Here is a 57671-nt window from a genome sequence, read left to right as displayed (position 1 = left end):
CTCGCCTTGCCATTGAAAAAGCAAACCTACTTCCAAGTGAAATTGATATTATAATCGTTGTAACTAGCTCAGGATTTGTTACTCCCACTCTTGATGCAAGACTCATCGACTTACTTGGATTATCCACTGATGTGAAACGAATACCGATTATTGGATTAGGCTGTGCGGGTGGAGCAAATAGCATTGCACGTGCAGGTGAACTTTCTACATTATACCCGGACAAAAACATTTTAGTTATTACAGTTGAAACCTGCACACTTACATTTCGCCCTGCTGATAAAAGAAAATCTAATCTTATCGCATTATCTCTATTCTCCGATGGCTCTAGCTCTATGATTGTCTCTGGAAAAGAAAAAAAGAAATCTATTCAAATCAAAACAAATGCTTCTAGAAAGTGGAGAGATTCTTTAGATGTAATGGGATGGGAAATTGAAATGGACGGCTTACAAGTAGTATTCGACAAATCCATTCCGGGACTCATAGCAAAAAACTTTCGTGAGTTCTATATGAAATTTATCAATCAAAACAAAATCAATAAGGAAGATATTAAACATCATCTATTCCATCCCGGCGGAGCTAAAGTGATTGAAGCATTCTCCAAAGCTTTAGAAATAGGAGAAGATAATTTTTATTACTCATTGAAAGTCTTACAAGAGTATGGAAATATTTCTTCTCCTACAATATTCTTTGTAATAGAAGAATTCTTAAAAGAACAGAATTTTAGCAGCGGAGAACATGGATTATTCTCTGCGATGGGTCCTGGCTTTTCGTCTGATATTATTTTATTTACTACAACCTGATACCTATGATACTTCATTTAAACAATTCTAGAACTTGGCGTGGCGGAGAGCAGCAATTATACTATCTCATTAATGGACTTGCCGAGAAAAATATTCCTCAAATTCTAATCGGTCAACCCGGCTCAGAATTAGAGTCACGCATTGGTAATAAAATTCCATTTTTTCCCATACGTATGCTTGGAGAATATGATCTCTTAGCCGCACGGAAAATTGTGAAGATAGTCAAGGAAAATAACGTAAAACTGATTCATACACACACAGGCGCCGCTCACGGTCTAGGTCTTATGACAAAAGTGTTTTTACCACAATTAAAACTTGTAGTCTCTAGAAGAGTAGATTTTCATATCAATAAAAATCCTTTGAGTAAACAAAAATACCATTCGCAAAAGATTGATTACTTTCTCACAGTATCAAATCGAATCAAAGAAGTATTGATTGAAGACGGAGTAGATCCAGAAAAGGTAGTCACAGTTTATAGTGGAATTGACTTAACTAAATTTGCGGAACCAGGGGATAAGAAGAAGTTGCTGCAAGAATTTCAACTTTCTAAAGATACTGTAATCATTGGCAATGTTGCAGCACTAGTAGATCACAAAGATCATGAGACTTTACTGCGAGCCGTTCCTCGAATTCAAACAGAAAAGAATTATATTTTCTTTATCGTCGGTGCCGGCGAGTTAGAATCAAAGCTAAAGACTCTGACGAAAGAATTAGGGATTGAAGACAAAGTAATTTTTACTGGATTCAGAAATGATATAAAAGATTTCTACGCTCTGTTTGATATTTTTACCCTCACATCTAAAGAAGAAGGACTTGGAACCTCTGTATTAGATGCAATGGCAAATAAACTTCCTATTGTAGCGACTAACGGTGGAGGAATTGGAGAAATGCTCCAGGATGGAAAAGGCTCTTTACTAGCATCCGTCGGAGATTACACCAAATTAGCCGAACACTACACTCGACTTATAGACAATCCAACACTTAGAACCGAATACGGTAAAAAAAATAAAGAAAGCGTCAAAGCATTCTCAATTGAAAATACAATTCAAAAAACAATCTTAGTATACAATTCTCTTCTATAAGGCAGTTAAAAAATGAAACTAATTATTATCGATGGACATGCTTTTGTATTCAGAGCCTATTTTGCATTTCAAACGGCTAATTTGACTAATTCGATAACAGGTAAGCCGAGTGGTGCAGTATTTGGTTTCTTTAAAATGTTGTTTAAGATTATAAATGATTTCAAACCTACTCATATTGCCATGCCATTCGATCCGGGAACTCCATTGGAAAGATCGCAAGTCTTTGAAGCTTACAAAGCTCAAAGAAAGCCGATGCCCGAAGATCTAAAACCGCAAATCAGTGAGGTAATAGACATTACCCGCGAACTTGGTTTCCCTGTAATGCAAATGAAAGGACACGAAGCAGACGATATCATTGGCACTCTCTGTAAGAAATTCGGAAATAAGAAAAATGAAATTCTAATTTTCTCAGGCGATAAAGATTTATACCAAACTCTAAATCCAAATGTTAGAATGTATCGTGGAACAAAAGGTGCAACTGAGTTTACCGAGATAGATGAAAAATGGGTTATGGAGAATATAGGCATTACCCCCGAACAAGTCGTTGACTATATGGGAATCGTAGGCGATAGCTCAGATAATATTCCAGGTGTAAGTGGAATCGGAGAGAAAGGTGCTGCAAAACTAATCGCAGAATACAAAAACTTAGAAGGCATTTACAAGAATTTAGAAAATATAAAAAACCCTTCCTTAAAAGAAAAATTAATTAAGAATAAGGAAAATGCATTTCTATCCAAAAACCTTGCTACTCTCAGGTGTGATTTAGAAGTAGATTTTAAACCAGACGATTTGATTTTACCAAAGTATTTAGATGCAGATAAGATTATGCATTTTAAGACGAGAGGTTACAACCGATTATACTCAGACCTTGCTAAACAAGCAGGAATTAAACTAACTGCTACAATAAAAACAGAAGATGCATCTTCCACAAAAGAGGAACCAGTAGCGGATACTACAAATAATGCGAAGGGAAAGTATACAAGAATTCAAACTGAGGCTGAGTTAATCAAGCTAGTAAAGGATTTTCAAAAATCAAAATTATTCTGCGTAGACACAGAAACAACATCAGTAGATCCAATGCTCGCCGAGCTTTTAGGAATTGCTCTTAGCCGAGAAGAAGGAACAGGTTTCTATATTCCGATTGCCTACAGCCAATCCCTGTTTGCAGGTAATTGCCTTCCACTCGATACTGTGGTTACTCATATTAAGCCGCTACTTGAGAATGCAAAGATTGAAAAAGTGGGTCAGAACATTAAGTATGATATGATTGTTTTGCGCAATCATGGAATTGAGGTGGAAAATGTAACCTTCGATACAATGCTTGCGAGTTATTGTATTCAGCCCGGCTCAAGAAGACATGGAATGGATGATCTAGCAGAAGACTACTTGGAATATAAAACAATTACTTATGAAGAATTAGTTGGAACAGGAAAGAAAAAACAAGAACTCTTCAATGTTGATCCAGATAGAGTAACAGAATACGCAGCAGAAGATGCTGATATAACGCTAAGACTTTATAATACTCTAAAAAAAGAATTAAAGACGAGTGGAGCAGAAGACACATTCTATAAAATGGAAATGCCTCTTATGCCTGTGCTTATGGAAATGGAAATGAAAGGGATTGCGATTGACGCTCCTTATTTCAAAACTCTATCTACTAAGTTTCAAAAAGAAATAGAGAAACTAGAAAAGAGAATTCATATTCATGCAGATAAAACTTTCAACATTGCATCCACAAAAGAACTACAAAAGGTTTTGTTCGAAGACTTAAAATTGCCCGCTGAAAAGAAAACACAAACTGGTTATTCGACAGACCACAGTGTATTAGAAAGTTTACTCGGAATGCATCCAATCATTGATGATTTGCTTGAGCATAGAAAGTATAGCAAATTAAAATCTACTTATATTGACACACTCCCTGCTTTGATTCATCCAAAGACAAAGAGAATTCACACTAGTTATAATCAAACGATAGCCGCTACAGGTAGACTTTCCTCTACAGATCCGAACCTACAAAATATTCCAATCAAAGACGAAGAAGGGAAATTGATTAGAAAAGGATTTATACCGGAAAATAAAGATTATCTCCTACTTAGCCTTGACTACTCTCAAATTGAATTAAGAATCATGGCGCATTTTGCTGACGATAAGAATATGATAGCTGCTTACAAAAAAAATGCAGACATTCACAATGAAACAGCACAAGCCTTATTCGGAGTATCTGCAAAAGAAGTAACTCCCGAAATGAGAAACAAAGCAAAGATTGTAAATTTCTCTGTCATATACGGAGTAACCGCTTACGGTCTTAGTCAAAATCTAAAAGTATCCAGACAAGAAGCAGGAATGTTTATCGACAAATACTTTTATCAATTCCCCGGCGTTAAGAAATACATGGAAGATATTTGCGCAAGCTGCGAAGAGAAAGGTTATGTAGAAACGATTACAGGTCGCAGACGTTATATTCCAGAAATAAAATCATCCCGCAGACAAGAGCAAGAAGGGGGAAAGCGGATAGCAATCAATAGCCCCATTCAGGGAACGAGCGCTGATATGATTAAGATTGCAATGCTTTCTATTCATGATAAACTCGAAAAGAAAAAACTAAAATCAAAACTTATCATGCAAGTCCATGATGAATTAGTGTTTGAAGTTCTTAAAAAAGAAAAAGATCAGGTTTATGAATTAGCAAAAAAAGAAATGGAATCAGCCCTTAAACTAAAAGTCCCAATTATCGCCCAGGGTAATTTCGGCGAAAACTGGGATGAGGCTCATTGATATTAGCCTAATATCCCTTTCACTGTAACGGCGTCTAACGAAAGTTGGCGCTTTAACTCTTCGATTCCACTAAACTTTTTTTCTTCGCGGATACGGTCGATAAACCAACAATCAATTGTTTTGCCATAGATATCCGAGTTGAAATCAAAGATATGAGCCTCTATGCTTTGTTCTTGATTTCCAAAGGTAGGATTTTTTCCTATATTCAACATCGCCTTGTGCTGCTTGCCGTCTAATACGATGTAAACCGCATAAACTCCTTCGGGTGGAATTTGACTTTCTCCGGATAATTGGATATTAGCCGTCGGAAAACCTATTTGTCTTCCACGCTTAAATCCTTCGACGACTTTACCTCGAATGATGACAGGCCTAGTTAAAAGTTCTCGTGCTTTGGCAACTTCTCCATTTTGAATGCAGGCTCTGATCTTAGAGCTAGAGACTGGCTCTTCTTTAGAATAGACCTGATCTATTTTCTCTACACTAAAATCAAATTCTTCCGCATGAGATTGCAAGAATACAAAGTCCCCTTGTCTACCTTTTCCAAAAAAATGATTGAACCCAATGATGATATGATGCGGCTTCAACTTATCGACTAAAATGTTCTTTGTGAATTCATAGGCGTGCATTGTAGAAAATTCGTGAGTGAATGGAATCGTAAGAAGCATATCAACGGAAAATGTTTCGATGATTTCTTTTTTAATATCTTCACTATAAACAGGTCTTAGAGTTTTATTTTTTCCGAGCACAATGGCTGGATTCGGATAATAGGTCACGAGTATGGACGGAAGATTTTTTTCTTTCGATACTTCTTTCACTCTCTTAATAAGAGACAAATGACCGAGATGAATTCCATCAAAATTCCCAAGGGTAATGACTGAGCCTCGATTTACTTCGTCACCAATTTCTTCTATGCTATTTAAAACTTTCAAACTAATCCTTCATGTTATTCATAAACAATCTCTTTAGGACTTGACTTGGAATGCAATAATAATTAGTTTAGATGCTAATTAAAAATTTGTCATGGTGGGGATTTGACGGGCTAGTAAAATTTTGTTCTAGTAAGCTTGTTGAACTATCAGGATGACAGGAAAGCCATTCTATGAATTTCAAATTCTTTTTTATCTTACTATTTTTCGTTGTAGCTACGTTGACAGCAGAAGAAACTGCTCCATTTAAAAAGTCTATCAATTTCAATCATCAAAACGAAAAAGGGGAAAAGTTAAACCCCGAAGATTTCGCAGGATACGACGAACTGAGACGTTGGGCAAATTTCCAATCCATGAGTTTAAGAATGGATTCTAATAAGTATGGACTCAAAGATGGAATTTGCAGAATGATTCCTTCTAAGGGAATTTCTTTCTACCTCAGTTTTGACACAACCGTAAAAAAAACAATCTACCTCTATCTCGATCTCACTACCTACGAAGCTTTGAATAACCAAACGTATCCCGCAAGATCTTTATCTGTTTTAATCAACGGTCGCACAAAAGCAAAAGTATTGTTTGATCGCAAAAATCCAGAAACAAATCCTTATAGGATTGCAATCGATCCAGTTGAATGTCCTACGGGGAGAATAGACATTACCCTCATTCCAGATTCTTCAGCTAACGGAAGATTCTGGGGAATATGGGATGCATTCTACTCTTACGTAAAGGAATAATCATGAACCAAACTTGTTACCTATGCTCTAGTAAAGAAAATAAACCCGTATTCAATGAAAACGGGATACTCATCGTTAAGTGCAAATCCTGTGGACATGTTTTTTCTACCTACGAGCAAGAAGAACACTATGATGGATATTGGGGTGAGGGTAATGAGGAGTATGACCTTGATTGGTGGGATCACGCACACCGTAGTATTTATTCTGAGTTTATTGCAAGCTTCATGCAAAAAGATTCGGGAACCATTTTAGATGTAGGCTGTGGCTTAGGCTTTTTCGTAAAAATGCTCCAAGAAAAAAAACCAGGCTGGACTTCGATTGGTTTTGAAATGTCTCTACCTGCTGTAAAATTTGCAAAAGAGAAAAATGGGCTAACCACCGTATACCCCGGAATGGTTCAATCCAGCGGAATAGGAGTTGGCTCTGTAGATATTATCACTCTCTGGGATGTAATTGAGCATATACCAAAGCCGCAACCACTTATGGAATATTTATTTTCTCTCTTAAAGCCGGGCGGAATCTTATTCTTGCAAACTCCAAATGTTCCAATCCAATTGATTAAAGCAAATCTAAAACTCGCTCTAAAAGGAATGAAACCCGGCGTGCATTACCTCGAAGCCAAAGATCATATCAATGACTACTCACGAGAAACTCTTTCGATGTTAGGTGCCCAGACTGGATTTGCGTCTACTGAGTATTATGTGCTAACACCAATACTTTCTTTCGCTGGAAGCAAAAGCAGTTTCGGTAAAATAGGAAAAATGCTTTTTTATTATATAACTAAATTTATTTGGTTTGCTAGTTTTAAATCTATCATGATGAATAATACATTATTTGCTGTCATGAAAAAATAAATTTATTAAGGATTATCCAATGAAAAGAATATTTACATTGCTTATGTCTGCTCTAATCGGATGCAGTTCAAGTGGATACTACAAAACATACCCGAAAATGGAATTAGAAAAATTCATGGGAAAATGGTATGTTATCGCAAGCCGACCTACCTCTTTTGAAGAAGGAGCGTTTAATGCTGTCGAATCATACACTTACAATCAACAAGAAAAGAAAATCGAAATAGATTTTCAGTATAATAAAGACTCTTTACAAGGCGAAGAAAAAAGAGTCCCGCAGGTGGGATGGATTTATAACGAGCAAACCAATACACACTGGAAAATTTCTCCTCTATGGCCTTTTAAATTTGATTATTTAATTCTCGATCTGGATAAGGATTATCAATGGACTGTCATAGGTGTCCCTAACCAAAAATATATATGGGTAATGGCAAGATCACCAGTCATGTCGGACGAATCATTAAAAAGAATTCTAAGTGCAACGGAAAACGCGGGATATAACATTCAAAATGTAAAAAGGATTTCTCACAAAAATTAATAATACAACTTTCGAATAGAATGATTAAACCTATCAGCAAAATAAAGAAAGTTTCCATCAAATGTAATTGAGGAGTCGCATGAACCTACAACACAAAATTGCGCACTACCGATTACTCCATCCGAATAACCGTCATTTTGCGCCATAATCGTTGTAACAGAATTGGGGGATGCCAATAGCATTTTTTTCAAGTTCCTTCCTGCGCCTTCTAAAATGTATAAATAACTACCATCCATTGTTACGCCATAAGGGTTATTGAATTGCGCTAGTGTCCCTGTCGCATTATCGACATTACCCGAAACCCCCGTCCCTGCAACAATGGATTGTATTCCAGATGAAATTGCATACTTTATAATCTGATGACTACCTGTTTCTGCAATGTATAGATTAGTTCCGTCAGTCGCAATTCCATTGGGCAAATTTAATGCAGATACAACAGTGGATACAATTCCTGTGCTTAAAACAATTTGCTTTACTTTGCCATTGCCTCGATCCACTACGAATAAATTAACTCCATCCGTTGTCAGGTAAGTAGGGTCATTAAATTTTGCGGAAGCTCCCTCACCGATTACATCTCCCGACGGAGCACTGCCTGCAAGAGTTGTCACTGTGCCTGTCGCGATTTCTACCTTGAAAATGGTATGTGATCCATAAGCGGATACATACACATTAACCCCATCTGTCGCGATACCATGCGGTAAACTATTAATAGTCGCGAGAGTTGAAACAGTATTAGTCCCTATCGTAATTTTTCTAATTGCATTATTTGAAAGATCAGCCACATAAATATTTGTTCCATCCGATGTAATTGCTATTGGATTATTAAACCGAGCAACAGTCCCTGTCCCATCTACATTTCCAGAATCAACAGTCGTAGGAAAACTACCGGCTAACGTAACTAATCCTGTAAAAGACTGATTTAAGGTAGGCGGATTTGCACTTGATAAAATAGTTCCATTGAATAAATATCCAGAAACACAGAGAATTTGAATAATCACATTTGTGCTCGAAGTTCCATAGGGTAGGTTTGAAATGGAACAAACTTGTCCTGTGGGTTGCGTTTTTATGGATACAGAATAACTTGATCCATTCGCGATTGATGTTGGAAAATTATTAAATCCATTTTCAGTAAGAGTTAATGTCTCGACAGAATTATTCTGTAACTGGATACTACCGGTTAGCCCACTAATATTTGTTCTTACAAAATAGAATCCAATTGTATCAATGTCTAGATTTGTTAGATTTATATCCGTGAGAGAATAATTATCATAACCCACGTCTTGACTTTTTACTTTGAATTGAATTTTGTAGTTGGTATCACCACTTACACTTACCGTGCCTCGACTACCTACTATTTGAAAAGATTGACTAGTCGCCCAGTTGAGTGAATCGAATTCTAAATAGTGTGTCCCAGAATTACAGATACCTGTATCTGCCTTTACAAGACTAGAAATTAAAATCGTCCCACCATTAGTAGTATCCGAAATGGTCAGGCAAATATAAACTTTATCACTGGGTTCATTGTTCATCGTAATAAGAACGGTTGCTTTATTTCCAAATTCGTTTGTATTTCCTGAAGGTAGTCCGACTCGAATACTTTTGGAAATAGGAACTGGCGTATTTGTTAATATTGTAGGCGATGAGGGCATAATTGGTAAACTAAACTTTAGCTTAGGCTTCTTATCACCAAAACAGTGACCGACTAATAGTAAGAAAAAAATAATTCGTAATAATCGGCTCATTAAATTGTCAACCTGACTCCTTTTATATTACATTGTTCTAAGCATTATGTAAAGTAAATAAGTTTAGTAGAAAAAAATTTCTTCTAAAATAATTTTTGCTTGAACTCCTAATTGTAATATTCGTTAATTAACTTGATGAAACTCAAAGCAAAGATTACTCTCGTTACTCTCGGCACTGTTCTGACATTATTTGTTTTAGCAATGATAATTAATACGATGATTTTTTATCATGAAGCAAGAGAGTTTCGCAATGCTGAGATTACAAGTTCTTTTGATTTTTTCCTCAATCAAATCAATCACGCTACCAATATTACAGAAATCACTGGCTATGACTTAGCTCGCTCAGGAGAAATACTTTACACCTTAAAATCAAATGATCCTGCAAAGCAAAAGGAAATCTTTGAACAATATCTAATTGCTCGTGTTAAAAATGAAAAGTCAATTCTAGGCGGTGGTCTTTGGTATGAACCCTATCGCTTCAACGAAAATTTTATGGGTCCCTATGCTCTCAGGGAAAAGGATGATGTTAAGATCACTTGGGAGTATTCAAATCCAGAATACAATTATCACAACAAAACGTATTATAGAGCGGCAATTCCAAAAGACTGGGATATTACAAAAAAAAGAGAACGAAGCTACTATCGAATTCCTCCCTATTTAGATAAAATAGGAGATACGGAGATAATATTCGTTACCCTCAGCACTCTGATGTATGATAGCAGCGGAAAAATATTAGGTCTAACTACTGTTGATTGGTCTTTTGAAGATTTGAATAAACTACTAGGACAATTCGATATTACAAAAAGCTCTTACACTACTCTTATTGACTTACCAAATTCAAAAATAGTATTCTATCCAGATAAAAAATTAATCATGCAAGATAAGTCTACAATCAAGTGGACAGAAAAAATCCAATATGATAAATTGGAAAAAAATAAAATTGCAAAATTAGAAAGTGAATTCATTGACGGTGTTGAGCACGATATTTATTATACAGTGACTAATGCCGATTATCTACTCGCTGCAGTAATAAACAAGAAAGAAGCCTACGCAGTCATCGGCGGAATTGTTGCTCGAAATGTTTTATTAAGCGTTGTAACTCTTGCCCTAGTTGGTTTTTTCATTTTCATCGTAGTTGATTTAAGCATTAAACCACTCAATAAAATTATCACCGTTCTTCGAGGAATTGCAAGTGGTAGTTTAGATTTAAAAGAAAGAATCAACATTAAATCAACAGATGAGTTCGGAGAACTGGCGGATACGTTCAATAATATGGCGGATAAGATAGAATCCCAAAACCAGGAAATCAAAGAATACAGTGAAACATTAGAAGACAAAGTCATTCAAAGAACAGACGAATTAAACCAAACTCTCCAAGAAGTAACAAAACTAAAAAAACAACAAGACGGAGATTATTTCCTTACCTCTCTACTACTTGAACCTTTGGGTAAAGTAAATGTGGAATCAGAGAATCTATCCGTCGATTTCTATGTAAAACAGAAGAAAACTTTTGAATTTAAAAACTCAGTAAAGGCAATCGGTGGAGATTTGTGTATTGGAAATTCCATTCAATTAAAAAACAGAGACTACACCATTTTCTTAAATTGTGATGCAATGGGCAAATCAATCCAAGGAGCAGGTGGCGCATTGATTCTTGGATCCGTATTCGGTGCTATTATTGAGAGAACAAAATCTACCAAAGTCATGCAATCTCAGAGTCCTGAAAAATGGATTAAGGGCGCATTCATTGAATTACACAAAACATTTGAAACCTTCGATGGTTCTATGCTTGTATCAATGGTAATGGGGCTAGTAGATAATAAAACCGGACTACTGTATTTTATCAACGCGGAACATCCCTGGACTGTTTTATATAGGGATGGGAAAGCCTCCTTTATTGAAACCGAATTTATGTTTCACAAATTGGGAATGGGTGGAGGAACGCATAATACCATTTATGTGCGCACATTCCAGATGTTAGCCGGTGATGTTATATTAATAGGATCGGATGGTAGAGACGATCTAATCATTGGAATGGAAGAAATATCCGGACAAAGAATCATCAACGAAGATGAGAATGAATTCTTACGTAGAGTAGAAGAAGGAAAGGGTGATCTAAAAGAGATAGCAAACGCAATCCAATCAATCGGTGAACTAACGGATGACTTTTCCTTACTGCGCTTAGAGTTCAAAGCACCTCCAGCCCCTTCTTTGGAATCATCCTCTGTCCAAGTATTGGAAGCTATTAAGAAAGCGAGGATTTTAGAAAAGAAAGGAAAACACGCCGATGCCTTAATTGAACTGCGAGCGGCTTACAACATTGAACCACAAAATCCAATTTTATTAAGAGACCTTGTTAAACTCAGTATTTATTTAAAACACTACGCGCATACGATTGAATATGCGAAAGAATATATAAACCTACGCCCCATTGATACAGAAATTATATTTGCTTTATCCTATGCATATAAACGTAATAACCAGAAGATGGAAGCAGTAGAGCTCGGAGAACAAATTCGTCTAAGAGAACCAAAGAATGTTAAATACCTTACTCATTTAATTGAACTTTATATGAATATAGACACAAAGCGTGCGAATACACTCTTAAATGAAGTAATCAAAATTGCTCCGGAAAACGAAAAGCTATTAAACCTACAAGAATCATTACGATCATTAGGCTAACGGTCATTTACCCATGAAACTAAAAACTAAGATTACTCTACTGACTCTTGGCACAGTTCTTACAATTTTCATTATTGCTATGGGGATAAACACTCTTATCTTCTATGGACAAGCAAAAGAGTTTAGGGATCGTGAAATAGATAGTTCTATTTTTTTCTTCCTGTCTGAAATAAACAACGCGACTAGTAAGACAGAAATTATAGGTCGTGACCTAGCACAAGCAGGAGAAATAATTTATAATATTAAATCCTCAGAAAAGCCAAAGGATTCTCTTGAGACTATCTTAAAAGAAAAAATGAAGAATTTTCCCAATTTAGTTGGAGGAGGAATCTGGTATGAGCCCAATCTATTTGGAGAAAAATACCTAGGTCCTTATGCATCCTGGAACCAAAATAATGTTGAGGTGACTTGGGAATATTCGAATGAGACTTACGATTATTTTACTCAAAGCTGGTATTTATTTGCGCTACCGGAAAAATGGAATCGTTCCACCGCTCGTGCTTTACCGAAATATAGAACTGTTCCTTATATGGATACACTTGGAAATGAAAAGGTAATCTTCATTACCCTCTGCACAATCATGTATGATAGAGCGCAAAAAATTATAGGGATGTCAACCATTGATTGGACTCTGCAATCAGTGAAAGCTTTGCTTTCAAAACTAGACATTACTAAAAGTTCTTTTGCAATTCTAATTGATAAAGAAAGCAAAAAAATCCTATTTCATCCAGAGGAAAATTACCTTCTTAAGGATTACAGGGAATTGTCGTGGTTAAAAGACAATGATTTCAAAGGAATTGTAAAAAATAAAATTTCAATAGAAGAGAAGATTAATATCAAAAGCCAATCCTATACCCTTTACCTGACTGAATCGGATTCAGATTTTATTCTAGTGGTAGCAGTGAACGAAAAAGAAGCTTATGCAGTAATTGAAGGAATCATAGTAAGAAATACAATTCTCACAGTCGTTACTCTCTTAATCATTGGAATAATGATTTCATTCATTGTTGGAAGAAGCATTCAACCTCTTATGAGTATAATCGATGTTTTGCGCGGAATAACATCTGGTGAGAAGTCTTTAAAAGATAGAATTAAGATTAAGTCAAGAGACGAATTTGGGGAGTTGGCAAATACCTATAATAGAATGGCTGACACCATCGAGCATCAGAATGCAGAGATAAAAGAATACACTGAAAATTTAGAAGATAAAGTAAAAGCAAGAACGAATGAATTGAACCAAACCTTACAAGAAGTAACAAAACTTAAAATGCAGCAAGATGGAGATTATTTTCTCACTTCCCTTTTACTTGCTCCACTTGGGGTAAACCGAAGTCATGCGGATACAGTAAAGATTGACTATTTATTAAAACAAAAAAAAGAATTCGATTTTAGAAAGAAGAAAAATGAAATAGGTGGAGATATTTGTGCAGCAGATTCTTTTACTTTAGGTAGTAGAAATTATTCTGTTTTCTTAAATGCAGATGCAATGGGAAAATCTATCCAAGGTGCCGGTGGTGCTCTTATTCTTGGCTCTGTATTTCATGCGATAGTAGAAAGAACGAAAGTATCAAAGTCAGTCATGGGTTATACACCTGAGCGTTGGATCAAGAATACATTCATCGAATTACACAAGACATTTGAAACATTCGATGGATCAATGCTTGTATCCATGATTCTAGGACTTGTAGATAACGAAAATGGATTTTGTTATTTAATTAACGCAGAACACCCATTTGCCGTTCTTTATAGAGATGGAAAAGCAAGCTTTATTCAAACAAAATCATTTTATCGAAAACTAGGAACTCCAGATGCGGTAGGCGGAATAGTAGTTGATACATTTCAAATTCTACCCGGCGACGTATTGCTACTCGGTTCTGATGGTAGAGATGATATATATATTGGCAAAGACTCCAAGGGAGAGCGGATAATCAACGAAGATGAAAATCTATTTCTTACTATTGTAGAATCCTCTGACGGTAACTTAAAAACTATCAAAGAAAATATTCAAAAGCAAGGTGAGATTACAGATGATTTGTCGCTACTTCGATTAGAATACATTGGACAATCTATCCAAACACAAACTCTATCAATTTCTTCCAAGCGACTCATTCAATCTTCCCGTGAATTCCAAAAGCAAGGTGATAACCAAAAAGCAATGGATGTATTAATTGAGGCAAATGGACTAGACCCCGATCATCCTGATATACTACGCGAGATGATGAAAGTTTACCTAAACACAAAAAGCTATGTTAGAATTTGTGAGCTTGCCATTCCTTATATCAGCATGAGACCCGATGATCTAGATATGCTCTATCTCGTCTCTTATTGCCAAAAGAAATTAAAGAAATACGAATCCGCTCTCGACTATGCTGAGCGCCTCAAGATTAGAGACCCGAACAATATTCTCTACATGGTCAACCTCGCCGAGATTCATCTGGTTATGGGTAACACTCATAAGGCTCAGGAAATAGCCGATCACATTCGAACCATTGACGAGGATAATGATAAATTGCTGCTACTAGAAGAAGCAATACGAAGTAAGAGTTCGGATCATGTAGATTAGGCTTAATGACTCACCTCGCGTAAGGTGAGTCATTTAAACAAATATCCTAGCTCTACTTCCCGCCAATCCTACTTCTGTAAAATCACTCTCTCGTAAGTTGCTGTTGAATTTATATTTGTCCCACATCGATACCCACTGCTCAAGCTACCGCCACTAGTGTGCCAGCAGAGTCTAGAGCTATCAAAGGCACTCGTTGCGGTATCGCAAGAACCTCGATTGATTGAATCTCCTGCTTTAACAAAACCCCAAGAATAACTGGAAGTAAAATACCAATCAACACCATTGGCTCTATGAACCGAAGTTGCACCCGCGCCTGTTTCATAAAATACATCTGCGTAAGGAGATGAAGCTGCAAGAATCAGTGTTGCATTTCCAGTGAGCCTACAAGCAAGCATAATATTTGGACCAGTGCAGGCAGATTGAATAGTTGCTAAAGTCGGTGCCAAATCATAAGTTCCTTGGTAGCAGACAGACCAACCTGATCCGGTAAATGTGGATAATGCGGTATTTGTATAAAGCAAGCATCCTCCAGCACAAGGGACAAGAGCAGTTGCAGTGCTTTTTACTTCAGCTCCGGCTAATCCGTATTGGTCTACAGGTGTTACTCCATATTTTATATAATACGATTCATCTGCAGCTTGCACTGTATAGGTATTGGAAGTAGCGCCTGCAATTGCAACACCAGCATCTCCAGCCGTCACGCATCTATACCAAGCAAAAATAGAAGCACCCTGTGTGTGCCCATTTGCATCATTGAAAGCATGGGAACCAGTTAGACTATTTCCTGTAGAGGCTGTTCCAGAAATGCTGACTGAACTAGCAGTTGGAGCTGTATTTGTTACAGTAATATTGATATTAGCCGTAGCTGTTACGCCTGACGTTCCGTTGGCTGTGATAGTATAGCCAGTAGCCCCTGATGTCAGAGTAGGAGTGCCACTGAGACTTCCACTAACAGTATCTAATATTAGTCCAGTAGGAAGAACAGGAGAAATAGAAAAGGAAACTGCTGTTCCGTTAATGGTCACGTTTTTTGTGGTAATAGTGCCACCAATTGGAAAGGTATAAGGCGAACCTGTATAACTGATTGTAAGTGCATTCACAGTGATAGTCATCGTTGCTACTGTAGCGCCTACTGCATTCGTTCCTGTTATTGTATACAAGATTGATCCTTGTGTTGCAGTTGCAGAGCCAGAAATAATTCCTGTTGCAGAGTTTAAAGAGAGTCCAGCAGGTAAAGCAGGTGACACCGAGTAGGAAGTAACAACACCAGTAACGACGGGCAAAAGAGGAGTAACCGCTACTCCCGTAATATAAGTAAAGCTTGTTCCTCCATAGGTCAAAGAAGTTGGAGCAGATATATTTACAGTCATCGTGATTGTTGCTGTCGTAGAGCCCGTAGAATTAGTAGCAGTAATTGTATAACTCGCATTAGTTACAGGTGTTGTCGGAATTCCTGAAATCACTCCTGTAATCGTATTTAGAATAAGTCCTGTTGGAAGGGCAGGAGAAATGCTATACTCGCTAACGGTTCCTGTCACTGCAGGAGTAAGAGAAGGAATAGAAAGACCGGCTGTATATACATAAGGCGAGCCAGCATAAGACAATGCAGATGGAGCAGGCAAACTAGGAGTAAACCCTCCTCCCGTATAAGTAGGATTAGCCACATCGGCTGGAGTCCATACAATTCCACTTCCATCATTCCCACCAGTTGCAGCAATGACAGTAACATAATTAGCCATTCCCGCCGATAGGCTACCAGATGGATCATTCACAAAAGCAGCAAAGTCAGAAGGGATTGTAATCGTATTTCCAAATTCATCTACAATTCCCTGTCCATTTAAAATTCCATCTCCTGCAATGTCACCCGAAACTATATCCAAAAAACTATCAAAGAGTGTAGAGATGTCATCTGATTCAGAAGCATTCAATCCTTTTCCATTGATTAACTTATTGATAATCGAATCAATTCCTCCCAAGACAGAATTAAATTGTTTCGCCAAACTTGGATCATATCCAGGAGCAGAAGGATCTCCGAAATTTACTTTAGAAGGATCAATTTTTCTTCCTGATCCTTTAAAGAACATTTCTCCCACTGCTTCATTGGCGCCATTCACCATCGCGCCCATATCTGCACTTGATAAAACTGCATAGTTTAATTCACCCTTATTAGAAGTGCGAGAGCGAAGACTTGCTTGCATTTGTTTTCTCATAAGAGAACCAAATTTTGCAGTGGCAATATTTGTAAGCGGGTTCGCATTTCCAGATGTGCTAAACTCTCTGCTATTACTACTATTTGCATCAGATAAAATTAAAACGGAGGATACACGAATAGAGTTGGTAGTTCCTTGTCCAGATTTAGGTCTCCACGGAATTGGTTTTTTTTGAAACGGCGAATAAGCAGTAGACTCTTGCGTTGGAGTTATAACTAAACATAGGACAGTATCAGAAGGCTTTTCCATACTAAGAGAATAAAATCCACCGTCGTTCTTGTCATCCGATCCGCCTGTAGTTTTTCCGCTCGCGAGTAAAGAGCCTGCACTTCCATCGCATTTTCCAGCAACGCTTCCTGTCATAGGAATCGTTCTCAATTGAACACTTGCGTTCTTGATTGAGCCAGTGAGTTGCGCTTTTCCGGATACTTTTAATCTAACTACATTTAAATTTTGGTATCTTCCAGTTAAGAATAAAGTTTCGGTTCCTTCCGAAGAAGAATTTTTATTAAATATATTAGAGCAAGAACTGAGTGCGGCTATAGAGACAGCCAAAACTGTTTGTTTATAAAGTAAGTTTTTCATATAAATCCTCTTATTGTGTTTACATTCTATCTATTTATCAAATGTGTTTGCTTGTTTTCTCTATTGGACGTAACGGATAATATATTTCTACTTCTAAAGATAAATCTCGCAGAGAAAAGCGTCTCAATTTGCAATGATGATAGATTTATTGTCTCCTAATGGTATTCTAAAATAATAGGTCAAGGACTTTGAATTTATTATGAAACAAATCAATAACATAGCAGTTATAGGTGCTGGTGCCGTTGGGACTTTTTATGGCGGGAAATTAGCGAAAGCAGGTTTTGCAGTTCAGTTTCAATCTAAGTATATGTTTTCTTCTCAAACAAAAAACATGCAAATAAAAAGCGTATGGGGAGATTTTGATTTTCCTATACAAGTCTTTTCTGATGTTAGCTCAATGGACAAAGCTGATCTAATCATCGTATCGGCTAAGACGTGTAAGCCCTCACTGGATTTAATTCAGTATTCCAAGCTGATAAAAAAGATTCGCAAGCATAACAGTATTATCCTCGTTTTGCAAAATGGAATGAACATGGAAGAAAAATTAGGCAAAGTGTTTCCTAAGAATCCAATCTTAGGAGGACTTGCATTTACCTGTATCAATCGAATTACGCATGAGGAAATTCATCATATCGACTACGGGCAAATCAAGATTGGTCCCTTGAAGAATAAATTTGATGCAGAAGGTAAACTCATTACAAAACTATTTTCAGATGCAGGGATTGACACTAAGTATGAAAATAATCTCAGAAAAGCAAGATATGAAAAATTACTCTGGAATGTTCCGTTTAACTCTCTCTCGGTAATTGGAAACAAATCCTCAACAAAAGAAATCATTGATTTTAAGCCACTCTTTGATTTAGCAAAAAATCTAATGCTCGAAGTTAGAGCCATTGCTAAAAAGGAAAATATTGAGATTAAAAAATCTCTCATCGATGAAATGCTTGAGAGAACAAAGAAAATGAAGCCGTATAAAACTTCTATGCTCTTAGATTTTGAAAAGGGAAATACGATGGAAGTAGAAAGTATTCTAGGCGAAATTTATCAAAATGGAAAAAGTTTGCGTGTATCAACTCCCTATTTGGACTATACATATGGTATTATGCAATTCCTGAATCGAAAAAGTAAATTACTCTAGCCTAAATTAATTTTTATAACTCATGAGAAGAAAACACTTGCATTTATGATTTAGTCTACGGAAACTTATTCTAATTCCAGTAGAGGTCTAACGCAAAATTAGGTTTAGCCGACAGTGTTACGGAATAAATATTTTTTACAAAAAGGAATACTACATGAAACGAATTCTACTACTACTCACTCTCCTTAGTTTAACAGGTTCTTTTTCCCTGTTTGCACAAGCACCGAAACAAGCGCCAAAGCAAGAACCGAAAAAAGAAAAAGCAAAGAAACTAGAGCCTAAGAGTGAAGGCAAAGAAGAACAAAAAGAGCGCAAAGACAATAAGACGATGATCAAAGAAGACAAAGAAGAATCAAAGAAATAGAATCTATTCTGAAAAGAAATACTGCAATAGCTTTCTAATTTGGGGAAGAGTCATATCGTTACCTAAAAATTCCCCATCTATCCAAATTTCAAAGTGTAGATGAATTGCATCGTTATTTTGTTTTGCTTCCCCTAAAAGTCCTGAATTTCCCGCATAACCAATAGTATCCCCTTTACGAACTTTCGTTCCAACTGCAATTCCATTTTGAATCGCGGACAAATGGTTGTAAGTCGTAATGATTCCGCCTTTGTGCTCAATCCAAACTTGTCTTCCACCAAAGTCTCGATCAACGAATGTTACGGGATGTGTTTGGTTGTAAGCGGAGATTTCTTTGAATTCTGTTTCCGTCATTGGTTTGTAATTCAAGTCAGAGCGAATAACGACTCCATCTTGGACAGAAAGAATTTTTGTTTCTTTGGTAATGCTAGAATTCATATTAAAGAAATTCATCTTAGTTCCGATGTCTAGACCTTTGTGTGTTCCATTTCTATATTTACGCGGAGCACCCGGTAGCGAATAATCATCCGTAGGCATAAGTCCATTCTCGATTGGAAATGCAAATCCAGTTAAACGAGAGTCAATTCCAGTGAGGTTTGTCTCTCCTAGCAGTAAACGTAGATTAGCCAGTGTATAGGAGGTTTCCGAGTTTTTAGGAAATAGAATTCGAATCGTAGAAGCATCGATTCCAACAAAACTATCTTTGTTTTTCTTTTCGGGTTTTGCATTCGTATAAATCGTTGTCCATACTTCTCTGTTGAGAACTTGCACTTCATAAGAAGTCTGACTCATAAAAGCAAACTCAGTCTCTACTCCGGATAATAAGCGTTTACTCCCAAAGTCAATGACGACCCATTCATTTTCATTTCGTTTGTCTGTTACCCAGAGAGTGTTTGAGTTGGAGTCAAATAGATTTTGTCCACAGTTCGATTCAGAAATACAAGAAGAAGTTGTAAATTTAAAAGGAACATTCGCAAGTCTTCCAAAATTAATATCTCCTTTTTGTTTTATAATCGCATTCCCACTCCCCCCAAACTCAGGACGCAAAGGTAAATTACAGAATGTGAATAGGAAGAATGCAAGGAATACCACGGATGAACACGGATAAACACGGATGGTATTTTTTTTCATATTGATAATTTGATTCCAGTCACCTCGAACAGTTTCATCGTGAGAGGTCTATCTTGCTTAAAACTATCTTTGTATTGCCAGATAGATTTCTCAATCGCTTCGCTCTTTCGAAATGACTGTTTACACAACCCTCTGTGTCTCCGTGACTCTGTGGCAACTAAGTTTTACTTCTTACCAGATTTTTGTAAAATTTCCATTGCTTTTGCTTTTAGGATAGGATGCACGGTGAAGTCGTCAGGCGATAGAGGCTTATCATTGGTAGCCGGAGCTTCTTTGATTTTAAATTTGTCCATTCCAATCCAAGTTCCGAGAGCATAGAGCATACGCTGAAAGATTTCGTCAATCTTTTGTGTATGACCGGCTTTTTTGTAGTAGCCGTAAGCTAGAATCGGGAGCTTTTTTTCATACATATAATAATCACCAAGACGAATCAGTCCATCTTTGTAATCACATCTTAGGTATAGCTCCCGCGCCTTTGGATAATCCGCATCGTTAAACGCCGCGTTTCCTTCTCTTATCAGTGCTGCTCTCTCTTTCGAATCCATAGTGCTAGTATCGGTTTATTATGTCCGTTCGTAAATCAATTTTTAAACCGTTGTCGGTAGTTAGAAAGTATTTTCGATCCGTGCTATGTAAACTAGCAAGAGCGCGAGACAGAAAAAAGTATTTACAAAGTCTTTGTAGATTGCATCGTATTGTAATTATGGTAGGGTAATAGAATGCAATCGTCACTGAACTTTAGAGTATTAAAAAAAAGTATCATAGAGTTACCTTCTGAGTTGCAGAGGGAATTCATAGACTTTGTAGATTTTTTGAAATTTAAAAGTAGAAATATAGAAGAGGATACTTTGTTAGAAGAAGAAAAAGCGGAACTTCGTAAAAGAATCGCGTTCTCTAAAAAAAATCCAGATAAATTATTAAGTAAAAAGGAAGCCATAAAAAAACTGGAGAAGTCTCTTGGAAGAAAAATACAAATTAAATCCTGTTAATATAATTTATACCATTGCATCTTCCGTCATAATAATATTAGCCGTATGGCATAAGAAACGAGAAGAAAGATGGAAACTTAGATTAAAAAAATCTGTCACTCAGTGAATTATTTATCCTCAGAGATTCTAAAACAAATATCCATATTTTGGATATTTGTTTTAGAATCGTAAGCATCGGCTATGTTTAGTGAATTCTTTTTTCCATGTAAAAAAATTTCACTTCGGTAATGTCATTATTTTACTTCTAAACAAGCCGACTGTTGATCCGTAGGTGGAGCGCTCGTCTTTTACGAATGGGTTTAGGTCAATTGTATTGTTCTCGAATACAAGAATAACCGTAGAGCCCATTTCGAATCGACCAAGCTCGGAACCTTTGTCGATCATGATGTTTACATTCTCGTATTGGTATTCTTTTGGGAAACGAATGAGTTTGTTTGTCACGATCTTTGTATCGTAGGTTACTCTGATTTTGCCTACGTTGGAAGCGCCAACTTTTACCACGGCAATTTTTCCGTATTCTGTTTGGAGAAATGTAATTAGCCTTTCATTCTTTGGGAATAATCCACGTATACCACCCACAGCTGCGTCATTAACTGGAAACAGTTTTCCGGGTGCATAGTAATAGCCAAGAATTTTTCCATAGAATGGAGAATGAATTCGATGATAGTCCTGGGGAGATAAGTAGAATGTGATGAATTTTCCATTTTCAAAAAAAGGATAATACTTCTCAGAGCCTAATAGCTCTTTGACGCTATAGTCAAATCCTTTCGCTTGGATCAGTGTGTCATCATTAATATCACCAAAGCTTGTAATACGAGCATCAACAGGGGATACTACCGCATTTTCCGCTGAGTCAATGATACGTGCTCCCGCTTTAAGGGAACGAGTAAAGAATTGATTCAAGGAGTTGTATTCTTTGATATTTAACTCTGCTTCACTTAGATTAATCTTATACGCTTTGGCAAATGCTTTTAGAATAGGAACCATCATAAAGCGAGGAAGCCTCAAGTAAGTAAAAGAGCCAAACAATTTAGAAAGAAGATTTTTAGGAAGAGCAGAAAGAATGAGTAAATAAATATCCTTAAAGATTTCATAACGCACTCCGCCCTCGGTGAGATATTTATTCATCTCAAGGCTTACCATCTTAGCAAGTAAAATCATAGAAATCAAAATTGGAAGCGCTGTAAATATTGCCATCGTATAACCGATATTAAACGCTGATTCTAAAAATGCATTTCCTTCTCGGATATACATATAAGAAGAGCCAATGATTGCTGCAAAGAAAAGAATTCTAAACAAGTTCGCAAACTTTTCGCCTAATATATAGTATGCGCTTTGCTCTCCCGTATAAAACCAACCGATGATACTCGCAATTCCAAAAAGGAAGAAGGAAAAATACAGCAATAGATAATAAGGATCTTTTCCATGACCTAAGACATTGTGTAGAAAAGAAAATATATCTGGTGGATTGACTGCATTAAAAGAAAACAAAACATAAAAAATCAAAGTAGAAACAATAAATCCCTCGAAGAAAGCAGATAGCATAGAAACCAAGCCCTGCTTAAACGCATGATCAGTTCTAACTGCTCCCGAAATTCCTGCACTCTTTCCAAGCCCCATTTCAGTGGATAAGAAGAAAGAGCCACCTGATTGACCTAAAAAAACTAAAATAGATACAAAGCCACCAGTGCCGACTGCTTCAAAGTTAAATGCATTATGAAACACAGCTTCGATAAATACGAAAAAAGGAACTAGATTTTCTTTGAAGATGGCAAAGTAAAGAATGAAAAACAAACTAAGACCGAGCGGAACAATGACTCCAGAAACGCGACCAATCCTACGAATCCCACCGAGGACGATAAAGATAATGATCGCAGTCAGTGCAACAGGAAGTCCCATACCTTTAGCGTCAAACGCGTGTTTGGCGATATAAGATAGACTTAGAACAGGAACTACTCCGCCTAACGTTAAAACAGTGAGTATACACCCAATCGAAAAAGCAATCGCAAGCCAACGAGCCTTAAGCGCTTTCTCAATAAAATACATAGGTCCCGCCAGATAACGCCCATTAGGCAACTTAGTTCTAAACTTAATGGCAAGTGTGGAAGAAACAGCGCGTAGCGGCATAATGAAAAATGTCGCTACCCATACCCAGAAGAGTGCCCCTACTCCCCCAATCATCATGGCAAATGCAGAGCCAATCATTGCGCCGGGTAATAATGAAGAGGCAGTTCCAGCAGAAAATCCCTGTGAGTGAACCAATTGTCCCTTAGATCCTTTGTGATCCATAGCCCCAGAAAGAATTTTAAGAGCTAAGAATAAAAACCGAACTTGCGGAAATCGTAACTTGAAGGTAATGTATAGACCGGCAAATAAGAGTAATCCGCAGTAGGAGGCAATGATTTCGTCTTCGAAGAAAATAAAACTTTCTCTATTCATGGTGCTTCTCTAATTCTTTAGCTAAATCGACTAATAGGCGTATGCCGTAACCGGTAGGTCCACTTACTTGTGTTCCAGAAGGCTTTCCTCTCCAGGCAGTGCCTGCAATATCTATATGCGCCCATTTTACATCTCCCTCAACAAACTTAGAGAGAAATTGTGCCGCTGAAAGAGTTCCACCTGCGCGTCCACCGGTGATATTTCTAACATCTGCAATATCACTCTTTAAGTCTTCGCCGTATTCTTCCCAGAGAGGAAGTTCCCAGATTCTATCTTCTGAACTAATAGAAGCTGCATCAATTAAATCGAATAAGTCGCGGGAATTCGTCATTACCCCCGCCGCTTCGTGACCGAGAGCGATGATGACTGCACCGATTAATATCGCTAAGTCTACCATATAGTTGGATTTAAATTTTTTACTTATATAGGAAATTACATCTCCTAAAACCAGTCTACCTTCTGCGTCTGTGTTTTGGACTTCAACGGTTACTCCGTTGTAGGCGGTGTAGACGTCCCCTGGTTTTAAAGCAGCTGCATCCGGCATATTTTCAGCAACTCCAATGGCTGCGATGACTTTGGTTTTAATTCCTAGAGAAGCTATTGCACCTATCGCATGAATGGCAGTAGCCGCTCCACACATATCGTATTTCATCTCGTGCATTTCTGCGGATGGTTTGATGCTAATTCCACCTGAGTCAAAGGTAAGACCTTTTCCGATGAGGGCGAGAGTTTTATCAGTTGACTTTGCTCCTTTGGGTGTGTATTCGAGTATAACCATTTTGGCTTTTTTGTCGGAGCCCTGGCAAACAGAGAGTATCCCACCGAATTTTTCTTTTTTGAGTCTGTCTTCATCGAAGACTGTGATTTTGAGTTTGTTTTCTTTTGCAATTTCTTGTGAGCGAGAGACAAATTCTTCCGGAGTAAAATGATTAGCCGGTAGATGAGCCACATATCTTGACTCGTTTAAATATTTGCTGACTACTTTGGATTTTTCTAAGGCTTCTTTTGCTGTCTTTTCTTCTTTGACACTTTCCATTACAAAGCTAATGTCGCCAACTTCGATTTTGCGCTCGCGGTAAGTTTTAGAAAGGGAGTCAACTCCGAAGGCTGCGATTTCGATTGAATTTGCTAATTGATAAACAAGATTAAAAGGAGAGAGTGCTTCTGAAAGTTCTTTAGAAATATGAATTTCGAGACCAATGCCTACCCATTTAATAAATGCTTCGCCCAATTTTAAATAATAAGATGCGAGTTTACGCAGTGTTAGCTTCGCTTCTTCCCCAAGTCCGATGTAGATGATTTGATCGCCGTGGTCAATGTATTGTTGACCAGCATCTGCTTGGAATACTTTAGAGTCGATTTGGGATTTGAGAGATTTCGCTATATTAGCCGGAATTTTATCTTTGTAAAAATGATGGACTTCGTATACTTTTTTAGATTTGTTTTTTCCAGCGTAGAATTTTAATTGTGAAGAAGGGATTTTCATTATTTAATTTCCTTAATATCTTTAATAATTTCTGCAACATGATCTTTTACTTTTACATTTTCGTATATTTTTAAAATCTTTCCGTCTTTGCTAATTAAGAAAGTGGTGCGGACAATGCCCATATACTTCTTGCCCATCATTTTCTTTTCTTGCCAGACTCCAAATTTTTCTACTAGATCAGTTTCTGCATCGGAAAGCAGGTCGAAGTTTAAGTTTTGTTTTTCGATAAATTTTTTGTGACTTTTGAGATCATCTTTAGATACGCCTACTACCGAGTAGCCGAGCTTTTTAATTGCATCCAGATTATCACGAAAGTCACAAGCCTCAGTCGTGCAGCCGGGGGTATTATCCTTGGGATAAAAATACAATACAAGTCCATTCTTTCCGGCTATATCGCCTAACTTTACTTTCTTTCCATCTGCAACGATTGCTGTAAATGCAGGTGCCTTTTTTCCAACTTCTAATTTAGCCATAATCCTTCCTTTAAAATCCCCCTATAACCCATCAGGAAGGGGTGAATAACATACAGAATTAAAACTATAAGCGGAACATCTAGCAATTTTTTCCCATTGCCTAAGATGGCGATGCATCAAATATACTCCTAGCTATAGTGCTAGAAGAGTTGGTGTCGTATTGTCTATGTATTAGCGTTTACTCATCTCCGGTCTAGCTACGCTTGTATCTTCGGTGGTTGTGCCGTGTAAATTTAGGTTGCCAACCGATTTAGACCGGAGCTATAACCGTAGCTGAACCGGATGTGAGTAAAAGGAAGCTTATAGGAGGTCATACTTCTAGTTATTGGTTTTTGAAGAATGGTAAGTTCTTCGGAAATTCTTTTGGAAATTATGTAAGAATTTTTATATGAATCTTTATATGAATTTTTACATGGGCTGAGATGACGCCCATGCGGAGAGTATTGCGCCCCGTTGGGGCTATAGTAGATTTGCATGACTTCTTTGTTACTGTTGAATCCTATTGACATTTTTTAAAGCCAGGTTTTTCTTGGATACCAGAGGTATATCTTCACAATAGTCGGGCTTTTAACTTTGTGGGATAGAAGGAGATAGAATTATGGGAGAAGTTGGATGCAGATTACTAGAAAGAAAATGGATTGGATCCGTTCCTTTCAAGTAGAATTTTGGAGAGCCAGGAGTAAAAAGTGAGATGGAGATTATGTGCTTCGGCGCTAAAAAGATATACTAATCAGCAGGCTGCTTAATTTACGCCGTATAAGATGAAGACGTCAATTAAGGAAGCATTTAATAAGAAACAGGAATTGATTGTATTCGTAGTATTCTTGCTCGTAAATATTGTATTTTCCGTAAATTGTTTTGCTACGATGTATGTGAACAAAAATGTAAAAGGCGAGACCGCTCGAAAGGTCATCAACAAACCTAGGTCGAGGCTATTATTAAAAGTAAAGGAAATCAAAGCAGAATCGACGGAGCCATTTAGTTTTCGATTTATTTTTGAAGGAAACGAAGATAAATGTTTATACTTGTCTGAGCATAGAAAGCCGCAAGATTATTATATGAACGATGTTGTGAAATGTAAAACTGTTTCAACCAGTTCTAACATTCCGTCAAAATGGATGATCGATGATTTTGGTATTTCCTTTCGAGAATCCAAAGAAATTATTTTTAAACCAGATTCTCCTAACACCATATTGCAGATTACGAAAGGGAAAGATGCTTGGGACAATTTACATGTTTTTGAAATAAATCCAGATACGAAATTAATGCAAGAATCGAAAATTTATTCTCCTTTGTTGCCTGACATTGTGAAGAAACTAAATCTACTTGAAAAAAGCCCGATTGAATTTCAATTTAATTCTCTTCTCTATATCGAATCTGAAATTACTGCACGACCGTTTTTACTTTTATATAGGAATCCGAATTCTTACGAATTTACTCGCGTTTTGCTGAAATGGGATTTGGAGGCAATGGAACAGACTAGTGTAGAAACAGAGAACAAACTTTGGGGCTCTTTGTTTCCGATTGCTTTGTTAATCGACATAGCAACTTTACCAATTCAGTTTGTAGGTGGATTGATTTATTTTTTAGTTCAAGGACTTAAATGAATGGATGTGCGAAATTTGTGACGGAGGATCTTTAAAATCTAATTGTGACTCATTTGATAAATCTTTTTATAGGAAACTTTTACTTCTCTTACTTTTTTTCATTCAGTTTATGATGAGAGATGATTGGTAAAAGTATTAGCTATCATCCCATCATTCGATAGAGTTTACAGTCAATTAACCGTTTATAGAAAAATTTTCCCCTGTTAAGGTCAAAACCGCTTTTTATGAAAAAATTTCCCCCGTTTAGTTAATAACACCTTTTTATGAATAAGCAGCAATCCGATTTTGCTTTAAGCTTTTAACTTTGTGGGATAGAAGGAGATAGAATTATAGGGGAAGTTGAATGCAATTTACTAGAAAGAAAATTGTAGTACGTTTTTCATTCTAAGGCAGTTTGAAAAACGTATTGGAAATTGATTTTACTTTATTTTTTAAGTTCCTGGAAGTGTTGTTGGATAGCTTGTTTTCCCTTTTTTACAACCTTTATAGGGGGCGATTGAATGGGATTCCCTGCTAATAATAATCGATTTGTAGAAACATCTGGGTCATCTTGAATATTAATTTCTAAATGTATCTCTGTGATCCATTCTGGTAATTCTTTAATCTGATTATAAACCAATCCTATTTCAGTTACATTTGTTAAGTCTTTTATAAAACTAAGATCTATAATTTGATTATTGTGTAATCCTAAAGTAATTAGACTTGTTAATTTGCTTAAGGGACTGGGATCAACAATTTGATTGTTATTCAATGATAGGGTAGTGAGCTTAGTTAATCCAATGAAAGATTTTATTTCGACTATTTGATTAAAACTGATATCTACATTAGTCAATTCTTTTAATTCCTCTAAAAAACTAATATCTATCAGTTGATTATAATTCAAATCTAGAAAAGTAAGATTTTTTAAATTTTTCAAAGGTTCTATGTCAGTTAATTGATTATTACTTAAGTTTAAATATGTAAGATTTGTAGTTCCCTTCAAAGGTTGAACATCAATCAATTGGTTATTATGCAAACCTAAAGAAGTAAGTTTTTTTAACTCACTTAAAAAACTAATATCTGTTAATTGATTAAAACTTAAATCTAAGATAGTTAGACTTGTTAATCTTTTCAAATCAGTAACATCATTGAGTTGATTATTATTGGCTATCAATGAAGTGAGGTTTGTTAAACCGATCAGAGAACCAAGATCTGTTAATTGATTATTAGCTAAATTCAAATCAGTTAATTCTTTAAAATCTTTTAAAAAGTTAGAATTGGAGAGATGACATTGATTCAAATAAAGTTTATTCAATTTAGAAAAACCAGTTAATAAATCAGTAGGAAATTCTTCAATAGGACATGTATCTATATACAAACCTATAACATTTTCATTTCGATCCAAACAATAATTAGCTGTAGGATTATCACTATAAATATTTTGAGTATCACTAGGTTTATTTAATTCGTCTAATTTTACTACTTGATTTATAGAAAAACCTAGGATCTTTTCTATTTCTTTTATACTTTTTATGTCTGTCATCTGTACTCCTCTAATGGTCAGATTTTTATTTTAAACAATACCTTAGTAATTTCTTAGATTAGAAAGTCTATTCCTAAATATTGAAATCACTGTTTCATTTTTATTTTTCAATACCTATGAATTGATCGATGTCAGAATAAAAAAATTTTCACAAAAAGGTGGATTGTCATTTTCAAAAGTTTTTGCGTATTCTAGCGAAAAGTTATCAATAAAATGGCTACATACCAATAAAAGAAAACGCAATTATGAATGAGAATGGGTATATAAAAAATATCAAAAAAACTTTTTTGAGGTTATTGCTAGTCCTGATTCATCATCTCAAAATGTGAAAGAAAGAAATGTCTTTACAAGATTTGGTAACAACAGTGGAAGTTTCATTCAAAGCAACTCATTATGAAACTAAAAACACTACCTTTTGGTGAAAGCGATTACAGAGAAATCATTACGAAAAATTTTCCCCCGTTTAGTTCATAACACCTTTTTATGAAAGAGACGAAAGTCCACTTTTGCTTTACGCTTTAATTTTGTGGGATAGAAGGAAAAAGAATTATGAGAGAAGTTGGATGCAGATTACTAGAAAGATAAATATAAACCAGTTCGGGAGGATTATTAAAAAAATGTTATCTAAAGTTCAAATATTTTTATTATTACTATTTTTGATTAACGAGCACTTATTTGCGTTCAATCATTCTACCATGTGTATGCATCAGGAACAACTTCGAAATACAAAATCCTCTGCGTATGATTTAGAACTTTGCAATTATAGGAGTCAGTCAATTGCAGAGAGAAAGCAGAGTGCTTATGCATTTCTTCAAGTAAGAATACCAGAACTTGGAAATGAATATCTAGAATATAACTTAGAGACAGATAAAAGAAAGGAAAGGGCTTTACCAGTTTATATCGAATTTTACGACAAAATATTGAATCCCCGTAAAGAAGATGTAGCTAATTTTCAAGTAAGCTCTAAAATAAAAGAGCGGATTATTTCGGAAAATACAGAAATAGCAAGAAAAACTTGTATATTTATGGCTCTGGGCTCAGAATATCTATTTCCCGTACCAGCAAAAAATGGAAGGCTCAATGTTATTCTTTATTTAGATTATATACGCGATATCGCATCTTTAAATTCTAGCTCATTACCTAATAATGATGAAGTATTTTTCAACCGGTTTGCTCGTAGGTCATTGCGAGAGGATGTAAACTTTGAACCTGGGAAAACCTACCAATTAGAGATAAAGAAAGATCCGAATTTTGCTATTCCCGTAGGATCATACAGTGAGGCTAGAAAAAGTAAATTCTTTGAAGATAAAACCGTCCCCGGCTTCATCATCACCTTTAAAGAACTACCGGCAAATACTAAGTTTGCGTTTAATGGAAAAGATGATATTGGAAAGACATATGAACAAGTGAAGAAAGAATTTATTCTCTATGATTACAGTGATGAAAAATATCAAACCGCTTTTCCTTTAAGCTTTTAATTTGTTGGATTGAATGCAATAGAATTATCAAGAAGTTTGATGCAGATTGCTAGAAAGAATATAATAGGATTCGTAAAATTGCACTTGATTTAGAAAAAGAACTTATCAAATTAGGAATTGAAATTTATACTTAGAACTTTATTACCAATGAAACTAAATACTATGAATCTAAATGACCAAAAACTATTGCATACATTTGCAGATCGAATTAAAAGTCAATTTGCAGATGCTAAGATCTGGGCTTTCGGTTCAAGAGCTAGAGGAGAGGCAAAGAGTGACTCTGATTTTGATGTTTTAGTTGTTTTATCAGAAATGGGCTTCAAACAAAAAAAAATAATCTCGGAAATCGCCTGGGAGATAAGCTATGAAAATGAAGTCGTTTTAGTTCCGATTGTATATTCTTATGAAAAATTTAATTACCCCGCAATTCAAAAAAGTTCTTTGATCCAAAATATTTTACGAGAAGGCATAAATCGTTTAAAAGAAGCTGAAGAATCTTTGCAAGATGCTTTATCTTTATACAATAATAAGAGATATCGATCTGCGGTTAATCGCGCTTACTACTCAATGTTTTATTCTGCATTAGCCTTATTAGAAAATAAGGGACTTAAAAACTCCAAGCACATTGGAGTTATTTCCTTCTTTGATAAAGAATATATAAAAACTAATATTTTCTCAAAGATACATTCTAAGGCACTGCATAAGGCATTCGAGTTAAGACAAGAAGCCGACTATTCGATATTAGTCGAATTAGAAGTTGATGAAGTTACTGAAATCATAAACCAGGCTCAAAACTTTGTAAAACAAGTTAGAGATTATATTATGGAATATTTATTTTAATAAATTTTACCCCGTTTAGTTCATAACACCTTTTTATGAAAGAGACGAAAGTCCACTTTTGCTTTACGCTTTAACTTTGTGGGATAGAAGGAGATAGAATTATGAGAGAAGTTGGATGCAGATTACTAGAAAGAAAATAGCCACACCCTTCTTCCTGCCTTCGGTCTGCCTTCGATTAGCGTTCGACAAACCTTCGATAAGGAAATGGATGGAAACGAAATAATAACGACTCCAAACCATTAACAAAACAAGGTTAGGGATAATTTAACTTTTCGCATTTACTTTCCGTTTTAAAGGACTACTCGTTACTTTATCTAATTGACATAATCCTAGCTAGTTACAATATCAAGTAAACAAAACACTGGAGGTCAATCATGGGGCTATTTTCGAAAGATGAATCTTTTAAAGAATACGAGCAATTTAAAAAAGCGAGGCAAGACTTTAAAGAGGCTAATGCTGAAATGACCGATACCATTGATTTAAAGACTTCCGATGCGAAGAATGTAAATTATGCTGAGATTCATACTAGTATTTATCAAAATGTCGGGCTTGGGAAAGATTGGAGAGTAGAATAAAATAAAAATGCAGATGAACTTGAAACAGCGATAGATGGATTTCAGACTGTTACTGATGGATTGGAGCCTTATCCAGATAAAAGTATAAAGTCTAAAAATATTTTACAAGTAGTCGTATCCTTCTTCAAAAAATAAATGAATCTTACTGAAATAAAGACTAGCGGGAAAATGTGTATTTTCCTCCATAAAGTTCCTACAATCACATTTGAGGAATACTTAGAGAAAGCGCGGGCTAATTACTATAATGCGATGAACGAGCAGGGGTTTCGTTTTTATTCCCTATTTTTAAAACAAGAAAAACAATTTAATTCTTATCCTTTGATTTCACAGGATGATATTCCTAATCTATTTCAAAAAGAAATAACATCTAGATTCAATCGCTTGAAGGTGATAGCTGATCATTTATATTATTACACTTTAAAGATTACGTCTTCTGATTCTGCTTCGATAATGGAGTATGCTAAACAAGAAGGTGCTGAGCGGGTAATCGTATTTATCTCTAAGAACCTGAGTCGAGACGAAAAACGTCTATTAAAAATCTTAAAGCTAAATTCATTTCTTTATTATCGTGAGGCTAATTTTTATTATGCACAAAATCTATTCAATTCGACAGGATATATTCGCAAAGAAAAGCTTACAGGTATATTAGAAGGGAAGGCAAAGCTTTCCTCGGAGTCAACCTTTCGAATGATTGAATTAGAAATGGATAGAGAAATTAACTCCAACTTAATAAAGATACGTTATGTAAATTAATTAAAATTACTTTCCAAATTTCCCCCGTTTAGTTGATAACACCTTTTTATGAAAGAGAGGCAATCCGATTTTGTTTTAAGCTTTTAACTTTGTGGGATAGAAGGAGATAGAATTATGAGAGAAGTTGGATGCAGATTACTAGAAAGAAAAGACATCCTCGGTAAAATAGAATATTTTTTAAGAGGTATAATATGTTTATGCGATTTATCCTAATACTTCTACTTATTATAAGTTGTGCTAGTCCGAAAAGTAGAGACACTTTATCAACAGAAAATAGATCAGCCAATCTAAAAATTATTTTTCAAAATTCTAAGGATAACGAAGCCAAATTAAATTTATATCTATGTAAAGATTTAGCAGTATCCGAAACAAAAATGATAAAAGAGTGCGAATTTACAGAAGAATATCATTCATTAAGTAAGAACGATGTGATTAATTATGATTTACCGCCAGGTGAATACTTTGCAATGATTCACGTATCAGATATGAGATTTATTCCAATCTTATATACAGAAACAACAAAGCAAAGAATAAAATTTGGTTTTAAAACAGAAGTTTCTGATTCTTTTTTTGGTAGCTCCCATTTAGAAGAGACACGCATATCCAGTTGTCAGGAAATTGAAAAATTCTCTGTTTCGGAAAATTATTATTGCCCCAAACTAATTTTAGGCGAAAATATACAAACTACTTTTCGATTTCAAATAGAAGAAGATTATGAGTTTGATGAAAGAGGAACGTCAGCTATCTGGCTTTTGACATTATTCGTTTCCCTTCGAGCTTGGTATCCAATTCCAATTCCACTGCTAACAGGAACCTTTGCCATCAAAAGAAAAGTTACAAATAATTTAAAATGAAATTTTGGAAAATAGATTTAAAATTTGCCTTTTGTCCAAATAGAATTTGAATTTTCACTTATCAAAGTATTGTCACCAATTTTTAGGGTTAAAGTAAACCGTGGATTTGGATTACCTTTATCACTAACATTGACTATTTTAATATAACCATTTTCAATTTGTTCCCGATAAATTCATAATTTATACTATGAAGGCAACGCCCAAAAATCTAGTAAAAAAATAAGACTTAGGAAAAATAAATGAAAATAAAAAAATCCCCCGTTTACTTCACACCACTTTTTCCGAAAATTTCACTGCATCTACAATCTCTCTAAGCGTTCCATTTTCCCGTTGACACCTACCTATAAAAAATAATTAACTCTGAATGAGTCGAGGTAATTATGTTAAAGCTAGTCAAAAAACAAAATCTGAAGTCTGTGACCGATAAGGTCTTACTTGTAATTCTAGATGGAGTCGGTTATACCGAAAAAGGTGCTGATGCCGGCAATGCGATTGCGGGTGCGAAACTTCCTACACTTTCAAATCTTTGGAATCATCATTCTACTGTTCATATCAAAGCTCACGGAAAAGCAGTTGGTATGCCTTCTGATGAAGACATGGGTAACTCCGAGGTAGGGCATAACGTTTTAGGTTGTGGTCGTATCTTTGATCAAGGTGCGAAGCTTGTAAGTAACTCGATTGATTCAGGTCAATTGTTTCAAGGAGAAGTTTGGAAAGAACTCATCGCAAATGCAAAGACTAAAAATTCAACCTTGCATCTTCTAGGACTTCTCTCCGATGGAAATGTTCATAGTCATATAGATCATTTAAAAGCGTTAGTCGCTGCCGCAAAGAAAGAAGGCGTTTCTAAAGTTAGAATTCATACTCTCCTAGATGGTCGCGATGTTCCTGAAAAGTCAGCCTTAGAATACGTTCGTCCTTTTGAAAAGTTTTTATCGGAACTACGCGATGCAAACTTTGATGCAAAGATTGCATCTGGTGGTGGACGTATGACGATTACGATGGATCGATACGAAGCAGATTGGTCAATGGTAGAGCGCGGTTGGAATTTTCATGTGAAGGGAGAAGGACGTGCATTTTCATCAGCAGAAGAAGCAATTGAAACCTTTCGAAAAGAAGACCCAGCGGTTATTGACCAGTATCTCCCAGGCTTTGTTGTCTCTGACGCAAATGGACCTGTTGGAAAAATCAAAGACGGTGATTCTGTTGTGTTCTTTAACTTTCGTGGTGACCGGGCAATCGAGATTAGCCTCGCCATGACTGCTGATAAGTTTGATAAATTCAATCGTGGTCCAAAACCAGATGTGTATTATGCAGGCATGATGCAATACGATGGAGATTTAAAACTTCCCGACAAATACCTCGTAACCCCTCCGGCGATTGATAGAACTCTAAGTGAATATCTAATCAGCGAAAAATTACAGCAATACGCAATTTCAGAAACACAAAAATACGGACACGTAACTTTCTTTTGGAATGGAAACAAAAGCGGCTATTTAGATAGAAACTTAGAAACTTTCCAAGAAATTCCATCTGATGTAATTCCATTTGACCAGGCACCCGAAATGAAAGCAAAAGAAATTACAGATACTCTAATCTCTACTCTCGAAACTAAAAAATACAATTTCGTTCGAGTCAATTATGCAAACGGCGACATGGTAGGGCATACTGGCAATTATACGGCAACAGTAAGAAGTCTTGAATTTTTGGACACTTGCATGGATCGTTTAAAATCAGCCTGTGACAAAAACGGTTACACTTTGTTAGTCACTGCCGATCACGGGAATGCAGATGAAATGTATCAACTAGATAAAAAGGGAAATGCGCAAAAACAAGGTGATAAGTTCGTTCCAAAAACCAGTCATACATTAAATCCGGTGAACCTGGTCATCTACGACAAAGACAATCGCTGGAAATTAAAAGGAACTGCCGAAGCAGGGCTTGGGAATATTGCGGCTACCGTTCTCGATCTACTTGGCTATGAGGCGCCGGAAGGTTATTTACCAAGTTTGTTGGAAAGGCTATAGGCTATTATGCGTAGTTGGTTTACAAAGTTCAAACAATCTAGATTCTTCAATACATTTTGTTATCTCTGGGTAGGAATTTTTTCTACCCTTTCTTTTGTTCCTTATGGACTGAGTGAGCTTGTTTTTATTGCTCCGTTTGGGCTTTTTTGGATTGAGGAAAAGTATCGAGGACAATACAAAGTTTTATTTAAGAAAGGACTTTTGTTTTCGATTGTATTTTGTTTTTGTTCGTATTATTGGATCAACTACATGCTTATGGTCTTCGGGGGATTTCCATTCTGGATGGCGATTCCCTTATTTCTTCTCTATTGCATCATCGTGAATTGGAAATTCGGAGTAGTTATGATGCTCCTAAGTTTTCTTCGAAAGAAAGTAGGAAGACACAACCTATTCGTGCCTGGGTTAGCCATTATCCTCGCAGAATTTTTTACATGGCAAATCTTTCCCTGGTATTATGGAAACCTAATAGCGGGTAATGTGATTTTGTCGCAAGTGGTTGAATATACAGGAGTCTATGGACTTTCCATTCTTGTATTTATGGTATCCTATCCATTTTTTCAATATCCGATTTGGGACGTTATCCGCTCTAAGTCTCCTAAGTTTAAATCTCTCACACAATTGTATCTTTTAAAAACAGTCAATGTTCTAGCTCTCTTTGCGATACTGGGTGGATTTTTATTTTGGAAATGGAGTCGAGTAGAGCCTTCTTCTACAAAACAAGTTTTAATTATTCAACCAGACGCACCACTTGAATTTAGAGATGGACGTGTGCGCGAAGCGATGGAAGCACTCATGAATCGAATCGAGCGATTGGTCATAGAAGGCTCAGAAAATGAAAAGCCTGATTTAATCGTGCTGCCAGAATCAGGAGTTCCCTTTTATTCTACGCATAACGTTCCTGAAACTACAAGATTTGATTTAATTTATTGGGCAAGATTTGAGGCATTGATTTATCAACTGAGCAATCGATATAAGGCGAATTTTTATTTTAATGAGTTAGATGCATCCTTTGCGGATAACAAGCCTTCTGCGCAAAATCTCCGCTTTCACAATAGCTCTACCGTCTTTGATCCAAATGGAAATAGAGGAGAGTTTTATCGTAAGTCGTATTTGCTTGCCTTTGGCGAATACATTCCTTTCGGCGAAACATTTCCTATCTTGTATGATATAGTTCCTCAGATTGGAAGATTTATTCCGGGTGCAGAGCAAAATCTAATTACGTATTTTAAAAACAAAACAGAGGTTAAGTTTAATAAGCCGCATTTGAAATGGATTGATTCTAGTTTCATGAATATGCAAGCACAAAGAGAATACTACAAGGAAAATATTTCTGAATTAGAAGCCGCTGGAAAATTCCTTCCGTTAATCTGTTACGAAGTAATTTTGCCTGAGTTCGTCCGTAAATTTTACAAAACAGAAATGCCTGACTTTATCGTAAACATTACAAATGATAAATGGTATGGAAAGACTGTAGAGAGCTATGAGCATTTAGACCTTGCGAGACTTAGGTCAATCGAGTTTAGGCGTTGGATGGTGAGAGCAACTAACTCAGGAACATCTGCATTCGTAGATCATCTAGGTCGAATCGTAAACAATAAAATGACCGGTTTAGGAACAAGTGAGCGTTATTCACGCCCTGTATCTGTTATCTCTTCTCCCCCTACTTTTTACGTTCGATTCGGCAACTTACTTGTTTGGCTATTCATCGTTATCTGCTCAGGCTTTTTCGGATGGAAGATATATAAAAAGAGATAAGTTTAGTTAAATTACTCACCTTACGCAAAAGAATAAAATGATGTGAATTCTTTAGAAACAGAGAATACTAGATAATTGTAATGGATCAATAAAATCAATAGCCTGCGGCAGCAAACCCACCGTTAGGTGTAAACCCCACCTTCAGCGCTGGGCACGCTGGTCACTCACCTTACATTATCATTTCTTTTGTGAAGAAATGATAATGTAAGGTGAGTTATTTAAACACATTTTCTTCTGCCGGATAACTTCCCTGCTTAACTTCTCTATCGTAGGAGGCTAATGCCTGTTTTGCGATAGAGTGTAAATCAGCGAATCTCTTTAAGAATTTAGGCTTAAAGTCAGCAGCTATTCCCAATAAGTCGTTGATTACTAAAACCTGTCCACTTGTGTGCCTACCGGCTCCAATTCCAATCGTAGGAATAGAAATTGCTTTTGTGATTTTTTCTCCGAGGGGTTCAGGAAGCATTTCTAATACAATGGAAAATGCACCCGCTTTCTCTAATGCGATAGCATCTTGTAAAATCTTATCAGCAGTCTTTTCATCTTTGCCTTGCACTTTATAACCGCCGAGAACTTGATAGCTCTGGGGGGTAAGGCCGAGATGCCCCATCACAGGAACTCCGATTTCTGTTAATTGACGAATGGATTGGAGTGCAATATCCGTTGCACCTTCCAGCTTAATAGCATCGCAACCTGTTTCTTTAATTACAAGACCACCGGCGGATACTCCTTGTTCAACGGAGATTTGATAACTTAAAAAAGGAAGATCACAGATTATAAATTTATTTGGAGCACCTCGCTTCACTGCCTTGGTGTGATAAATCATTTCTTCTAAGGTCACCGGCAAAGTGCTATTATTCCCTTGAAATACCATGCCGAGAGAATCACCAATTAAGATGGAATCCATTTCTGTTTCAGCAATAATTTTTGCGAACGATGCATCATAGCATGTAACGACAGAAATTTTTTCCTTCTTCTGAAATTTCTCTCTATATAGATTGATAATAGTTTGCATAAACTCTCCTCTCCCAGGAAGAAATAATTCTACCTTCTACAACAGAATCATTATCCCTTCTATAAAGTCTAGTAGAATGTATCCACAAAAAGCAATTCTCTGCGTCTCTGTGCCTCCGTGGCAACATTTCTACAGAATCCTTAAAGTAATTGCCAAAATAGATTCAGATTGAAATTATAAACCAGAGAGGCATTTATGATTACACTACTTGATTTGCAAAAACTATTACCTGATTCAAAAATTTATAACACCGACAAACCAGAAACAATCCAACTAGAATCAGTCGTCACACTCTATCAAGATAAGCCCAATTCCATTACCTATATTAGTGAGAAATCTTATCAAAACGATGCAAAACAATCTAAGGCAAACGCCATTATTACGCTACATGGTTGGGAGACTTTATTTACTCAGCCTGTTCTTGCAGTAAAACATGTAGACTTGGCTCTCATAGATGTCTTAAACATTTTTTATCCTACTTCTATGCCTACCGGTAAAAGAGGGCAATTTGTCGTTATCCACCCATCAGCTCAAATAGGAGAAAATACCGACATTGGTAACTTTGTTTCGATTGGAGAAAATACTATTATAGGAAACAATTGTCGCATTGCAGATGGAGCAAAGATTGCGCATAACGTAAGAATTGGGGATGATTCTTCTATTGGTCCAAACTGTGTTTTGTTCAGTGATGTTAGAATTGGAAAGCGTTTTATCTCCTACGGCAATACTACTATTGGAGGAGACGGATTTCGTTATGTGGATGTAAAAAGCATTTTACATCGAGTGCCTCAAATTGGAGGTGTTCTGATTGGGGATGATGTTCGTGTAGGCTCTAACTCTTCTATTGATAGAGGTGGAATCGATGATACGATGATTGGCGACGGAACTAAAATTGACAACGATGTTCAAATTGCGCATAACGTTAAGATAGGCAAACATGTAATAGTCGCAGGTGCCACCGCAATTGCAGGAAGTGCAGTAGTAGAAGACTTCTGTAAGATTAGTGGATCCTGTGCAGTAGCCGATCATATCACACTTCCTTCGGGAACCATGATTGCGGGAGGCTCTGGATTACGAAATACTCCGCCTAAAAAAGATCTCTACGCAGGTTGGGATTGGAATCTCACCTTTATAGAATTTCAAAAATTCCGCGCGAACGTAAAGCATATTCTCAATCTAAACAAACTTGTCAAAAAAGTGAAAGACATAGAAGAAAAATTGGGAATGAATGCTAAGTCTACGGACTAATATAGATAAGTTCCACAGAGATAAACTCCGTGGAACTAAGCGAGAATGAATTAAAGTGCGATTAGATTAAGATCTAGATTGATCTCATCTTTGATAAGGTTGTCTGGTTGACCTGGGTATGTAATGTTCCAGAGTTGGCGGTTAATGTTAAAATTAGCTGTAGCGGATACTGGCTTTTTGTCGGCACCGTAAGTAATTTTTGCAGGAAACGTTACGCTCTTAGTGATGTCTTTGATTGTGAGGTTACCGGTTATATTTGCAGAAGCGCCTTCTTCGGTAATAGTAGTGATTTCAAAAGTAGCCTTTGGAAATTTTTCTACGTTAAAGAAGTCTTCGCTTTTTAAATGACCTTCTAATTTTGCTTTCATCTTAGCATCGTCTTTCATATCAACGTCATCAATGCTTGTCATGTCTAAAGAAAATTTTCCACCAACCACTTTGTTGTCTTTTACGAGAATATTTCCGTCAGCTATTTTAACGGTTCCGTTATGTTTGCCTTTTAGTTTTGTTCCAATCCATTTTACTGTTGATTTAGTAAGATCAAGACCAACAGAAGTTCCTTCAACTTTAGGTGCTTCAACAGCTGCTTTAGCTTCTGCCTTAGGTGCTTCTGGTGCTTTTTCGCAATAGGTTAAGCCAAGTGCGAGGGATAATATTAAAATTTTTTTCATACGATTAATCTCCTTTGATAGTTCGATGTTTAACTATTAGACCACGCTATAAAAAGAAAGTTTTAATTCAAGTTCTTTTTGTTTTCCTTTTTGGATTATTTTTTTCCTAAATCTTCGATCCCTTCCCAGTCAGGAGTTATTCCGTGGTTTTTAAAAATGTTTTCCTAATTGTATCTAAGAGTTCCATAATACCATAATTACCCTTCGTTAGATACCCGTCATGTGGAAGCGACTCAGCTCGTTTTGCATTTTCATTATTGCCCGGGTAGGCAGAATGGAAAATTATTTTCATTTGTGGATATTTTGTTTTTAAAAGAGAGAAAATTTCTATTCCATCTTGATAAGCAATTTTAATATCGAGTAATGCAACATTTATATTTGAAAATTTTTTTTCAATTGTCTCTTCATATGACTTGAAGACTAATAACTCGTATTCTCTCTTTAATATAACAGTAAGTGCATCAATCACGTCTTGGTTGTCATCAATGATAAGAAGCGGTTTTTTGTTTGAAACATCTTCGCCTTTGCTATCAGCTATCGAATTAAAAATGCTTTCTAACTGGCTAATCATAATTTACCTCCTATTGGAAGAGTTGCTGTAAATGTTGTTCCCTTACCTAGCTCCGATGAGACTTCTATTTTTCCATTGTAGAGAGTGACGATTTTTTTGACTACACCTAAACCAAGACCAGTTCCAGAATCTGGTTTAGTTGAAAAAAATGCATCGTAGATTCTTCCAATGTGTTCTGGGAGAAATTCCAATACCGTTATCTGTTACTTCTACTATATAATTATAGCCTGTTTTCTCTGCTTTGATATTTATTCTCTTTTCCCGTGTATCTGTAATATTCTTATCAATCAATGCATCCTTTGCATTTAGCAAAAGATTCTTAAAGACCGATTCAAAATGCGAATCTAACCCCTGCAAAATTACTTTTTCATTTGGCAGATTGAGGCTAATATTTATTTTGTGCTCAATCCAGTTTTTCTCGTAATCTTCCACAAGACTTTCAAGAAGATGATTTATATCCACCTCGCTTTTTCCTACTTGCTCATTTCCAACCTTTGCATAATCCATAATCTGCTGTGTAATTAACAAGCCTTTGGAAATTGATTTGTAAATCATATTGAGGCTATTTTCCATTTGCTCTTCGTTTTCAAAGATTACTTTCATCTCTTTAAGCGCAGAATTTAAAGTATCCTCTGAAATTTTATCTTTTATGAGTAGGTAGATTTCTTTTAGCTTTCTACTATTTGCTAAACTCAAACTTTCGAATGGCGCTGATCCATCTTGACCTAATACATGTTGAATAACTAATTTAGGACCTACAAGAGCATTTCTCATTTCGTGAGCAAACCCACCGGCTAATTGTTTCTCTGTTGTCTCTTTTTCTAGAACAAGAATTTTCTCATGAGCTTGTTCTAATTGTTTTGTTCTTTGCGCAACTTTATCTTCGAGGCTAGCGTAGAGAGTTGCATTTTCAAGGGAAATCGCAACTTGAGAGGATAATAGCTGTAATACTTCTAAACGTTCTCTAGTGAATACACCGCTTATTGCATTATTCTCCAAATACAAAATGCCTAGAATTTTTCCATGATGTAAAATTGGTGAGGACAATACTGACTTTGGATTGTTATGCGTGAAATAAGGATCCAAAATATAATTGTTATCTTGTGTTGCATTTTCAATTACTACAGACTCTCTTGTTCGAGCCACATATTGTATAATAGAGAGAGGCACTTTTAATATACCTGTTTCGATTGACCTAACAGGCATAGACTGCAATACGGTAACTTTTTTTTGGTCAGATTTTCCCTCTGCTTCTATGACCCAGTTCTCATTTTTTTCTTGTAGCAAATAGCCATTTTGCGCTCCAGCATTTTCAATTACGATATGCATCATGTTTTTTAAAAGTTCTTCAATAACAATTTCTTGCGAAATGGACTGAGAAGCTTTCATTACTGAAACCAAATCTAAGTTATTTGATGAACTATCAAGAGTAGAGTTAATTGAGTCTTTTATTAATATTTTGCTGAAATTTGTTTTTACCTTTTTTGCTAACAAATGACCATATTTATTTTCAAGCTGATTAACTTTATTACCTGCACCCCAAAGTCTATAGAGATGGTATGCTTTATTTAAAAGGATTTGTCCAAATTCTTCTTTATCTTTTTGTAACCAGAATCGCGCATAAAGCTCATTAGCCAAAGCTTCTTCTTGTAAAAATTCATTTTCTTTAGCTAACTTTGCAGCTTTATCATAATATTCGATTGCTCGTAAATCTTCTCCTAGGATACGGGATTTTTCTGCTTCTACTAGATAAAATTTGTGCAGACAGTTTGACGGACAGTGGTCAGCCCATGCTTTTATCTTAGTCTGGTTCGATGTTACTTTAGCTAGAATTGCTTCTTTTGATTCTGCTTGTGGATACTTGGCAATTTGCGTTAGAGAGTCATAGAAAAAATATAGAGGTATATATTGAGAAGCCGGTAAACCTGCTAAGTATCTCTCTGTCAACTCAGAAAACTTAAGAGCAGTATCATACTCTTCCATTAAAAAACTTAAAACAAGTTTATGAAAGTAGATGGTGCAGAATCCGGTATTGTCATTTGCTTTTTCATGAATCGGTAACATTTTATCTTCATCATATGCATCACCAATTAATTTCCATGGCTCTAAGGTTATGTTTGCTAAATTGAGTAATGATTGAAGAAAAATAGAAATAAAACGAAAGGCTGATTCTTGTTTTATTTCTCGGATGGCTAGCCTATATTTTATTGTTTCCTTTATTACTTTTGGTAATTCATGACCTGCAAAATAAGAATGTGCATTATACATCCAACCAGCATGACTTGCAAATTCAAAATCTCCGACTACCATTCCTAATTGGTTTACTTCTAGTAGGGGTTTAATTGTATTTACCCCCGGTTCTTTCCAATGACGAACAAAAACATTGACTGTGTAAACAGTATAAGGTTTATACTCTTCTGCCTTAAAACGATCAATTAAATTTAAAGCTAGTTGTCCAAATTGATACCCTGAATCTATATCACCTACAATCCCACAAAGAACTAGACCATAGCAAGAATACGCAATCGCAGAGGTTGAAGTATTACCATATTTCAATGACAATTGAAGCATGGTAAAGACTAAGATTGGAAATAGTCCCGGGTCTACTTGATAACAACACGAAAAAATTAATTTCATAATTCGCATAGCTGCAATATTTTCAATATTAGTCATTGTGGGTAATTCTAATAAGTCGCTGATTTTATATGCCGCTAGCGCTTGCATAATCTCACCCAAGCCTTTTCCTATTATCTCCTGGCTCGGATTTTGAGAAAGTTCAATACCTAAAATTTTAAGTATTTGCAAGGCGATTTTAATTGCCAATGTCATATCATGCTGAGCGATCGCTGATAGAATTTTTATTTCATAAATTTTGGCTTGGTCTATTAAAGGAATTTCTTTTGCTAATATTGTCTCTAAAAGATTTTCCATCCTTTCAAAATGTCCGGATAGATAAGCTGTTTCAGTAGCTTCCATATAAACTTTTTTCGTCAGGTCAAATTGACTCACCCAGGAATCTTCGATTAATAAGCTGATTGCATTTTGTGCATAACTGAATGCGGGTTCAAATGCAGCAGAAAGCTTAGCTTTTTTTGCAACCGAGAGGTTTAATTCAATTAGCCTCTCTTTCTCATTTTTATCAGATATTAAATCTTTTCCTAAATTCAAATGGTTTACGATGTCAAATAGATTCTCTTCTTGTAACTCATCTGACATTTTAATGAGTAGTAACCTTCCTACTCCTAAATGAACTTTTTTTCTTTCTTCTTCGGCTATTAGAGAGTATGCGGCTTGTTGCACCCTATCATGTAGAAAGCGGTATTGAGGAATGATTGAATCAATTTCTACATTATCTGAGTTGTGACCAATTAACTTATAGGTTTCTGTTAATGGAATAATGAATCCTTCTTTTAGCGCGTCCCATAATTCTACCGCAGTGCGAGAAAGTGATTTTTCATTTACAGTTGCCAATGTTCTTAAGTCAAATTGATTTCCAATACAAGCGGATAAACGAAGAACATTCTGAGTAATGTCTGGCAATTTCCTGATTCTATTTGCCATGAGATCTACTACGTTATCCGTTATCTGCTTGCTTTGAATTTCTTTAATATTCCAATTCCATTTTTTATTACTTAGATCAAATGAAATAAATTTTTCCTGATACAAAGTAGATAAGAATTGATTTAAGAAAAATGGGTTTCCCTGTGTTTTTTCAAAGCATAATTTAGCTAATGGGGCTGACTCTTCATCGGAGATTAATAGAGTTTCGGATATAATTTGTTTGCAATGGGTTAAATTGAGAGGAGAGAGAGTAATGGTATTAACCGTTACTTTTTTATTTTTAATTTCCTCTAAGGTTGCAAGCAATGGATGAGTTGGTTCTACTTCATTGTCTCGATAAGCTCCTACTATAAGAAGATTAAAAATTTCTGTATCTGTTATAATGAGTTCTAATAATTGAAGAGTTGGTAAATCAGTCCAATGTAAATCATCTAAAAAAATCACAAGAGGATTTTTCCCTGAAGCGAATACCCTTACAAAATTTCGAAACATTACATTGAAGCGGTTTCTAGATTCTTCTGGAGATAGAACACGGGCAGATGGTTGTTTGCCTATAATTAATTCCACTTCTGGTATTACGTCTGTAATGACAGATGCATTTTGACCCAATGCATTTAATATTGTTTCTTTTCTAACGGCTAACTCCTCTTTGCTTTCCGTTAAAATCTGTTTTACTAATTCTTGAAAAGCTTGAATGAGTGATACATAAGGAATTTTTCTTTTGTATTGATCAAACTTTCCATTGATAAAAATTCCCTTTTTTTGCACAATGGGCTTATATATTTCTTTTACGATAGATGACTTTCCAATTCCAGAATAGCCACTAATCAGTATTATCTCCTTTGTATTATTCTTTATTCTATCAAAGGCATTCATCAATGTTTCTACTTCTTTTTCTCGACCGTAGAGCTTTTGAGGAATTTCGAATTTATCGGAAATATCATTTGCACCAATCCGTAAGGACAGTTCGCGACCTGTCCCTACGGATTCGATATTTTCCAGGCACCATTTTAAATCATAAACCAGACCAGAAGCACTCTGATATCTTTTTTCTGCTGTCTTTGCCATTAGCCGCAAAATGATTTTTGATAGTATCTCTGGAATTTTTTTGTTTAGTTCATGTGGAGGAGTTGGATCTTTTGCGATATGGCTATGGACTATCTCCATGGCATCATGACCGATAAACGGAACTTGTCCGGTGAGCATGTGATATAAAGTAGCACCTAATGAGTATAAGTCAGTCCTGTAGTCAACAGATCTATTCATGCGACCTGTTTGTTCGGGTGACATATAGTTAAGAGTGCCTTCTAATACATTTAAATTCTGTAAACTGGTTGTTTCATGAGAAAGTTCGGAAGAAATTCCGAAATCAATTATTTTTACCTTTCCCGTTTTCAGATTCCATACAATGTTGAAAGGATTGATATCTTTATGGATGATTTTATTCTTATGCACATTTCCCAAACTTTCGGCAATCGAAATTGCAATGGGTAAAACCTCGTTAACCGCAAAAGTATTTGAACTCAAAAAATTTGCAATCGAATCTCCTTCGAAATATTCCAAAACAATGATGTAGGTATTTTGGTATTTAAGGAGTTCGTAGACTTTAATTATACCTTCTTCCTGTAGGCTACGAGTGATTTCAAATTCTCTTTTAAATCGAGCAATTTCTTCTGGAGTAGGAAATTCTTTTCTGAGTTGTTTCAGAACAAATTTTTGCCCAATGTTGCCATTATCCACGACTTCTTTTTTTGCAAGATAAAGAGTTGAATTTGCACTATGATAGATTTCTTTTTCTATTTGATAATTTAAAATTTTATGCATGGGATACCTTTATATACTGATACTATTTGGAGTCATTGAGAGAAGTTGGAATGGATATGGAATTGGGAGTCACATTTTGGGGTAATGTCGGATAAATAGTATTCAGTGTTTTTGAAGTCATTTTTATTCCTATGTGAAATGTTAATAACAATAATCTCTAAGTTTTAAGTAAGATTAAATCTATTTGAATTTCTTGATTATGCGAACTGAATTCCCTTTTTCGTTGTAAACAATAGAGTCTAGAAATATTTTTGACATTGCGATACCGCGACCATGACCAAGGATTCCATTTGTGTCATCATTCATAGATCGTGCTAACATTTTTTCGTGGTCGAAGCCATCCCCTTCATCGGTAATGATTACTTCCATTTTTTCTGGTGTTAAAGAGGATTCCACTGTTATCCGCTTCTTAGAGTTTATGAGGCTTTTTTGTCGATCCATTAGAATCTGAATATAAGTTCCATTTATTAGAGATTCTGATTTTTCTTCAAAGGTGATTCCTAAGTTGCCATGTTCCATTGCGTTAATTATTAATTCTCTTACGCAAAGTTTTAAATTCATAAAAGTTTCTTGATCACAATACTTAGAGGCGTAACTAGCCAATCTTTGCGAAACAATGTCCACATGAGTCAGGTAGTTACTGAGTTTATAAACTTGTGTTTCCGATTCACAGATGCGTTGTAAAATATCTTCTTCTACAGTCGATGCTGTGCCAATGATAAGAAATCCATTTTCATGCAAAATATATTTTAGTTTTACATGCATTTCTTTTGGCTCTCCAAACTTTGTAACAAAATCACAATTAAACGAAATAACGTTATTCGAAAGACTCAACTCTTGCAACTTCTCATCTAAAATTTCACCGTTGGCGGAATTAGATTTATAGGCTAAATTTACAATGCTTGTGTTTAGAATTTCTTCTATTGGGTATCTTAGAATTTGCGTAACTGAATGGTTAATAGAGATTATCCTCCCTTGCTCATCTAAAGCAAAAATTATATCAAGAGAATTTTCAACGAGGTCTCTGTATTGTTTTTCCGATTTTTCCAATTCTTTTACAAGAGTTGCATTTCGATTGATCTGGAAAAAATAATCGACAGCACTTTCGATTGTATCTAAAAGTTTTTTGCTCTCGCCTTCTTTTACAACATAGCCGAAGGGGCGATAGTCATTTATGATTTCATATGGGTCTTTTAAATCCTGGTAAGCAGAATGAAAGATGATAGGGAGATAAAGTTTTTTCTTTTTTATTTCTATGAATGTTTCAAATCCATTTTTGCCTTCCATTTTTATATCTAGAATCACTGCAAAAAAAGGAAGGTTTACTTTTTCAATGGCTTCATTCCCATTGGCACAAAGTATTAAATCGTATTTTTTCCCAAGTGTAATTTTTAAAGCTTCTCTTACATTTGCATCATCGTCTACGATTAGAATCAATGGTTTGGCTGGAGAATTTTCTACTTTATTAAATTCTAAGTTTATTGTGTGAATGGATTCAATTTCTGTCATTGGATTCTCTGGGCTAATTTCTTTTCGAAAAATGGCAAATTCATCTTCCTTATTTGAATGAACTAGTTGTTTGTTTTCTATTTCTTCTGGTATCATAGGAATTCGTTCGCCTATTCGTAAAATTACAGTTTATGGAAAATTTTACTGAACTTCTGCATTGCAATAGAAGCGGCAACTTCTTAGTATCTCATAGGCGTAAAAAATCTAGAAGCCATGATTTACCTATGCATATATAGGAATAAGCTAGCTTCTATGAATGTCAAACTTTTTTCTAAAAACTGAGGGGAACTTGAAAAATTCCTTATAACTTAGAAGGAAGAAAAATTCTGATTGTAGATAGTTTGCTTTTATTTTTAGTGTTTGATGTATAGAAAAAAGGCAGGAGTTAAAATGGAAAAATTTTGGAATACATTGGCTTCTTTATTTAAAAAAGGATTTGCCAGTCTTCAATTCATATCGATTATCGCATGGCTATTGTTGTGGTATGTAATTACAACTTGGCTAGTTTTAGGAACACTTAGTTCGCACCAATTTCAGCAGCGGCTAACAAACGTTGTCGACAAACAAACAAAGAAAAACTATTCCGTGCCAGCGCTTCTTCGTCTATCCAATCAATACGAAAAGAATCAAATTAAGATCAAAGAAATTAAAGCTCGTATTTACGAACTTCTAAAGAAATTGGAACAGTCAGATAGAAAATTGACAGTATTGAAAGCAGAGCGAACCACTTATGTATCTAATTTTACAGAACTAGCAAATACTCTCAAGCTAGAATTCAAAGATGTAAAAACTCAATATGCTAATTTATTAAACCAAGCACAACCTAAAGATGCAAAGGATGCACCGCCGATTAATACCAATACTCCGACAACAGCAACACCGCCTGGAAGCATTAACAGCCCCGACAAAGTATTACAGATATTAGCCGATAAACATGAAGAAAATTTAAAAACATTAGACAAATTAATTACAAGTTTAGAAAATAATCAGAAGAATCTAGCTCAATCAGAAAAGGAAATTTCAGATCTCTTAAGAGGTCTTTTACAAGCAGTAGAAGAATTAGAAGTTGCAGAAGTAGAAGAGACAAAGATGGACAATGATGAACTAAGAGATTTCTTAGTTGAGCTTCGCTACTTAACCAAACTTAGATTCGATATTTTAGCAACTATGCCAGCGCAGCTACTCACTCTTATCCTCACTCTTTCGATGGGTTCTCTCGGCAGTGTCATTTTTCTCACTAGAGAATTATTCAGAACAGACGAAAAGCATTCTATCAATTGGTATATTTTTCGTCCTTTTCTTGGGATGGTAACAGCGATTGCAATTTTTGTTTTAGCAAAATCAGGTCAGTTAGTCATCTCCGATGGAGGTAATGATTCAAGCAAAATGGCTGAGACTCTCAATCCATTTTTTATTTCTTTTCTCGCCATTATCTCAGGTGTTTTATCAGAACAAGCCTATGAGAAAATTCATAACACCGGCAAATCGTTCTTTCGCGCTGGTATCGGTGAAAATGCAAGATGGGGTGTGCACCTTAGAAAAATTATGGAATCACAAAATAAAACTGTTGCAGAGGCAGCGAAATATTTAAGTCAATCCAACGAAGTAATCCAAGACTGGATGGATGAACAAGCCCAAGTCCCTGAAGAAGCGCAAAAAATCCTTTCTGCTTGGCTAGGAAAACCGGGGAGAGAAATATTTAGCGACCAATCACCAGTCGCCTTAAGAAAAGAACCATGATAGCAATAGAATTAAAAAATGTAACAAAACAATTCAAAGAATTAACCGCTGTAAATAATCTCAGTGTTAAGATTAAACGCGGGGAATACGTTGCCTTGCTCGGACCAAATGGTGCGGGCAAAACAACGTTAGTCGAAATGATCGAAGGAATACAATCTCCTGATTTAGGAGAAATTCATATACTCGGAAAGGGATGGAAGGGCAATGAATCCGAACTTAAAAATAAGCTTGGATTTTCTCTACAAGAAACCCATTTCATTCCAAAACTCACAGTCGAAGAAACAGTTAAACTCTTTTCTAGTTTCTACACAAAGAAAGATAAGGCTTCTGAAATTTTAAGTATTACAGGCTTAGAAGCCAAAAAGAAATCCTATGTAGAAAATCTTTCCGGTGGACAAAGACAAAAGCTTGCTCTAAGTATTGCGCTCATTCATGATCCAGAAATTTTAATTTTAGATGAGCCTACGACTGGTCTTGATCCAACGGCTCGGAGGGAAATATGGAATATCCTCTCAGAGCTAAAAAAGAAATCGACGACTCTTATACTAACCACACACTATATGGAAGAAGCAGAATATCTATGCGATAGAATTCTAATTATGAACCAAGGAAAATTCATCGCCCAGGGAAGTCTCGAAAGTCTTCTTGCGGAATACAAATTAGGAGAGATAATCGAGTTTAGCTTCTCTCAAAAAAATCAAGACTTTATTCTAAAAAAATTCGCCGGACTAAAAGAATTCAAATGGGACAAGGAAAGCGGCAAAGGACAATTAGTCGTTCAAGACATTGTAAAAGCAATGCCGATTCTACTCGACAAAATTAAACAGGAAAAACTAAAATTGGAAAACTTTGAATGCAGAAAAATGACCCTAGATGATTTATTTCTATCTATGACAGGGAGAAGACTTGATGCTTAATACCATTTACCAACTAGTAACCGCTGAGTTCAAAGAGTTTTATCGCAATCCCGGAATTTTATTCTGGGCACTTGGCTTTCCTCTTATCATTGCAACGATTTTAGGATTTGCATTTACAAAAAAACAAGAAGTCAATCGCAATGTAGGAGTCATCGTCACCGACTCAAATACTTCCCTGATTCAAGCCTTACAAAATAAAGTTCCGGATAACGAGAGTTATACTAAGTTCACGTTTATTCCTTATAGCTTGGAAGAAGCAAAGATAGCGATGAAGCGCGGGATAATTTCTCTCTACATGGAAAAGATATCGAAAGAATATAAATACTATTTTGATTCCAACAATAGCGAAAGTCATTTAACCTATTTGCTATTGGATAGAATGCTTTCAGGAATTAAAAACACAAAGGATCAAGTGAATCATCTATCTAACAAAGGAGACCGTTATATTGATTTTCTAATACCTGGACTTCTTGCCTTGGGGATAATGAACTCTTGCCTCTGGGGCACAGCTTGGACGCTCATGGATATGCGAAGTAAAAAGCTTTTACGCCGTCTCATATCAACTCCTCTCCCAAAGCCAATCTTTTTATTATCTCACTTCCTTTCGCGCTCTGTTTTGAGTGGGATAGAATATCTTTTACTGATGACATTTGCCTATTTTACTTTTCATGTAGAGGTTCAAGGAAGTATCTTAGGACTTTTTGTTTTATTTTTGAGTGGGACTTTTGCCTTTAGCGGTATAGCAATCTTTGCCTCATCTAGAGCCAGCAATTCACAGATTGCGAATGGTGTAATTAATGCAATATCCTTCCCAATGATGATGATGTCTGGAATTTTCTTCTCCTATCACAATTTCCCTGATTGGGCAACATCTATTATCCGCTTTTTTCCTTTAACTTTATTAGCTGATTCAGTGCGTGCCATTTTCATTGAGGGAGCAGGACTTAATCTTGTAATAGGTCCGTCGCTCATCTTAGTTGCAGTGGGATTTTTATTTTTCGGAATCGGTTTGAAGATTTATAAATGGGATTGATTTTAGATGAGCAAAGTAAATTTATCAAGATTTATTTTTCAGGCAAACATTCTCTGTCTTCTATTTATTTTTCTTTTGCCATTAGCCGCACAGGAAAATCAAGACAAGAAGCCAGAGCCTGTCCCTGAAAAAAAAGAAACGTCTTCTAAGAATCCACATTTAGCAGCACTGCTTGGAATCGTTCCCGGTGTAGGACAAGCCTATGTGGGTAATATCTATTCTGCTGGAATTCAAGCCGGAACTTTTGTAAGTCTATACAACCTAGAAAGAAATTACAGAAGTCAGCCTGATTATATTAATTTCAAAGATAGAGAAGTTAAATTTGATTTGGCAGATGCAGTGGTTGGTTATCAATTCCAAAAGAATGGCTGGGTATACAATGATTTGCCTTTCAAAGCTGCGGTTCAAAATAATGAAGCATATGAAGGATTAAGTTTTTCCTTTTTTTCTGAAACAAAGTATGATAGAGATTTAAGATTATGGAAAGAACACCAATTAGCCGAAGAAAATACATTTGTAAAATATGGAAATTACTCTCGCACAAGTAGAAACACCGTTAATGCGGATATGCTGAATAATCCGATTTTATCCACAATGATGTATTCTGTTTACTCTGCCTACAGAGATGCAGGGGCGATGGGAGAAGAAAAAAAATCCGAGACCATTAATCAACTTGCATTTTCCCCGTTTAATCCAGACATTTTAAAACGACCGGAAGTATTTATTCCAATCACTATCATGGCAGGAATATTTGGAATTGGAGCCAAAAGCGGTGATCCAATATTAGTCCCTTCAAGCGTTAAGCGCGATGGTTCTCTTTACCTAAAAGGTTTTGTTGATGGAATCTCGCCCGGAATTGGCGAAGAAGCTTTTTTTCGTGGGTATCTAAATCATTCTCTTAGCACAAATTACGGACCCGTAGCCGGCATTGGAACTTCTTCTTTGCTTTTCATGCTAGCGCATGAGGGAAATGCAGATGCAACTTCAGGAAGACCAGCCCGATTACTCGCCGGTATTTATTTAGGCTGGCTTCACTATAAAAGCGGTTATGATATTCGACCTGGAACAGCAGTTCATTTCTGGAATAATTTTTTAATCAGCTTAGCAGCGATGTCGCAATACAAAGCAGATCCGAATTATGATAAGGGGCAAAGAGATGTATACTTCATGCCGGTTCAGTTTACTTTTACAATGTAGGAAAAAAATGAAGACTGCGTATTTATTTCTGATTAATTTAATTTTAATTCTTTTTCTATTCTCTTGTGATCTGCCTGAACCGACTACAGAGTCAGAAGACAATGTAAATCTAGGCTATGCGATTGCATTTAAGGCAAGTGAGTGTGGAAATTACCCCCGTTATCCGCTTTACATAGCAGGTGGGAATGCGAAACCTACAAAGAAGGATGTGCAGGCTTGCAGTCTTACAATCATTCAGCAAGCTTGTCCCTTTAAGGATTATCCCTATTATTGCTTAAAGCTATTTAAAAACTATGGAATCAAAACTCCACTCAGTGAAAAAGAGAAATAAACCTATGAAAGTATTCCTCACCGCTATCTGTATTTTCCTTTTCAGTTGCAATGTGTTTAACAAGGATAATCCCCAAGACTTATTTGGACTTATATTTACTGATGGAGGAAAGAAAAGTCCCAGGATTGTTTTTCAAAAAGAGGTAAATCTTGATTTAACGCAGGAGAATGAATTCTTCTATATTGTTCGAAATGGAAATGAAGAAATTCTAGTAGTATTAGATCACACAAAGAAGACGCTTTTATTCAAACAGGTTTTCACCCTTTTAAACATTGGTCCAATTGTGTATGACCCTGCAAAGAATAAATGGATTGCAAGCTCTGCCGAAATGAAGCCCGATTCTCTTTACATAATCAAAAGCCTACTCTTTACGAGGCTAGTAGGCGACTCCTATGATTCTATCTTCTTAGAAGTTCTTTCAGAAGAGCCACCACTCGAATTGTTTTCTGTTCCTCTCATCTATAAAAATTATAAACTGGTCCTAGATGGATTTACTCTATTCAAAGAAACGCAACTTCTAAAAGAATTAAATCGCGTTCCCGTCTCTTATATACCCGACAAGAAAGGCATACGCGTATTATCCACAAAACCAGCCTTTGATAAGTTTTATAGTTTAGAGTAAGATGCAGTGTGTTACAACATCAACCCATAAACTTTCTTTTTACTGCTCTACCTACAATTCTTATTTTATCATTCAAAGGAAATTAATATATTTTTCTAGGGCTTTTCTTTCGTGAATAAATTTGCTGTATACTTCTCGTATAATTCAAATAGAAACTCCATTCGCTTCGCTTCCGTAGTGAAAGGTTGCGAACGATAAGCGTTATCCACTGCTTTATCTAGTTCTTGGTGTGCCTTTGATAATTTGGGTGGCATTAAACTTGCATCATATAAATCAGCAAGAGAGCTATTTGGAAATTCCATTCGAATATCTAAAATTTTTTGTGCAGCATTCTATTGTCTTAACTTGCTTCTCCGTTGATCGATTGGCCATGGATAATTATTGTATACTATATCTTTTGAATATCTAAAGTCACTTTAGTCTGCCACAAGTATATTTAACCCAAGCCATATGCATCAATGAATTTAAAAATTCCAAAATGAAAGAGTTTGCCATCAAAATAGTCATACAGGTATCACCTGCTATATAATTTTGTCAAAGAATCCCATTGAATGTATTTTCTATTTTCTGAGGATACTGTGGTATAACTATAAAGTATCAGGGTTGTTTTATCACGGAACAAAGTAGTCGTTGACGCCTAACTTTGAGTTTCCTTACCTGACTTTTTTCTCTTAAAGTCTTTAACTTTTTTACTCTTTCGAATACAAGTGGCAATGCTTTAATTTCTTCTGGTTTCGCATCCTTAACCACAAGCAATATTTATTTTCCCCATTAATAAACTCCTTTGCTCCTAAAACTTTTTAATGAATTTATTAGCATTAGGCTCTTTTTGTTATAAACTCTTCATATTGAGCTTGATCGAAAAGAAAATGACCACCATCATAAGGAGAATTTCCTCTTTTAATCTCAAGAACATTTGATAATGTTTTTGATAAAAACTAGGCAAACCAAAATCTTTTCCTTCAAACAAATACGGACTAATATTCTTAGCTGCTATTTCGTGAGGCTCTCCTTTTATATCTTCGTATTCAAATATCTTTTTATTGTTTATATCAAAATTCGCAAATCCAATTACAACGACATGAACTGCTGCGTTGCCCTTAGCCTCATTACTCCAATTAAATGTTTTATGTGCAAAGTGAATTTTAATTTTATACTTATTAAACAATTCATTCCAAAGAATTCCGACCTGTTCTCCTTGCGAAATAGAATTGGTCGAAACAAAAGCCACTTTAATTTTCGTATTCTGAATATACCTTGCTGCTTTTAAATACCAAGCCGTTACATAATCCAAAACACCAAAGCCATCTACATTTGCAAAAATAAAGCTCATATCTTCTTTTTGTCGCGAGTTTTGTAATTGCTGACCAATAAAGGGAGGATTTCCAAGAATATAGGAATAATTCATTTCTTCTATTTTGCCAGCAACTTCCTTTCGTCCCATATCATAAAAGTAAGTCTCTACAATTCGTGGTTTAATCAATGTTATCCAATCAATTTCCAAAGCATTTCCATTAATTATATTAGCCGCTTTTGTAAGTGGAAGTCTTAAATAGTATTTACCAAATTGTTCTCCTAGCTTTCGATTCATCTGATGATCGATTAGCCACATTGCTACCTCAGCAACTCTTGCAGGAAATTCTACACCTTTAATTCCATACATTTGGTTCTACATTTAAAAAGTGCTACTGTCTTTATATCAGTAAACTGCTCGCCTTTATTTAAAATTTTTAAAATTTCAATTTCCAGTAATCGAATTTCTGTATGTGATTACTAAGAAGTTGCTGCAAACTACAGGTTGGGTCTAAAACTTTAAGCCTCCTAGTTTCTTATGAAAGTCTATCAGCTTTATTTCGATTACTCCTTACAGGTCTCAAATTCTTCCCATAGTTCATCTAAGAACAATGGCTTAATTAATTTGAGAATATTTTCTTCACTGGTGTAATGTGCACCTAAGTTTCTGCGCTCCGTTGGATTCATTACAGATTGAAACATTGAACCAAAGATCGCAGGTGAAATCAAACTCCAATCTAGATAACAACAATCAAGCAATGCCTTTCTCATTTTTGAATCAAAACTTGCAGTCGGTAATACTTCTTCAAATAATTTTCCATTCACATAAGGAAATTCATTTAACTGTGCATCAATGTTTTTAAAACGTTTTGTTTTATCTGTATTTAGAACTTGAAATAATTCATGTAGCTTGCTGCCAAATCAGGAGCCATCTTCGTTTGTCCGCTTCTCAATATACAATTGAAATGCTTGCGGAGGAAAAATAGTAGTATCCTCTGCAAATAAACAAAACAAAACTCTACTCAAATACACTTCCAATGGATGACCTTCATATCCAATGTCTTTTAAACGATCATGAATTTTCCCTATTAACTCAGCAGCTTTGATATTTACAGGGTCTTGTTCTTTATAGCTTATCTTTTCATAGCCTGTTAGAAAACTAAAATGTTGAAGGTTATCAATTAACTCGTTTAGTTTAAACTCATGTGTAACTTCTTCTATTAAATCATGTAAGCGAAAAATTTCAAAGTCAGAAACTAAAATGTATTTAGGGAGTTCTTCTTGTTTTACTTTTTGTAAGTAGTCTTTTGCTTGCTGAAATGCTTTGTCTAGGTCTTGCCTTTGACTCCTTTCATTTCTCAAGCATTGTTCCTTCCAAAATAAACGGATATAGCCATCAGGTCATTTAATTTTTTACTTCCAGTTCAAATGTAGCTACTTTCTTGCGGGTAATACCGAATACGTGAAAAAAAGCATCTAAGAAAGACTTTGCATCCGCTTCTTCGCTTCGAGTTCCTGCCCATTCTTTAGAAAAGTCTACTGCCCTTTCTGATTTCATTTAGATTAATTGACATTTATAGTAATCTCGGCTATTCAGAATTAAGCGTCAATTCTAAAAAAAATTAATGAGAGTAAATGTAATCATAAGGGCAAAATCCATTCTGACTTATTTTTGTCTTAACCCATAAATTTTCTTTTTACTGCTCTACCTACAATTCTTAATTTATCATTCAAAGGAAATCCTGATACGACTTTTGACTACTCCTTTGTGAATCTTGTCTTTTGAACAATCAATTTTACATTGACATGATCCGGTTTTCCCTTCTTTCGAAATTTTTAATGCGTCTTGGATGATGGATTCGATTTCTTCTTTGAGTTTGATTTCTCTGAACTCAGCGCCTACCGTTTTTGCAAGTCCATCTAATTGAATATCAGCCAATACAGTGCATGTTTTTCGATTGTATGGAATTTCTTGACCTTGGGCTATTTGCGATAATCTCGCCAACGTTAAATACAAAGTAGACGGACACTTCGAGTCTAAGTTTAGACGCAGTGATGATCTCCATGCAAGTCATGAGAAAAGCTCCATCGCCAACAATTCCAATTACTTGTTTTTCTGGATTCACTAATTTCGCGCCAATAGCGGCAGGCACACAGTAACCCATACAATTAAAATCTGTCGGACTGATTAAATGCTTAGAGCGATACGTTGGAAATAATTCTGCAACTAAGAAAGTATGATTTCCATCATCGACAACAGTGATTGCATCATCGTTTAGATTCTTGCGAAGAGATTCAAAAAAATCAATTGGATTAATTCGATTTGTGCTATGCGATTTCCATTCTTGGATATAAGACTTCTTATCCCTTTCAATTGATTTTGCAACAGAATAATTTTTCTTTGCGGGACTTAAAGCTTGCATTTCTTCTAAGATAGCTTGTAGAATTTCCTTCGAGTTTCCTTCGATAGCAATCTTTGCCGGATAATTCTTGTTAAACACAGTTGGATTTATATCTATATGAATTAAATTTTCAGGAACGTTAATTCCATAGCTTCCAGTTGGAATTTCACTAAACCTTGTTCCAACGGCTAAGAGGCAATCGCAATTTTCAAACGCATTTGTAGGAGCAGGAACAGCCGCTTCACTAAATCCCATTCCTGTATGAAGAGGATGATTAGCAGGAAATACGCTTAATCCCTGAAGAGTTGTCGAAACAGGAGATTGTAAATACTCTGCAATTTGAATGCTGATATCAGTGCAGCTCAGCACTCCAACTTAAAACATTCCTGGATTTTGATTTCTCTAAGTAATTCAGTTAAGTTTTCGGCAATATCACTACTAACTGTATCGTTTTTGTTCAATGGTTTGGAACAAAGTAAATTCCTGTTTCTCCTCGAACAATTGAATGTTCACAGGAATTTCATAATGAACACATGTCCGGGCTCTCCTGGAGACAGCGATAGAATAGGCTTCAAATATAGTTGAATAATATCTTGTGATCTCGGATTAAAAGTTTTAGTAATGCCTTCTAATAATTTGTAATGGTTCAGTTTGTAATTGAAAATGTCTTCCTGCCTTCCTGATGCATCCCAATCTGAATTACAAGAAGAGGGATCCTCTGCTCCAAAAGCTTCTCCTGATTCCACCTCCATCGCATGTGTGATGCTGGCAGCGGGGACGGTCACACCAGCGTCAACGAATCTGATGTTCTACTGATTGCC

43 protein-coding genes and 1 pseudogene (1 of these 44 running past the window's edge) are annotated in these 57671 nt (G+C 35.8%); 26 read left to right on the top strand and 18 right to left on the bottom strand.

The genetic code is table 11. The annotated features are described in order from the left end of the window. The 3 genes in view from IPH52_08475 to polA are tightly spaced (at most 12 nt apart) and all read left to right on the top strand, a layout consistent with a single transcriptional unit that may run on beyond the window. Window positions 1-800: the 3' portion of a type III polyketide synthase gene (locus IPH52_08475; protein ID MBK7055074.1), read on the top strand. 253 nt of this gene lie to the left of the window's left edge; the window shows 800 of its 1053 coding nt (coding positions 254-1053); its start codon lies off the left edge, out of view; its stop codon occupies window positions 798-800. Between the two features lie 5 nt (window positions 801-805). Then, complete coding sequence (locus IPH52_08470) at window positions 806-1882, top strand: glycosyltransferase (GenBank protein MBK7055073.1); 1077 nt, start codon at window positions 806-808, stop codon at window positions 1880-1882. 12 nt (window positions 1883-1894) lie between these two features. Next, a complete protein-coding gene (polA, locus tag IPH52_08465) occupies window positions 1895-4657 on the top strand; it encodes a DNA polymerase I (protein MBK7055072.1) in 2763 nt (920 codons plus the stop codon). Between the two features lie 2 nt (window positions 4658-4659). Here polA and IPH52_08460 read toward each other — a convergent pair whose 3' ends face one another. Beyond that, entirely contained in the window at window positions 4660-5586 is a 927-nt protein-coding gene (locus IPH52_08460) for a bifunctional riboflavin kinase/FAD synthetase (protein MBK7055071.1), read from the bottom strand. A gap of 170 nt (window positions 5587-5756) precedes the next feature. Between IPH52_08460 and IPH52_08455 the strand changes: the two genes are divergently transcribed. The 3 genes from IPH52_08455 to IPH52_08445 are packed head-to-tail and all read left to right on the top strand — an operon-like array spanning window position 5757 to window position 7706. After that, complete coding sequence (locus tag IPH52_08455) at window positions 5757-6317, top strand: hypothetical protein (GenBank protein ID MBK7055070.1); 561 nt, start codon at window positions 5757-5759, stop codon at window positions 6315-6317. 2 nt (window positions 6318-6319) lie between these two features. Beyond that, entirely contained in the window at window positions 6320-7171 is an 852-nt protein-coding gene (locus IPH52_08450) for a class I SAM-dependent methyltransferase (GenBank protein MBK7055069.1), read from the top strand. 19 nt (window positions 7172-7190) lie between these two features. Beyond that, window positions 7191-7706: a lipocalin family protein gene (locus tag IPH52_08445; GenBank protein ID MBK7055068.1), complete on the top strand. Its 516-nt coding sequence runs from the start codon at window positions 7191-7193 to the stop codon at window positions 7704-7706. Here IPH52_08445 and IPH52_08440 read toward each other — a convergent pair. Next, window positions 7703-9448 (bottom strand): hypothetical protein, encoded by a 1746-nt coding sequence (locus IPH52_08440; GenBank protein MBK7055067.1) that lies wholly within the window; start codon window positions 9446-9448, stop codon window positions 7703-7705. The genes IPH52_08445 and IPH52_08440 overlap by 4 nt on opposite strands. Before the next feature lie 135 nt (window positions 9449-9583). Between IPH52_08440 and IPH52_08435 the strand changes: the two genes are divergently transcribed. Beyond that, the gene (locus IPH52_08435; GenBank protein MBK7055066.1) at window positions 9584-12130 is read left to right on the top strand and encodes a SpoIIE family protein phosphatase; all 2547 of its coding nucleotides are present in this window, start codon (window positions 9584-9586) and stop codon (window positions 12128-12130) included. 13 nt (window positions 12131-12143) lie between these two features. Beyond that, the gene (locus IPH52_08430; GenBank protein MBK7055065.1) at window positions 12144-14693 is read left to right on the top strand and encodes a SpoIIE family protein phosphatase; all 2550 of its coding nucleotides are present in this window, start codon (window positions 12144-12146) and stop codon (window positions 14691-14693) included. A 68-nt stretch (window positions 14694-14761) separates the two neighbouring features. Here IPH52_08430 and IPH52_08425 read toward each other — a convergent pair whose 3' ends face one another. Continuing rightward, window positions 14762-17488 (bottom strand): putative Ig domain-containing protein, encoded by a 2727-nt coding sequence (locus tag IPH52_08425; protein ID MBK7055064.1) that lies wholly within the window; start codon window positions 17486-17488, stop codon window positions 14762-14764. 199 nt (window positions 17489-17687) lie between these two features. Between IPH52_08425 and IPH52_08420 the strand changes: the two genes are divergently transcribed. Both IPH52_08420 and IPH52_08415 read left to right on the top strand, forming a co-directional pair. Further along, complete coding sequence (locus IPH52_08420; protein MBK7055063.1) at window positions 17688-18626, top strand: 2-dehydropantoate 2-reductase; 939 nt, start codon at window positions 17688-17690, stop codon at window positions 18624-18626. Between the two features lie 154 nt (window positions 18627-18780). Beyond that, on the top strand, window positions 18781-18990 hold the full coding sequence (locus IPH52_08415; GenBank protein ID MBK7055062.1) for a hypothetical protein: 210 nt from the start codon (window positions 18781-18783) through the stop codon (window positions 18988-18990). A gap of 3 nt (window positions 18991-18993) precedes the next feature. Here IPH52_08415 and IPH52_08410 read toward each other — a convergent pair whose 3' ends face one another. Then, the gene (locus tag IPH52_08410) at window positions 18994-20118 is read right to left on the bottom strand and encodes a M23 family metallopeptidase (protein MBK7055061.1); all 1125 of its coding nucleotides are present in this window, start codon (window positions 20116-20118) and stop codon (window positions 18994-18996) included. Between the two features lie 164 nt (window positions 20119-20282). Then, a complete protein-coding gene (locus IPH52_08405) occupies window positions 20283-20663 on the bottom strand; it encodes a hypothetical protein (GenBank protein ID MBK7055060.1) in 381 nt (126 codons plus the stop codon). A gap of 174 nt (window positions 20664-20837) precedes the next feature. Between IPH52_08405 and IPH52_08400 the strand changes: the two genes are divergently transcribed. After that, entirely contained in the window at window positions 20838-21107 is a 270-nt protein-coding gene (locus tag IPH52_08400; GenBank protein ID MBK7055059.1) for a hypothetical protein, read from the top strand. A gap of 216 nt (window positions 21108-21323) precedes the next feature. Here IPH52_08400 and psd read toward each other — a convergent pair whose 3' ends face one another. Genes psd through bcp form a run of 3 tightly spaced genes read right to left on the bottom strand, consistent with a single transcriptional unit; the run spans window position 21324 to window position 25505 of the window. After that, window positions 21324-23546 (bottom strand): phosphatidylserine decarboxylase, encoded by a 2223-nt coding sequence (psd, locus tag IPH52_08395; protein MBK7055058.1) that lies wholly within the window; start codon window positions 23544-23546, stop codon window positions 21324-21326. Then, window positions 23539-25032, bottom strand: a complete 1494-nt coding sequence (locus tag IPH52_08390; protein ID MBK7055057.1) for a leucyl aminopeptidase — start codon at window positions 25030-25032, stop codon at window positions 23539-23541. Before IPH52_08390 ends, psd begins: the two co-directional genes overlap by 8 nt. Beyond that, complete coding sequence (gene bcp, locus IPH52_08385) at window positions 25032-25505, bottom strand: thioredoxin-dependent thiol peroxidase (GenBank protein MBK7055056.1); 474 nt, start codon at window positions 25503-25505, stop codon at window positions 25032-25034. The genes IPH52_08390 and bcp overlap by 1 nt, the downstream gene beginning before the upstream one ends. A gap of 761 nt (window positions 25506-26266) precedes the next feature. Between bcp and IPH52_08380 the strand changes: the two genes are divergently transcribed. After that, a complete protein-coding gene (locus tag IPH52_08380; GenBank protein MBK7055055.1) occupies window positions 26267-27112 on the top strand; it encodes a hypothetical protein in 846 nt (281 codons plus the stop codon). Between the two features lie 424 nt (window positions 27113-27536). On the opposite strand, the gene IPH52_08375 is transcribed toward IPH52_08380, so the two are convergent. Then, window positions 27537-28634 (bottom strand): leucine-rich repeat domain-containing protein, encoded by a 1098-nt coding sequence (locus tag IPH52_08375; protein MBK7055054.1) that lies wholly within the window; start codon window positions 28632-28634, stop codon window positions 27537-27539. A 617-nt stretch (window positions 28635-29251) separates the two neighbouring features. Here IPH52_08375 and IPH52_08370 point away from each other — a divergent pair. The 7 genes from IPH52_08370 to IPH52_08340 all read left to right on the top strand — a co-directional run bounded on the left by IPH52_08370 (window position 29252) and on the right by IPH52_08340 (window position 36916). Continuing rightward, window positions 29252-30112: a hypothetical protein gene (locus tag IPH52_08370; GenBank protein MBK7055053.1), complete on the top strand. Its 861-nt coding sequence runs from the start codon at window positions 29252-29254 to the stop codon at window positions 30110-30112. Window positions 30113-30259: 147 nt separating this feature from the next. Further along, window positions 30260-30952: a HEPN domain-containing protein gene (locus IPH52_08365; GenBank protein ID MBK7055052.1), complete on the top strand. Its 693-nt coding sequence runs from the start codon at window positions 30260-30262 to the stop codon at window positions 30950-30952. Between the two features lie 374 nt (window positions 30953-31326). Beyond that, complete coding sequence (locus IPH52_08360; protein ID MBK7055051.1) at window positions 31327-31527, top strand: hypothetical protein; 201 nt, start codon at window positions 31327-31329, stop codon at window positions 31525-31527. A gap of 135 nt (window positions 31528-31662) precedes the next feature. After that, window positions 31663-32280 carry a hypothetical protein gene (locus IPH52_08355; GenBank protein MBK7055050.1) on the top strand — a complete coding sequence of 206 codons (618 nt, stop codon included), beginning with the start codon at window positions 31663-31665 and terminating at the stop codon, window positions 32278-32280. Window positions 32281-32477: 197 nt separating this feature from the next. Beyond that, entirely contained in the window at window positions 32478-33134 is a 657-nt protein-coding gene (locus IPH52_08350; protein MBK7055049.1) for a hypothetical protein, read from the top strand. Between the two features lie 380 nt (window positions 33135-33514). Further along, entirely contained in the window at window positions 33515-35161 is a 1647-nt protein-coding gene (locus tag IPH52_08345) for a 2,3-bisphosphoglycerate-independent phosphoglycerate mutase (protein MBK7055048.1), read from the top strand. A 6-nt stretch (window positions 35162-35167) separates the two neighbouring features. Beyond that, complete coding sequence (locus IPH52_08340; protein MBK7055047.1) at window positions 35168-36916, top strand: apolipoprotein N-acyltransferase; 1749 nt, start codon at window positions 35168-35170, stop codon at window positions 36914-36916. Between the two features lie 214 nt (window positions 36917-37130). Here the strand turns inward: IPH52_08340 and panB are convergent, their stop codons facing one another. Next, complete coding sequence (gene panB / locus IPH52_08335) at window positions 37131-37931, bottom strand: 3-methyl-2-oxobutanoate hydroxymethyltransferase (GenBank protein MBK7055046.1); 801 nt, start codon at window positions 37929-37931, stop codon at window positions 37131-37133. 195 nt (window positions 37932-38126) lie between these two features. Between panB and lpxD the strand changes: the two genes are divergently transcribed. After that, window positions 38127-39179, top strand: a complete 1053-nt coding sequence (gene lpxD, locus IPH52_08330) for a UDP-3-O-(3-hydroxymyristoyl)glucosamine N-acyltransferase (protein MBK7055045.1) — start codon at window positions 38127-38129, stop codon at window positions 39177-39179. 50 nt (window positions 39180-39229) lie between these two features. On the opposite strand, the gene IPH52_08325 is transcribed toward lpxD, so the two are convergent. From IPH52_08325 to IPH52_08305, 5 genes are all read right to left on the bottom strand, one after another. Next, the gene (locus IPH52_08325) at window positions 39230-39850 is read right to left on the bottom strand and encodes a YceI family protein (protein ID MBK7055044.1); all 621 of its coding nucleotides are present in this window, start codon (window positions 39848-39850) and stop codon (window positions 39230-39232) included. A 136-nt stretch (window positions 39851-39986) separates the two neighbouring features. After that, a complete protein-coding gene (locus tag IPH52_08320; GenBank protein MBK7055043.1) occupies window positions 39987-40421 on the bottom strand; it encodes a response regulator in 435 nt (144 codons plus the stop codon). Continuing rightward, entirely contained in the window at window positions 40418-40612 is a 195-nt protein-coding gene (locus tag IPH52_08315) for a hypothetical protein (GenBank protein MBK7055042.1), read from the bottom strand. The genes IPH52_08320 and IPH52_08315 overlap by 4 nt, the downstream gene beginning before the upstream one ends. Continuing rightward, window positions 40557-45806, bottom strand: coding sequence for an AAA family ATPase (locus IPH52_08310; GenBank protein ID MBK7055041.1), 5250 nt, complete (start codon window positions 45804-45806; stop codon window positions 40557-40559). Before IPH52_08310 ends, IPH52_08315 begins: the two co-directional genes overlap by 56 nt. A gap of 180 nt (window positions 45807-45986) precedes the next feature. Then, window positions 45987-47411, bottom strand: coding sequence for an ATP-binding protein (locus IPH52_08305; protein ID MBK7055040.1), 1425 nt, complete (start codon window positions 47409-47411; stop codon window positions 45987-45989). Between the two features lie 294 nt (window positions 47412-47705). On the opposite strand from IPH52_08305, the gene IPH52_08300 reads away from it, so the two are divergent. Genes IPH52_08300 through IPH52_08275 form a run of 6 tightly spaced genes read left to right on the top strand, consistent with a single transcriptional unit; the run spans window position 47706 to window position 53155 of the window. Further along, window positions 47706-49055, top strand: coding sequence for a hypothetical protein (locus tag IPH52_08300; protein ID MBK7055039.1), 1350 nt, complete (start codon window positions 47706-47708; stop codon window positions 49053-49055). Beyond that, the gene (locus tag IPH52_08295) at window positions 49052-49972 is read left to right on the top strand and encodes an ABC transporter ATP-binding protein (GenBank protein ID MBK7055038.1); all 921 of its coding nucleotides are present in this window, start codon (window positions 49052-49054) and stop codon (window positions 49970-49972) included. The genes IPH52_08300 and IPH52_08295 overlap by 4 nt, the downstream gene beginning before the upstream one ends. Beyond that, window positions 49965-51005 carry an ABC transporter permease gene (locus IPH52_08290; GenBank protein ID MBK7055037.1) on the top strand — a complete coding sequence of 347 codons (1041 nt, stop codon included), beginning with the start codon at window positions 49965-49967 and terminating at the stop codon, window positions 51003-51005. The genes IPH52_08295 and IPH52_08290 overlap by 8 nt, the downstream gene beginning before the upstream one ends. 6 nt (window positions 51006-51011) lie before the next feature. Beyond that, window positions 51012-52202, top strand: a complete 1191-nt coding sequence (locus tag IPH52_08285) for a CPBP family intramembrane metalloprotease (protein ID MBK7055036.1) — start codon at window positions 51012-51014, stop codon at window positions 52200-52202. Between the two features lie 7 nt (window positions 52203-52209). Then, window positions 52210-52533, top strand: a complete 324-nt coding sequence (locus tag IPH52_08280) for a hypothetical protein (protein ID MBK7055035.1) — start codon at window positions 52210-52212, stop codon at window positions 52531-52533. Between the two features lie 4 nt (window positions 52534-52537). After that, window positions 52538-53155 carry a hypothetical protein gene (locus IPH52_08275; GenBank protein MBK7055034.1) on the top strand — a complete coding sequence of 206 codons (618 nt, stop codon included), beginning with the start codon at window positions 52538-52540 and terminating at the stop codon, window positions 53153-53155. A gap of 95 nt (window positions 53156-53250) precedes the next feature. Here IPH52_08275 and IPH52_08270 read toward each other — a convergent pair. The 3 genes and pseudogenes from IPH52_08270 to IPH52_08260 all read right to left on the bottom strand — a co-directional run bounded on the left by IPH52_08270 (window position 53251) and on the right by IPH52_08260 (window position 57219). After that, window positions 53251-56022 (bottom strand): annotated as a pseudogene (locus IPH52_08270) (class I SAM-dependent DNA methyltransferase). 152 nt (window positions 56023-56174) lie between these two features. After that, window positions 56175-56387: a hypothetical protein gene (locus tag IPH52_08265; protein ID MBK7055033.1), complete on the bottom strand. Its 213-nt coding sequence runs from the start codon at window positions 56385-56387 to the stop codon at window positions 56175-56177. Next, window positions 56380-57219 carry a thiamine pyrophosphate-binding protein gene (locus tag IPH52_08260; protein ID MBK7055032.1) on the bottom strand — a complete coding sequence of 280 codons (840 nt, stop codon included), beginning with the start codon at window positions 57217-57219 and terminating at the stop codon, window positions 56380-56382. Before IPH52_08260 ends, IPH52_08265 begins: the two co-directional genes overlap by 8 nt. Between the last annotated feature and the right edge of the window lie 452 nt (window positions 57220-57671).

It is taken from the genome of Leptospiraceae bacterium, assembly GCA_016708435.1.
Classification (GTDB): domain Bacteria; phylum Spirochaetota; class Leptospiria; order Leptospirales; family Leptospiraceae; genus UBA2033.
Note: the sequence above shows the minus strand (reverse complement) of the source record. Positions and strands in the feature narration are given on the sequence as shown.

What these genes read in the sequence shown, in the direction of transcription:
- IPH52_08470 (MBK7055073.1), top strand. Translation starts at nt 806, where the DNA reads ATGATACTTCATTTAAACAATTCTAGAACTTGGCGTGGCGGAGAGCAG.
- polA (MBK7055072.1), top strand. Translation starts at nt 1,895, where the DNA reads ATGAAACTAATTATTATCGATGGACATGCTTTTGTATTCAGAGCCTAT.
- IPH52_08455 (MBK7055070.1), top strand. Translation starts at nt 5,757, where the DNA reads ATGAATTTCAAATTCTTTTTTATCTTACTATTTTTCGTTGTAGCTACG.
- IPH52_08450 (MBK7055069.1), top strand. Translation starts at nt 6,320, where the DNA reads ATGAACCAAACTTGTTACCTATGCTCTAGTAAAGAAAATAAACCCGTA.
- IPH52_08445 (MBK7055068.1), top strand. Translation starts at nt 7,191, where the DNA reads ATGAAAAGAATATTTACATTGCTTATGTCTGCTCTAATCGGATGCAGT.
- IPH52_08440 (MBK7055067.1), bottom strand. Translation starts at nt 9,448, where the DNA reads ATGAGCCGATTATTACGAATTATTTTTTTCTTACTATTAGTCGGTCAC.
- IPH52_08435 (MBK7055066.1), top strand. Translation starts at nt 9,584, where the DNA reads ATGAAACTCAAAGCAAAGATTACTCTCGTTACTCTCGGCACTGTTCTG.
- IPH52_08430 (MBK7055065.1), top strand. Translation starts at nt 12,144, where the DNA reads ATGAAACTAAAAACTAAGATTACTCTACTGACTCTTGGCACAGTTCTT.
- IPH52_08425 (MBK7055064.1), bottom strand. Translation starts at nt 17,488, where the DNA reads ATGAAAAACTTACTTTATAAACAAACAGTTTTGGCTGTCTCTATAGCC.
- IPH52_08420 (MBK7055063.1), top strand. Translation starts at nt 17,688, where the DNA reads ATGAAACAAATCAATAACATAGCAGTTATAGGTGCTGGTGCCGTTGGG.
- IPH52_08415 (MBK7055062.1), top strand. Translation starts at nt 18,781, where the DNA reads ATGAAACGAATTCTACTACTACTCACTCTCCTTAGTTTAACAGGTTCT.
- IPH52_08410 (MBK7055061.1), bottom strand. Translation starts at nt 20,118, where the DNA reads ATGAAAAAAAATACCATCCGTGTTTATCCGTGTTCATCCGTGGTATTC.
- IPH52_08405 (MBK7055060.1), bottom strand. Translation starts at nt 20,663, where the DNA reads ATGGATTCGAAAGAGAGAGCAGCACTGATAAGAGAAGGAAACGCGGCG.
- IPH52_08400 (MBK7055059.1), top strand. Translation starts at nt 20,838, where the DNA reads ATGCAATCGTCACTGAACTTTAGAGTATTAAAAAAAAGTATCATAGAG.
- psd (MBK7055058.1), bottom strand. Translation starts at nt 23,546, where the DNA reads ATGAATAGAGAAAGTTTTATTTTCTTCGAAGACGAAATCATTGCCTCC.
- IPH52_08390 (MBK7055057.1), bottom strand. Translation starts at nt 25,032, where the DNA reads ATGAAAATCCCTTCTTCACAATTAAAATTCTACGCTGGAAAAAACAAA.
- bcp (MBK7055056.1), bottom strand. Translation starts at nt 25,505, where the DNA reads ATGGCTAAATTAGAAGTTGGAAAAAAGGCACCTGCATTTACAGCAATC.
- IPH52_08380 (MBK7055055.1), top strand. Translation starts at nt 26,267, where the DNA reads ATGAAGACGTCAATTAAGGAAGCATTTAATAAGAAACAGGAATTGATT.
- IPH52_08375 (MBK7055054.1), bottom strand. Translation starts at nt 28,634, where the DNA reads ATGACAGACATAAAAAGTATAAAAGAAATAGAAAAGATCCTAGGTTTT.
- IPH52_08370 (MBK7055053.1), top strand. Translation starts at nt 29,252, where the DNA reads ATGTTATCTAAAGTTCAAATATTTTTATTATTACTATTTTTGATTAAC.
- IPH52_08365 (MBK7055052.1), top strand. Translation starts at nt 30,260, where the DNA reads ATGAAACTAAATACTATGAATCTAAATGACCAAAAACTATTGCATACA.
- IPH52_08360 (MBK7055051.1), top strand. Translation starts at nt 31,327, where the DNA reads ATGGGGCTATTTTCGAAAGATGAATCTTTTAAAGAATACGAGCAATTT.
- IPH52_08355 (MBK7055050.1), top strand. Translation starts at nt 31,663, where the DNA reads ATGAATCTTACTGAAATAAAGACTAGCGGGAAAATGTGTATTTTCCTC.
- IPH52_08350 (MBK7055049.1), top strand. Translation starts at nt 32,478, where the DNA reads ATGCGATTTATCCTAATACTTCTACTTATTATAAGTTGTGCTAGTCCG.
- IPH52_08345 (MBK7055048.1), top strand. Translation starts at nt 33,515, where the DNA reads ATGTTAAAGCTAGTCAAAAAACAAAATCTGAAGTCTGTGACCGATAAG.
- IPH52_08340 (MBK7055047.1), top strand. Translation starts at nt 35,168, where the DNA reads ATGCGTAGTTGGTTTACAAAGTTCAAACAATCTAGATTCTTCAATACA.
- panB (MBK7055046.1), bottom strand. Translation starts at nt 37,931, where the DNA reads ATGCAAACTATTATCAATCTATATAGAGAGAAATTTCAGAAGAAGGAA.
- lpxD (MBK7055045.1), top strand. Translation starts at nt 38,127, where the DNA reads ATGATTACACTACTTGATTTGCAAAAACTATTACCTGATTCAAAAATT.
- IPH52_08325 (MBK7055044.1), bottom strand. Translation starts at nt 39,850, where the DNA reads ATGAAAAAAATTTTAATATTATCCCTCGCACTTGGCTTAACCTATTGC.
- IPH52_08320 (MBK7055043.1), bottom strand. Translation starts at nt 40,421, where the DNA reads ATGATTAGCCAGTTAGAAAGCATTTTTAATTCGATAGCTGATAGCAAA.
- IPH52_08310 (MBK7055041.1), bottom strand. Translation starts at nt 45,806, where the DNA reads ATGCATAAAATTTTAAATTATCAAATAGAAAAAGAAATCTATCATAGT.
- IPH52_08305 (MBK7055040.1), bottom strand. Translation starts at nt 47,411, where the DNA reads ATGATACCAGAAGAAATAGAAAACAAACAACTAGTTCATTCAAATAAG.
- IPH52_08300 (MBK7055039.1), top strand. Translation starts at nt 47,706, where the DNA reads ATGGAAAAATTTTGGAATACATTGGCTTCTTTATTTAAAAAAGGATTT.
- IPH52_08295 (MBK7055038.1), top strand. Translation starts at nt 49,052, where the DNA reads ATGATAGCAATAGAATTAAAAAATGTAACAAAACAATTCAAAGAATTA.
- IPH52_08290 (MBK7055037.1), top strand. Translation starts at nt 49,965, where the DNA reads ATGCTTAATACCATTTACCAACTAGTAACCGCTGAGTTCAAAGAGTTT.
- IPH52_08285 (MBK7055036.1), top strand. Translation starts at nt 51,012, where the DNA reads ATGAGCAAAGTAAATTTATCAAGATTTATTTTTCAGGCAAACATTCTC.
- IPH52_08280 (MBK7055035.1), top strand. Translation starts at nt 52,210, where the DNA reads ATGAAGACTGCGTATTTATTTCTGATTAATTTAATTTTAATTCTTTTT.
- IPH52_08275 (MBK7055034.1), top strand. Translation starts at nt 52,538, where the DNA reads ATGAAAGTATTCCTCACCGCTATCTGTATTTTCCTTTTCAGTTGCAAT.